45 protein-coding genes and 1 pseudogene (2 of these 46 running past the window's edge) are annotated in these 57,671 nt (G+C 45.7%); 3 read left to right on the top strand and 43 right to left on the bottom strand.

Features of this window, described 5'->3' with window-relative positions:
- The 5 genes from GGC63_RS26060 to GGC63_RS26040 form a co-directional block, all read right to left on the bottom strand.
- Positions 1 to 631: the 5' portion of an ABC transporter permease gene (locus GGC63_RS26060; RefSeq protein WP_192704811.1), read on the bottom strand. Its footprint begins 326 nt before the window's first position; the window shows 631 of its 957 coding nt (coding positions 1–631); the start codon lies at positions 629 to 631; its stop codon lies off the left edge, out of view.
- A 43-nt stretch (positions 632 to 674) separates the two neighbouring features.
- Complete coding sequence (locus GGC63_RS26055) at positions 675 to 2,309, bottom strand: hypothetical protein (protein WP_192704810.1); 1,635 nt, start codon at positions 2,307 to 2,309, stop codon at positions 675 to 677.
- A 31-nt stretch (positions 2,310 to 2,340) separates the two neighbouring features.
- Positions 2,341 to 3,261 (bottom strand): dihydrodipicolinate synthase family protein, encoded by a 921-nt coding sequence (locus tag GGC63_RS26050; protein ID WP_225948504.1) that lies wholly within the window; start codon positions 3,259 to 3,261, stop codon positions 2,341 to 2,343.
- A gap of 153 nt (positions 3,262 to 3,414) precedes the next feature.
- Positions 3,415 to 5,478, bottom strand: coding sequence for a hypothetical protein (locus GGC63_RS26045; RefSeq protein WP_192704808.1), 2,064 nt, complete (start codon positions 5,476 to 5,478; stop codon positions 3,415 to 3,417).
- A gap of 417 nt (positions 5,479 to 5,895) precedes the next feature.
- On the bottom strand, positions 5,896 to 8,148 hold the full coding sequence (locus tag GGC63_RS26040; RefSeq protein WP_192704807.1) for a helix-turn-helix domain-containing protein: 2,253 nt from the start codon (positions 8,146 to 8,148) through the stop codon (positions 5,896 to 5,898).
- A 275-nt stretch (positions 8,149 to 8,423) separates the two neighbouring features.
- Here GGC63_RS26040 and GGC63_RS26035 point away from each other — a divergent pair, with 275 nt between their 5' ends.
- Positions 8,424 to 10,037: a hypothetical protein gene (locus tag GGC63_RS26035; protein WP_192704806.1), complete on the top strand. Its 1,614-nt coding sequence runs from the start codon at positions 8,424 to 8,426 to the stop codon at positions 10,035 to 10,037.
- A 133-nt stretch (positions 10,038 to 10,170) separates the two neighbouring features.
- On the opposite strand, the gene GGC63_RS26030 is transcribed toward GGC63_RS26035, so the two are convergent.
- The 25 genes and pseudogenes from GGC63_RS26030 to GGC63_RS25910 all read right to left on the bottom strand — a co-directional run bounded on the left by GGC63_RS26030 (position 10,171) and on the right by GGC63_RS25910 (position 39,089).
- A complete protein-coding gene (locus GGC63_RS26030; RefSeq protein ID WP_192704805.1) occupies positions 10,171 to 11,289 on the bottom strand; it encodes a glycoside hydrolase family 105 protein in 1,119 nt (372 codons plus the stop codon).
- Between the two features lie 43 nt (positions 11,290 to 11,332).
- Complete coding sequence (locus GGC63_RS26025) at positions 11,333 to 13,606, bottom strand: helix-turn-helix transcriptional regulator (RefSeq protein WP_192704804.1); 2,274 nt, start codon at positions 13,604 to 13,606, stop codon at positions 11,333 to 11,335.
- A 160-nt stretch (positions 13,607 to 13,766) separates the two neighbouring features.
- Entirely contained in the window at positions 13,767 to 15,287 is a 1,521-nt protein-coding gene (locus GGC63_RS26020) for an extracellular solute-binding protein (RefSeq protein WP_192704803.1), read from the bottom strand.
- A gap of 60 nt (positions 15,288 to 15,347) precedes the next feature.
- Positions 15,348 to 16,229 carry a carbohydrate ABC transporter permease gene (locus tag GGC63_RS26015; protein WP_192704802.1) on the bottom strand — a complete coding sequence of 294 codons (882 nt, stop codon included), beginning with the start codon at positions 16,227 to 16,229 and terminating at the stop codon, positions 15,348 to 15,350.
- Positions 16,230 to 16,251: 22 nt separating this feature from the next.
- Positions 16,252 to 17,211 carry an ABC transporter permease gene (locus GGC63_RS26010; protein ID WP_192704801.1) on the bottom strand — a complete coding sequence of 320 codons (960 nt, stop codon included), beginning with the start codon at positions 17,209 to 17,211 and terminating at the stop codon, positions 16,252 to 16,254.
- A 392-nt stretch (positions 17,212 to 17,603) separates the two neighbouring features.
- Positions 17,604 to 18,554: a ribokinase gene (gene rbsK / locus GGC63_RS26005; protein ID WP_192704800.1), complete on the bottom strand. Its 951-nt coding sequence runs from the start codon at positions 18,552 to 18,554 to the stop codon at positions 17,604 to 17,606.
- A gap of 79 nt (positions 18,555 to 18,633) precedes the next feature.
- Positions 18,634 to 19,473 (bottom strand): carbohydrate ABC transporter permease, encoded by an 840-nt coding sequence (locus GGC63_RS26000; RefSeq protein ID WP_192704799.1) that lies wholly within the window; start codon positions 19,471 to 19,473, stop codon positions 18,634 to 18,636.
- 12 nt (positions 19,474 to 19,485) lie between these two features.
- Entirely contained in the window at positions 19,486 to 20,355 is an 870-nt protein-coding gene (locus GGC63_RS25995) for a carbohydrate ABC transporter permease (RefSeq protein WP_256865506.1), read from the bottom strand.
- A 73-nt stretch (positions 20,356 to 20,428) separates the two neighbouring features.
- The gene (locus GGC63_RS25990; protein ID WP_192704798.1) at positions 20,429 to 21,760 is read right to left on the bottom strand and encodes an extracellular solute-binding protein; all 1,332 of its coding nucleotides are present in this window, start codon (positions 21,758 to 21,760) and stop codon (positions 20,429 to 20,431) included.
- Positions 21,761 to 21,792: 32 nt separating this feature from the next.
- The gene (locus GGC63_RS25985) at positions 21,793 to 22,689 is read right to left on the bottom strand and encodes a nucleoside hydrolase (RefSeq protein WP_192704797.1); all 897 of its coding nucleotides are present in this window, start codon (positions 22,687 to 22,689) and stop codon (positions 21,793 to 21,795) included.
- Between the two features lie 122 nt (positions 22,690 to 22,811).
- Entirely contained in the window at positions 22,812 to 24,434 is a 1,623-nt protein-coding gene (locus tag GGC63_RS25980) for a response regulator (RefSeq protein ID WP_192704796.1), read from the bottom strand.
- Positions 24,412 to 26,166, bottom strand: coding sequence for a sensor histidine kinase (locus GGC63_RS25975; protein ID WP_192704795.1), 1,755 nt, complete (start codon positions 26,164 to 26,166; stop codon positions 24,412 to 24,414). The genes GGC63_RS25980 and GGC63_RS25975 overlap by 23 nt, the downstream gene beginning before the upstream one ends.
- Before the next feature lie 433 nt (positions 26,167 to 26,599).
- Complete coding sequence (locus GGC63_RS25970; protein WP_192704794.1) at positions 26,600 to 26,890, bottom strand: hypothetical protein; 291 nt, start codon at positions 26,888 to 26,890, stop codon at positions 26,600 to 26,602.
- A gap of 6 nt (positions 26,891 to 26,896) precedes the next feature.
- Positions 26,897 to 27,232 (bottom strand): hypothetical protein, encoded by a 336-nt coding sequence (locus GGC63_RS25965; protein ID WP_192704793.1) that lies wholly within the window; start codon positions 27,230 to 27,232, stop codon positions 26,897 to 26,899.
- Positions 27,222 to 28,751 carry an MFS transporter gene (locus tag GGC63_RS25960; protein WP_192704792.1) on the bottom strand — a complete coding sequence of 510 codons (1,530 nt, stop codon included), beginning with the start codon at positions 28,749 to 28,751 and terminating at the stop codon, positions 27,222 to 27,224. The genes GGC63_RS25965 and GGC63_RS25960 overlap by 11 nt, the downstream gene beginning before the upstream one ends.
- A complete protein-coding gene (locus GGC63_RS25955) occupies positions 28,748 to 28,936 on the bottom strand; it encodes a hypothetical protein (RefSeq protein WP_192704791.1) in 189 nt (62 codons plus the stop codon). The genes GGC63_RS25960 and GGC63_RS25955 overlap by 4 nt, the downstream gene beginning before the upstream one ends.
- Entirely contained in the window at positions 28,926 to 29,462 is a 537-nt protein-coding gene (locus tag GGC63_RS25950) for a Rieske 2Fe-2S domain-containing protein (RefSeq protein ID WP_192704790.1), read from the bottom strand. The genes GGC63_RS25955 and GGC63_RS25950 overlap by 11 nt, the downstream gene beginning before the upstream one ends.
- 25 nt (positions 29,463 to 29,487) lie before the next feature.
- A complete protein-coding gene (locus tag GGC63_RS25945; protein WP_192704789.1) occupies positions 29,488 to 30,051 on the bottom strand; it encodes a 4Fe-4S dicluster domain-containing protein in 564 nt (187 codons plus the stop codon).
- Positions 30,048 to 32,219, bottom strand: coding sequence for a molybdopterin oxidoreductase family protein (locus tag GGC63_RS25940; RefSeq protein WP_192704788.1), 2,172 nt, complete (start codon positions 32,217 to 32,219; stop codon positions 30,048 to 30,050). Before GGC63_RS25940 ends, GGC63_RS25945 begins: the two co-directional genes overlap by 4 nt.
- Positions 32,206 to 33,246: a hypothetical protein gene (locus tag GGC63_RS25935; RefSeq protein WP_192704787.1), complete on the bottom strand. Its 1,041-nt coding sequence runs from the start codon at positions 33,244 to 33,246 to the stop codon at positions 32,206 to 32,208. The genes GGC63_RS25940 and GGC63_RS25935 overlap by 14 nt, the downstream gene beginning before the upstream one ends.
- Before the next feature lie 156 nt (positions 33,247 to 33,402).
- Positions 33,403 to 33,747 carry a nitrite reductase small subunit NirD gene (gene nirD, locus GGC63_RS25930; RefSeq protein WP_225948503.1) on the bottom strand — a complete coding sequence of 115 codons (345 nt, stop codon included), beginning with the start codon at positions 33,745 to 33,747 and terminating at the stop codon, positions 33,403 to 33,405.
- An 11-nt stretch (positions 33,748 to 33,758) separates the two neighbouring features.
- Positions 33,759 to 36,213 (bottom strand): annotated as a pseudogene (gene nirB / locus GGC63_RS25925) (nitrite reductase large subunit NirB).
- A gap of 451 nt (positions 36,214 to 36,664) precedes the next feature.
- The gene (locus GGC63_RS25920) at positions 36,665 to 37,237 is read right to left on the bottom strand and encodes a YdhK family protein (RefSeq protein ID WP_192704786.1); all 573 of its coding nucleotides are present in this window, start codon (positions 37,235 to 37,237) and stop codon (positions 36,665 to 36,667) included.
- 83 nt (positions 37,238 to 37,320) lie between these two features.
- Positions 37,321 to 38,397 carry a sensor histidine kinase gene (locus GGC63_RS25915; RefSeq protein WP_192704785.1) on the bottom strand — a complete coding sequence of 359 codons (1,077 nt, stop codon included), beginning with the start codon at positions 38,395 to 38,397 and terminating at the stop codon, positions 37,321 to 37,323.
- Complete coding sequence (locus tag GGC63_RS25910; protein WP_192704784.1) at positions 38,394 to 39,089, bottom strand: response regulator transcription factor; 696 nt, start codon at positions 39,087 to 39,089, stop codon at positions 38,394 to 38,396. The genes GGC63_RS25915 and GGC63_RS25910 overlap by 4 nt, the downstream gene beginning before the upstream one ends.
- A 575-nt stretch (positions 39,090 to 39,664) precedes the next feature.
- Here GGC63_RS25910 and GGC63_RS25905 point away from each other — a divergent pair.
- On the top strand, positions 39,665 to 39,874 hold the full coding sequence (locus GGC63_RS25905) for a hypothetical protein (protein ID WP_225948502.1): 210 nt from the start codon (positions 39,665 to 39,667) through the stop codon (positions 39,872 to 39,874).
- Between the two features lie 218 nt (positions 39,875 to 40,092).
- Here GGC63_RS25905 and GGC63_RS25900 read toward each other — a convergent pair whose 3' ends face one another.
- The 7 genes from GGC63_RS25900 to GGC63_RS25870 all read right to left on the bottom strand — a co-directional run bounded on the left by GGC63_RS25900 (position 40,093) and on the right by GGC63_RS25870 (position 50,474).
- Positions 40,093 to 41,172: a Gfo/Idh/MocA family protein gene (locus GGC63_RS25900; protein WP_192704783.1), complete on the bottom strand. Its 1,080-nt coding sequence runs from the start codon at positions 41,170 to 41,172 to the stop codon at positions 40,093 to 40,095.
- 271 nt (positions 41,173 to 41,443) lie between these two features.
- On the bottom strand, positions 41,444 to 43,651 hold the full coding sequence (locus tag GGC63_RS25895; RefSeq protein ID WP_192704782.1) for a hypothetical protein: 2,208 nt from the start codon (positions 43,649 to 43,651) through the stop codon (positions 41,444 to 41,446).
- The gene (locus GGC63_RS25890) at positions 43,648 to 45,195 is read right to left on the bottom strand and encodes a carboxylesterase/lipase family protein (protein ID WP_192704781.1); all 1,548 of its coding nucleotides are present in this window, start codon (positions 45,193 to 45,195) and stop codon (positions 43,648 to 43,650) included. Before GGC63_RS25890 ends, GGC63_RS25895 begins: the two co-directional genes overlap by 4 nt.
- Positions 45,196 to 45,224: 29 nt before the next feature.
- The gene (locus GGC63_RS25885) at positions 45,225 to 46,829 is read right to left on the bottom strand and encodes an alpha-L-arabinofuranosidase C-terminal domain-containing protein (protein WP_192704780.1); all 1,605 of its coding nucleotides are present in this window, start codon (positions 46,827 to 46,829) and stop codon (positions 45,225 to 45,227) included.
- Positions 46,830 to 46,854: 25 nt separating this feature from the next.
- Positions 46,855 to 47,757, bottom strand: a complete 903-nt coding sequence (locus tag GGC63_RS25880) for a carbohydrate ABC transporter permease (protein WP_192704779.1) — start codon at positions 47,755 to 47,757, stop codon at positions 46,855 to 46,857.
- Positions 47,758 to 47,789: 32 nt separating this feature from the next.
- The gene (locus GGC63_RS25875; protein WP_192704778.1) at positions 47,790 to 48,770 is read right to left on the bottom strand and encodes an ABC transporter permease; all 981 of its coding nucleotides are present in this window, start codon (positions 48,768 to 48,770) and stop codon (positions 47,790 to 47,792) included.
- 105 nt (positions 48,771 to 48,875) lie between these two features.
- Positions 48,876 to 50,474 (bottom strand): ABC transporter substrate-binding protein, encoded by a 1,599-nt coding sequence (locus GGC63_RS25870; protein WP_192704777.1) that lies wholly within the window; start codon positions 50,472 to 50,474, stop codon positions 48,876 to 48,878.
- 429 nt (positions 50,475 to 50,903) lie between these two features.
- Here GGC63_RS25870 and GGC63_RS25865 point away from each other — a divergent pair, with 429 nt between their 5' ends.
- Complete coding sequence (locus tag GGC63_RS25865; RefSeq protein ID WP_192704776.1) at positions 50,904 to 52,526, top strand: sensor histidine kinase; 1,623 nt, start codon at positions 50,904 to 50,906, stop codon at positions 52,524 to 52,526.
- On the opposite strand, the gene GGC63_RS25860 is transcribed toward GGC63_RS25865, so the two are convergent.
- From GGC63_RS25860 to GGC63_RS25835, 6 genes are all read right to left on the bottom strand, one after another.
- A complete protein-coding gene (locus GGC63_RS25860; RefSeq protein WP_192704775.1) occupies positions 52,507 to 53,640 on the bottom strand; it encodes a helix-turn-helix domain-containing protein in 1,134 nt (377 codons plus the stop codon). The genes GGC63_RS25865 and GGC63_RS25860 overlap by 20 nt on opposite strands.
- Before the next feature lie 225 nt (positions 53,641 to 53,865).
- Positions 53,866 to 54,471, bottom strand: a complete 606-nt coding sequence (locus GGC63_RS25855; protein ID WP_192704774.1) for a flavin reductase family protein — start codon at positions 54,469 to 54,471, stop codon at positions 53,866 to 53,868.
- Between the two features lie 90 nt (positions 54,472 to 54,561).
- Positions 54,562 to 55,248, bottom strand: a complete 687-nt coding sequence (locus GGC63_RS25850) for an ArsR/SmtB family transcription factor (RefSeq protein ID WP_192704773.1) — start codon at positions 55,246 to 55,248, stop codon at positions 54,562 to 54,564.
- 293 nt (positions 55,249 to 55,541) lie between these two features.
- A complete protein-coding gene (locus GGC63_RS25845) occupies positions 55,542 to 55,883 on the bottom strand; it encodes an MmcQ/YjbR family DNA-binding protein (protein ID WP_079913237.1) in 342 nt (113 codons plus the stop codon).
- Positions 55,884 to 56,005: 122 nt separating this feature from the next.
- Positions 56,006 to 57,217, bottom strand: coding sequence for an enhanced intracellular survival protein Eis (gene eis, locus GGC63_RS25840; RefSeq protein ID WP_079913364.1), 1,212 nt, complete (start codon positions 57,215 to 57,217; stop codon positions 56,006 to 56,008).
- A 415-nt stretch (positions 57,218 to 57,632) separates the two neighbouring features.
- Positions 57,633 to 57,671, bottom strand: partial view of a ferric reductase-like transmembrane domain-containing protein gene (locus GGC63_RS25835; protein ID WP_192704772.1) — the final stretch only. 522 nt of this gene lie beyond the right edge of the window; 39 of the gene's 561 nt are visible here — the last part of the coding sequence; its start codon lies beyond the right edge, outside the window; it ends in the stop codon at positions 57,633 to 57,635.

Here is a 57,671-nt window from a genome sequence, read left to right as displayed (position 1 = left end):
CATGCAATGAAGGGTCAACACCCGATAGCGCAGCCAAGTATATAATGCTTCCCCAGCCCATTCCCTGCCAAATGCCCGACCAGACGTACAGATGTGCAAATGCATCCGGATTCGTCAATATCATAAGCGGCCCGTCGATAACCCCGATAGAATTAAGCAGTTGACTGACGATTCCTAATCTGGGAGAAAGAAAAACATTCAACATTCCTACCAAAATGACCATCGAAATAAAATGAGGCGCATACGTAACGGTTTGCACGATATGCTTTATTTTCTTGCTTGCAGCGCTATTCAGTGCCAACGCAAGGATGATAGGCGCCGGAAATCCTGCAACTAAGGAATAAAGACTTAAAGATAATGTGTTTTTGATCAGCACCCAAAATAGATCCAATTTAAATAACCGTTGAAAATGATATAGCCCCACCCAGTCGCTTCCCCATATTCCCTTGATAGGCTTGAAGTTCTCAAAGGCAATCAGCACTCCATATAGAGGAACATAGTCGAAAAGAATGACATAGATCAGTGCAGGAAGCACAAGAAAGTATAGGCCGATATTTTCTTTGACCTTAAGCAGCTTTTTACTGAACAATCTAACAGAAGTGCGCGTAGCTATAACTTGTTCCGGATTCATCGCTTTCATCTCCTTACTACCAATGCGGACCTTATGGACCAAACTATTTTCTAAGCTTGTTTGCAGCGTCTAGTTGTTTTTGATTCAGCTGCATGTACTCATCCAGCCCAAGGTCTTTCAACTTTTTGGTATAAGCATCCCATTCGGCATCGATGCTTCCTTTTCCAGAAATCCAGCCTGCAATCGTCGTTTTAATGTAATCGTTGATTGATTTACTTAAATCGGCCATTCTCAGCTTTTCCGTCTCGCTCAGCAGTCCGCTCGGCAATGGAGGAAAGTTCAGTTCTTTGGCTGGCAAAAATTTCTTATAAATATTTACATACGCCCATTCTCGAGTACCTTCTTTTGTGAAATTGGCGTTGACGATCTTGTTATTGAACATATCTTCGTCAAGAAGCGCTATACCGTAGTTGCCTAGCCCCTTATCTGCATCCGCAACTTCGGCCGCCGGCGTCAATAACTCATATTTGCCTTCTGCATTTTTCTTCCACATCACACCCTGATTTCCGTAGTTTTCCGATAGGGACCACTCCGGATCGGCCAGCAGCTCCGCTAGTCTTGCTGATGCAACGGGATACTTGTTGTTTTTAAAGAGTACGAAGTTTCTCGGCCAAATGCTTTTCGTTTGTCGGCGAATATATGGATCCTTGCCATTAGGCGACTTCAAAGGTGCCATTGGGTACCACCATTTTCCATCCGTGCTATTTTGCCCTTGATCCAAGAAAGAGGTCATTGATCCGACTAATGGAGGATTGGATGAAACGGCTGCTGTATATTTTCCCCAGTCATCGGTGAAGGCTTCCGGAACCATCAGTCCATTTTTATATAAATCGGCCATATATTTGATCGGTTCTTTCAGGTCGGGATTCGTTGCCTGTGATTTGAACTTGCCGTCCTCCACAATAAAGTAGCTGCCGGGGGTATACACGCCAAATGTTCCGTAAATGTCAAACTGACCGCCGATGCTACTGCCGTATAGAGCGTAGTATGGGATGACGTTTTTAGGAATCGAGCCTTTTCCTGCGTTATTTTTGAAAGCCAAGAGTACGCTTTTGAACTCTTCCGTCGTCTTTGGGATCTGAAGTCCGAGCTCATCCAGCCATTTTTTGTTGATAAACCATTGATCACGCAAATTATAGGAAGTTTCATTAATAACCGCATAAGGAAAGCCGTATAATTTGCCATCTGGCATCATCGCCTGAAGCTTCAAGCCGGGGTTTGAATCAAAAAACTTTTGCCATGTTGGGGTATAGGGCAGCAATTTATCGATACCGATAATATCTCCGGCTTCGATAGCATCGGTCATGGACTGATCCGAAGCGTCCATTCTCAGCCCGATATCCGGATAGTCGCGACTGCTGAACATCAAGTTTGTTTTCTCTACATCGCTGAATACTTTCAAGTTAATCTTAATATTCGTCTTCTCTTCTATTTTTTTCCATATGCTGTACTTGGTGATATCCCCCATATGGGCGCCGTACGCGATTCCTACTGTTAAAGTAATCGGTTCTTTGGTAATCGGATATCCTGTTGCGTTCGTTATTCCGCCGTCCAGTTTGGTGGTATCGGAAATCTCACGTTCAGCTTCATTCTCGGATTGCTTTGTATCCGTACAGCCGATCAATGTTCCACCGATGAGCACGGTACTTAGTATGCCGGCAACAACTCTATTCCCCATCGAATAGTCCCCCTAGAATAAATAGATAGTCTTACAATACAGCGGCTTCAGCCATGGTTCGAATCTCTTGTTCTATACCTCTCAGCTGCTCAATTTCCAGCTTCATCGAAGCGGTTAAGCTTACGGCATTGCTTGAACGAGCCTGCAATTGGACGGGCAAGCCTTCCAAGCCCAAATAATATTTGGCATTTAGCGGATAAGGCTGTCGTTCAATGCTTGATGCCAATCCGAGGAATTGCTGCAGCCTGGCAGCAACTTCAGGTCGGCTTCGAGCTAGCTTCATGAGGCTGACGTACAGATCGGGATGAAAATTAGCCATCACACCGCTGTACCCGGATGCCCCGGCCTGCAGCGACATCAGCAGAGTGGCTGCATTTGCGTTGAATAGTTTTAACTGGGTCCCCTGAACGGCGTTCAGTTTGGCTGTAAGCTGATCGGGATCACAGCAAGTATCCTTTAAAAACAGGAACCGCTCCGTATCCGCGCACCACCGAAGCAGCCCGGGAGTTAGCAGCCGCTTATAAGGATGTGGACACTCGTAGATGCCGAAGCTCATCTCAGGGATTTGGTGCAGCAGCTGCTCGGCATGCCGCTTCCAAATGTCGTCGGATTCTTCCTTTCCGGCTAGCCGATTGCTAACGATGACAAAAGCATCGATCCCTGTCTCCGATATGGCACCTATTTCTTCCACCTGATCCTTTAGCGAATCCGATATATGTCCCGAGGCGATGACCTGAACGCGGCCTGCCGCCTGTTCGACTACAAACCGGGCCAGCTGAACCCGTTCAGCCAATGATAAATGAAACATTTCGCTCGATTGGCATACCGCAAATAAGCCGTCGACGCCTTTGGCGATATACCATTCGATCAGCCGCTCCAGCGCTTCGTAATCGATTTCTTTGGTTTCCGTAAACGGAGTAATCATTGTAGGCCAGACGCCATCCTTTAACATGTTTCGTAACCCCTTTTTTCCTGTATTGTGCGTCAGACACCATTTCATCAAAAGGCTCTCATTAGATTTGCTTGATCAGGAGTGCCATGAAATCGAATTTTATTAGCAGACGCTCTAACTTTATATTGGCAACTAACTTGCCTTTACGTTCGATCACGATGGCCGGAACCGGTTGTTAAACTGCTTTCGCCCCCACTCTACTGCAATCATGATGTTTCCGGTCCCGGCAGGTGTCACTGATTTAAATGTGATCGTGATGTTGTTCTTATCGGCGGTGACCGAAGAAATTCCAGTCATATTGGCATCGGCTGACAACGCTGAAGCCATATACCACTCAGGGGCAATGCCTAGCAGGTGGGGGACATAATAAGTGACATTACCGCCATTTACCGTAACGATAGTCCGCTGCCCCGTAAATACAATTTCATCACCTATATAGGAAGACTGTGACGGATACGATACAGAGTCCCACACTTTGGTCAAAGTTGTATCCGTCTCCGGCGAATCTACCTTATCCCAGTATTCGTACGTGCCTTGCGGATACAAGTCGTATGTGTACTCGAACACGCAGTAGTTCGTATATTTGGGACGGCGGAAATATAACCAGTAATTGGAGGCCGCGTCGGCATATACAGCAAATTTCGCGAATAAATCCCCCGATCCGTTAAATCCGTCTCCATCTACCGTAAATACCGGTTTAAATCCCCCGGCCTCATTGCCCCGAACTCCGAAAGCAAATTCGGCTGATGCTGTACGGTAAGAGGCTTTGCCATAATCCGTAACAGTTCTGACACGACCGCTGAATAACGATTTATCCTTTCCTATACGACACACCCGAAACCATTGCGCATAGTTTTGTACACCGGGCTTAGGTTCACCTATATCCCGCAGCTTTTGGTATCGCAGATCACGCCATGTATTTTTCCAATCCTCCGCTTTGCTTAAATGAGAGGTTCTTACTGGCCCGTCGAAATTAATAATTCCGGACGTTTCTGGATCATCGATTTGAATGAATTTGCCGGTAAACCCCGCTCCCTCCGGCGGCGTCTCGCATCTGAACATACCGCTGGAGTCACGAATAGTGCCATTTTTTCCAAAGCCAATGCCAATCGAGCCTCCTGATGTCCAAATATTCACTTCCAATATTGCATTATAAATTTCATGCTGGGCGTTGTTATAAGTATTGTCTCCGACTAGCATCCCAATCTGACCGTCCCGAACATTTAGGGAGACATTGCGGAACGTAGTATAACCATACGATGGCATGTTAGATGTTCCCGGTTGACGTTTGAATACGATATGGCGTTTACAGTTACTGATAGAGACATTTTCCAACGTCGTTCCTTCAACCCAGAAATTACGGGTATGTAATACAAGGCCATCACCGCCTGTAAAACCGTATAGACTGACATTGCGAAGCTTGAACCCATATGTATCCGAGATTTCAATCGCAATCGAATTTGGATTGGTGCCTCCGTTTATGGATAAATCTACAATGGCATGACTGGTTCCGACTGCGCCGCTCCAGGTGGTTGAATCTCTCCAGTAACGGAACAAGTATCCGGCACCATTCCACAGTAGATTGGTAACGCCAACCCCTTCCCCGCAAACAATTACGTTTGGAGGTAAGTCTATATTGCCTCCCGATGCTGTAAAGTCGTACGTACCAGCGGGAAGCAGCACTGTCCCACCTTTCTCTGCTGCGATTACCAGAACATTCTTGACTGCAGCCGTCGGATCCGTGAGCCACAAATCGGAATCAATAACACGCCAGATCGGCTTGGCGCCACCGATAAGACTTGCACCGCTGATTTGGGCCAACGATTTATCAAGACCGGTCTGATATACAGCTACCCATGCATTTTCGCTAATGCCTCCGTCAGCAAGCGGGTTATCTGAAGTAGTCGTGTGCGGTCGTGCTCCGGCCCACCGATAGCCGGTTGTGACACCGGCTGGTGTAGTGAATTCCAATACTTCCCACTCCTGCGTGATCCGTACCTGGGGTCTAAAAACGCCGCGGGCACGGATAAAACTGCCTGGCGTATGTTCTGAATCACCATATTTTCCATAAACGGAATCGGTGACGGATGAAGATTCCCTAGCATTTGCTCCTCCGGCCGATACTCCATATAGAAGTGCTGCGGCTCCCGCCATGCCCATTGAAGCAAGAAGCTTTCTACGGGTTAACTTCTCCTTTGAATCTTTTTCATCGGTCATGCCCCATACCTCCTCAGCATGTTTTTTCGATGGCATCACAAGAACATATACAGGCCCTCTCTCGTCCTTCCATGAGCTCGTGAAAATAATGTCCGCTCATTTGTACCTTCCGCAGAAAAATTACGTGAACAATGTAATCGTTTGCATATGCATATTACGAATCGATCGCCTTTTCAAACTAGCAGATGCAGGCTCGGAACGTAAATATGCCGTTAAATGACGATATGCCATTCTTAAGCAAAGCCTGTTTATCCAAGCAGCAAAACCTATATTTTCTTAGATGAAGCCTCTGACGGATGGCATAATCTTCTGTTCATTTCCCGCAACAAAAGAACCGGCTTCCGAACAACACATCGATGATGCGTTATACCGGAAGCCGGTTCATCCAGTCCTCTTCTATGGCGAAGTATAAACCGTTTAAATATTGTTGTATTTGCGAAACCCTCCCGGAGTCGTCCCAACTTCCTTCTTAAACTTCCGTACGAAACTGGAAACGTCGCAGTAACCAATCTCAGAAATAATCTCGATAAGTGGCTTCTCGGTCGAGCTTAAAAGCTGTTTGGCTTTTTCAATACGCAGATAATTGATGTAATCGGAAATGCTTTGCCCAGAGCATTTCTTGAAATAATAGCTTAAGTTGGAAAGAGACATATTAAAATGATCGGCCATGTTCTGAACTGTAAAGTTTGTATCGTGATAGTTCGTTTCTATATACGCGACCCATTGTCTCAATAACTCGTCATCATGCTTCTCACGAGTATCTTGAATATATTTGCACAGAGTTTGACAAACATCAGTGATACTCTGCCCAAGTTCTTTTACCGTTTCAAATTGGGCTAGGGATAGGACATCTATAGCTCCCTTGTCCAGGCCAATGAACTTTTTATTAATCTGCTGCATAGCTTTCAGCACCGTATTGATAATATCATAGCAGAGACAACGAGCCTCGAACAACGGGATGTCATACTGGGTAATTTTGTCCACCAGTTCCTCCACAATGAAGGAGATTCGATCTGTTTTACCCTCTATGATAGACAATTCCAGGGCTCTTAGTTCATCTACCGGGTAAGGAAATCCGGATACTGCGGCGATGCGGATGTCTTCAAAGTAAATGATTTGATCCGTTCCCTTGACCAATCGGTAATCAAGCGCCGTATAGGCTTCCAGGCACGATTTGCCGACCTGTCCTGCTGCCTCGTACGGGTTACCTACACCAATCGCAATATGAGAGTGCAGCTCATTTGTTAAGAGCTGCTGCATATGTGTTAAAGCATCATGCAGCATTTGACGATCCGATTCCCGGCCGCTGGCAAGTATAAGAATCAACCGATTGTCGATATTTAAACGGACATAGCCTTCAATTTCGTCAGGTATCGCCTGTTCCAATAGCTCTTGAAGCTTGGAAGCCCTCTCTCTCTTCAGCGGCTCCGAAGCAGCTGCGGAAAAGATGACGACGCGAAAAAATGGCAGGTTAAAGGAAAGGCCAAAATCGCTGCCTTTTTCGTTAAACGATTCTGCATTCGGGAAAATCCCACTGAGCAAATGGGACAATAGATATTCTTTGACGGCACTACGATTGCTCGTGACCTGATCTTTCAAAATTTTATTCGTTTGATTGATCCGGTTAATCGTCATTCGTACCGCTTCGAACTCATTTCCGGTTTCTGCTACGCTACCTGTTTCCGATTCGGCAAATAAACGAAGCTGGCGGATGGGACGATAGTTTAAGCGCATGTTGAACAATATGGCTGTACCACCTGCTAGCACAATAATCAGAAGTGCTCCTAGGAAAGTATTCTTGGCGGCATAGACTTGGCTCATCGCTTCTTTTACGGGTATGACTATAAAATAGCTCCAGCCAGTTTCCGGAGATTGGATGTAGGAAACGAAATGGGACGAGGAACCGAATTTCGTGATGACCGAATGTTCAATCCGGTCAGGTTGAATGATTGCCATTAAATCCTGTTCTTGAGGACGATTGCTCTCCTTCGAAGCGGCAACGATCTTGCGCTCTGGATTTATTGCCAGGACATTGCCTTTATTGCTGCTCATCATTTGTTCAAATGCATGCTGTTTGATAATAAACAATACCATGCGTTTATCGTAATTCGAGCTATTGGGAATAAGATAGCTTACAACATGACCCATTTCTCCTCCGCTTGCACCATCCGGTACCCATACCCCATTACCGTCAATATCCCGGGCTACGGCTTGAAATTGCTCCTCCGAAATTGTGCCACCATAATAGGCTGACAAAAATTCTTTCAACGTATAAGTCCGCGTCGAAGAAACAAATTTATTCAATTGCTTGTAATACACGACGGTATCGCTTATAAAGTTATTTCCGGAAATATAGCTTTTTAATTGACGAATCCCTTTGGAAGTATTATACGGGCCATCGCCGATTTGCTGCGTAGTAAGGTCCGGATTGTTATATATTTGGTAGGCAATCGTGTTCATCCCCGCGATTTGATGATCTACGGAAGTTACGACGTGCTGGAGAATATTAACGTTGTTCTTGATTACCTCTTCCTGCAACATATGGAAGAAATAATTGTAAACCAGGATGACGATAATTGAGAGAGGAATAGCCAATACCAGCATATATGATAACAAATAGCGCAGAAACAACCGGTTTGTTTGCAAAACATTTCGTTGTGGCCAAAACATAATTTCACCCCGCTTTGATAGCCTCTTAATCTCTTGTACTCACTTATATGCTTTCTCAGAATCCTGTTCGAAATTGTTTGCGCTTTCACGGTTTTGTTGTATTCAATATAGCATATCCTTCATTGATTGTATATTTCATCCAGCATGGAAATGCCCTTTTAGAACAATGACCAATGCCTCTACAATGGCATATTTACTTATCGATGTTCTTTTTGTTATCGTTAGGATATTTAATTGAATCAACGGATGAACCTCTGTGAAAGGAGTAAGTGTGTGTGAACAATAAAGCCGGGTTGCTTTTAATCGTTTCATTATGGAATGCCATCTTTCTATCGGGATGCAAACCATCGGACATTTCAAATACCAACAATGCTTCAAGCAGCTATGAAGAAACGAACGGCAACCAGATCATTGAGAACGGCGTCGCCGTCAATTTGACGGGATATCCCATTGTTAACCAGCCCATTACACTGAAAACCGTTGTTGTTACTTCCTATAAAGGCGACTACAATCAGTCGAAGTTTTTTCAGGAACTGGAGAAAAAGAGCGGAATTCATCTCGAGATTAAGCAAGTCTCGGTCGATAACAGGGATATATTGAATTTAATATTCTCCTCCCGTCAGTATCCCGATCTGCTACTGCGTTCCGATGCGTCTCCATATCAAATTACTATTGCTCAAAACAATGGGGATATTATCCCTTTTTCAAGCCTGCTGCAATATGCACCCAATTGGATAAAAGTGCTCGAGTCAAACCCCACGGCCAGAAAAGCGATGACTGCCCCAGACGGGAGCATTTACAGCTTAGGTCTTATTCAACAAAATCCCGTTTATTTGGGCATACGCGATCAATGGCTGATCAACAAGAAATGGTTGGATCAGATCGGTGCGGAGGTTCCGGCAACAACCGAACAATTTGCCTCTGTGCTGGCACAATTCAAGGCGAACGCTGGAGTCGGGGACATTCCAAAAGACATGATCCCTTATTATTTTCGATGGGACCAATATGTAGGAGGTCAATTGGATTTATACGGCGGTTCCTTCGGAATCCTGGTTCCTGACGATAACTATGTGTCGGTCGAGAACGGCAAAGTCCGTTTCCAGGCTCTTAACCCGGAGATCAAAAAGCCACTGGCTTATCTGCACCGATTGTATAAGGAAGGATTGATTCCACCCGAAGTATTTACGGACGACTGGGGCGCTTATTATGCCAAGTTGGTAAACAAGCCGGAAATGGTCGGTGCCATTGCAGCCTACGGCAATCCTAATTCCGACGTTTATGTGCCGATGCTTCCGCCCAAAGCTGAGGGTACCCAAGAGCAGTTGTATCGACGACAAACATGGATTGTGCGCACTAATCAGTTCACCCTTTTCAAAAATAATAAGTATCCTATCGCCTCCGCCCGATTGGCCGACCTGCTGGCTGATCCCGATTGGTCTGTGCAGGAAACTTACGGATTGTTTGGAGCAGGCACGAAAAAAAATAGTGACGGTACTTACGACATTTTGCCGGAAACCGCAAACGATGGTGGAGTCCCTAATGTGGATGCAGTCTCGGCGATCACGCCAGACTTAGCTTCCAAGCTCCGCTTCTTACCGGGAAATAGCAATAATAACCGTTCTCAAGCTGTTAAGATGTACGAGCCTATTGTTGCGCCGCTTGACAAGTTTTTCCCAGACTATGTCGCCTATTCGGCAGACGACCGCGACAAACTGACGCAATTGCAGATGAACGTCAGGGACTATGTAAGACAGACATTCATTCGCTGGGTCGTCCAAGGCGGCATCGATCAGGAATGGGATGCCTACATCGCGAAGCTGAAGAGCATGCATGTAGATGATATGATCGTGATCATGCAAAAAGGCCTTGATGACTACAACAAGCAATAATGTTTCTATTGGTGTTGTATCCTCAGTTTCCTATCTACATTCAGCCCGTCTTTCGGAACTGTAAATACTAGTTCTTGGGGCAAATTGGGTTTAAAGAAGCCAGCAGTTCAATTTCTGCTGGCTTTTTGTATTATTAGTATTGCTTTTGTAAAACTTTTCGCAGCTTCATTTCATTGTTGCACATTAATAGAGGTGCTACGCCATGTCCGTTATTATCCACCACCTGCTCTTGATAAATATAATATTCCAAGCTGCCATCCCTTATCTGTCCGTTTTCCGGCTTCTTACCAAGACCAGCGCTACGGCAAATGCCTCCCAACAGCACCTCACCCTCTTCTTCCCGCAAGTAAGTGGATATCGTTCCATCGAAAGCTTGTTTTCCGTAGATGAAGTACTCCTGTGGCAAATAACCCAAACGAACACCCTTCATTATGGCATAAGCAATCATCAGCGTTCCGCTCGTTTCCAAGTAATTGTCCGGATGCTCTATCCGGTCGACAACCTGCATCCACATCCCACCGGGTTGCTGATAAGGAAGTATATTCTCGACTAACTTAATTAACAATTGCTTCATCGGCTGTGTATCCGCCGGTTCTCCTTCCAGTAGCTCCAGCACGTCTACAAGTGCCATTGCGAACCATCCAACTGCCCGTCCCCATACATTAGGTGATTGGCCCGTCATTTTATCGCACCAGAACATCTGCCTGCTTTCGTCGTATGCGTGATGGTATAAACCCTTTGACTCGTTATAAATGAACCGACGGACATTATCGAATTGATGCAACGAATCGGAGTAATGTTTGTGGTCGGCATAGGTCTTCATGTAACGGACGTAAAACGGCTGCCCCATATACAGGCCGTCCAACCAAACCTGGAATGGGTAATTTTGCTTGTGCCAAAAGGAACCGCACTTAGTTCTTGGGTAGGTGTCCAGCTGCCGGTAGAGCAGATCTAGCACAAGTTTATATTTTGGGTCTCTCTCACGTTCATACAATGGAAACAGCAGAGTGGCCATCCGTATTTGATCAATATTGTACATGTCGGCCTTGATTTCACTTATTTCCCCATCCCTATTGTACAATCCGTCGATAAAATCCTTAACGAACAGGTAATCGTCTTCAATTCCAAAATGTTCATAGCTGTCCATGTAGGCCTTCAAAATACATCCTTCAATATAATGCCATCGGTGCGAATACCATCTTGACTCCGACCTATATTCCATCTTCAGTTGATCCACTAATGCATACAGCATCAGGATGCCCCCTAATATCTAATGCCGCGATTCGCGGGAATTCTTAATTCATTTTCGAATGAAGCTCACGGTATTGACCCGGCGTCATGCCAGCTGCTTTGCGGAAAGTACGGATAAAACCCGTCGAGCTGTTATAGTTCAGACGTTCGGCGATTTCGGTGATTTTCATTTGACTATCCTTCAGCCAGAGCTTCGCCATATTCATCCGATGATTTGTCAAATAGTCGATAAACGTCACACCGATCTCCTTCTTGAACACGCGGCTTAAATAAACCGGATGAAACTTCAGCTGCTGCGCGCAGGACTCCAAAGTAATATCCTGGTCATACTGTTCATGGATCATCTCGACCATCTGATGGGCGATATTGATATACTGCGTATCGATTCGCCCTTGCAAAAAAGCAATCGTCGGCGGTAGCAGCACGGTTTTGAACCAGGATGTAATCTCCTCCACGGTATGCAGCTTCATAAAACGGTTGATGACCGACATGGAACCGATTAAGCCGTCGAGCGTTCCCCCTTGCTGCTGGACCAGCCGATATATTTTCGTGATCAGCTGAATCATCTGCATTTGAAAATCGTTAAACATAACCCCCTTTTCCAAAAGAGAAGACACATAGTTGTTGTAGTAATCATAGACCGCTCCTGAATCCCCGGTCTTGAGCGCATTGAGCAAATAGTCCTCCATATGAGCCCATGATACGGAAGGCTGCAGAGTACCGGGATTCGATTCTATATCCCCGTAGCTAAGAACCAATTCATGGCCAAGGCTGATGCGGCGTTTCAAGGCCTCCAGCGATTCCGAATAGGCGTCCATCGCATCCGTATAACGGTGGAACGGGCGGCTGATGCCAATGCTCACCCTGAGCTGCAGCAGTTCGAGTAGCTTTTGCTTGATCCGCTCGGCCATCCCATAAAAGTAAGCGTTCATCTCCGCCGGGTCATCCGTATCCGCCGTCAGCAGCGATACCTGCGACTGGTCGAGCAGCAGCGTTCCGATGAGGCATCCGTCAGGCAGCAGCTCTCCGACGATGTTATTGATTGCGAACAGCAATAGCTCCTTATCGCTCTCCGAGTAACGGGTTCCCTCGAGCGAATCGATCTGTAAAGCAAGCACGCCGAGAGCCTTGCCTCGCTCCGCAAAGCCATACGTTTCCCTTTTGAACAAAAATTCGCTCTCGCTAACTTGCCCCATAAAGAGCTTGAGCAGCAAATGCTCCTTCACCTGCAATCTCTGGGCTATTAGCTGCTGCTGCATCTGCTTGCGCGTGTTGAATAATACTTGAAAGCGGTCCTCGATGAAGGCGAACTCATCTTTTTTCTTCAGATTCGGTGTCTCGACCCCGAACTGCTCCATAATGATAAACAGCCGGCGTATCGGTTTATACATTCGACGCGTACCGTAGAATGCGGCACCGGCAATAATAACGATGATAATCAGGCAAACATTGGCCGTAATGAATGCAATTTTTTTTGATGCCTTCGTAATTTCATCAATCGATACGACGGAAATGTAGGACCAGCCGTAGTTGGCGGATACCCGGTAGTTGACAGCCATCCGATCCTTCTCAAAATATCCCTCAGCGTTATCCCACTTTGGCATTTGCTGCAGAATACGATAGTGCTGCTCTCCCGATCCTGGACTTGCTAGAAATGGCTCATGTTCCCGGTTTAATACAAAGATGCTTCCCCATTGATTGTCCGGACCCAAATCACTTTCCAGTGCATTATGCGACATGTCAATGATAAGCAGCGCTTTGGGTATACTCGTAGAAGCAACCATCGGCAGCTTCACGACAAGCCTGATCATGTCACGGCTTCCCGTTTGATCCATGGTATTGTCCGACCGACCAGCCGATTTTTCGGCCAGCCAAAATAAATTTTTGGATTGGCTTGCGTATTTTTTAAGTGCATTCTGGTCGTTGAAGTCCTCCATTGGGGTGAAGCCCAGATTGCTGATCATCCATCCATGCTCCAGATTGATAAGATGCGCATCGGCTACCCCCCAGATGGAATGAAGGTTGTACAATCCCTTGGACAAATTGGCGATCGTTTGAAAATCGTTATTGGTAAGAGCATCATTCAAGTAATCGCTTACAAGTGAGGAATTGACGTATTGCACAGCACCCATCTCCACGTTTTTCAGCGCCTGCTCCATACGCATCTGATTTTGCAGCAAGATTTGTCCATTTCCTTCGTTCACCTTTTTTTCGATATCCTTAGAGGCAATGTAGTAGGAGATGACCCCAATGGATGCAACCGGTACTGCACCGAGCAGCAGGGTGAACATAAGCAAGCGATATAAATATTTTGGCACCGGAAACCTCTCCTTTCTGAACATGCAAGGCTTCGACGATAACCATTATATCAGAAACTTAACTATGTCATCGTAATGAAAATTTGCCGGGCATGCACCCGGCAGTTTCCCCCCTCTACGTGCGGCTCCGCTGGTCCATTTCTAACCTTAAAGGAGAGCGTTATTTCTTCTGCTTCGCATACTCTGCAGTGAACTCTTCGATTACTTTGTCGCCACCGGCCTTTTTCCATTTATCTATTTCCGCCTGCCAGCCGGCCTCATCGATTTTGCCCATAATAAACTTCGTTTGGGCATCGCGGATGAAGGTGTCGAGCTCTCCGCCTTTTTCGGAATACGTCTTGGAGGTGAGCGTTAGCGCAATATTGGGCACGGTATTGTTCAAATTATCGGCTACGACCTTCCAGCCCTTAGCCTGCAGATCGTTAAGTTTAAGCGGCAGCCCGGTTCCAGTCACCTCAAAGGAAGGCAAGCTGTCGCGATAAGGCTTCACTTCAAGGTTAAACAAGGACAAGTCTTTAAACTGGGCTTTGCCGTCGTCCGTTTTCGTAAAATGCTTCCCTTCAATGCCTCTCGTCAACAGTGTCGACATCTCGGGATCGAGCAGCTTATCGAAGAAGGCCAGCAGCTGCTTTAATTCCACTTCGGTTTTGACACTCGATTTCGGGAAAACGAAGAAGCCGTTGTTGCCCGGTTCTGCCGGCACTCGATTGCCCGAAGGTCCCATATACTGCACAACGTCGACTACCGCATTCGGCGCGGACTTAGACACGTTCTCAAACGATGTCGCTGCTGCGGAAGCAACGGTATTGATCCGGATCCCCACTTTCCCTGCATTCCACTTATTATCGGCGTCCGCCGCTTGAACAACCGAGAAATCCTGGTTGATCAACTTCTCCTGATACAGCCTCCTAAGCAGCTTCATGCTATCGAAATACGGCTTCGACATGAACTCGGCGATGAGCTTACCATTCTCGATCCCCCACTTATTCGGCGCTCCCTGCGACACGGCAAGTCGTGTCAAGAAGGAGCTGCTGGCTGCCGCGTCATTGTAAGACTTCTCCAGAAACATGCCATAAGTGTCGGCTTGACCGTTTTTGTCCGGGTCCTGTTCTGCGACCGCTTTCATAATATTGTACCAATCGTCAAGTGTAACCGGCGGCTTTAGTCCCATCTCATCGAACCAGTCCTTTCGGTACACAATGCCGGCACGACCGATATCCCGGTACAGCGGCAGGCCGTACAGTTTACCGTCTACCTTGATGTTATCATAGTGCAGGATGTTGACCGCGGATAAATTTTTGTAATCCTTCAAAAAAGGGCCGATCTCCCAAAACAATCCGGATTGAATCGCGTTAAGCGTAGTAGGATTGTAGGTTAGCTTGAACGCTTTGGGCATTTCACTGGATGCGATCATGATGTTTTTCTTATCCTCAAAAGCAGCCGCTGGAATCCATTGAATGTCGATTTGGGTGTTGGTATACTTCTCAATCGCGAGTTCAATCTCATTGTCCTTTTTTGGGGCTTCACCAATTTGCGGTGTGGCAATGGTCACCTTCAGCGGCGTCCCATCCCCCTTGACGGCTTCGCCCTGCTGGTTTGATTTGTCTTCGGCACAGCCTGCTAGCGCGCCTGCCGTCATTGCGAGTGAACAAGCCATAGCAATAAATCGTCTCTTTGTCATCTTTAAACCCCTCCCGGAATGCTTGTCATTGTCATTATATAAAAAGATGGAACGGATGGCTCATCCTTTTACCGAACCTAACAGTACGCCTTTAGCGAAATGCTTTTGCAAGAACGGATACATCAGCACAATCGGGACCGTTGCGACCACAATGGATGCCATGCGTATCGTCTGCGGCAAATAATCCGTCGGATCCTGCTGAGACGTCGTGTCACCGATTTGATCCTGGGACAGCAAAATGATTTGCCTGAGTACGACCTGTACAGGAAATTTCTCGGCATCGTTAATGTACATTACAGCGTTAAAAAAGGTGTTCCAATGGCCTACGGCGTAAAAAAGTCCGAAGGTCGCCATGGCCGGCATCGAGAGAGGTATAATAATGCGGAACAAAATTCCCAGATCGTTGCAGCCGTCAATTTTAGCGGAATCCTCCAACCCGTCGGGGATTTGTTGAAAGAAATTTTTCAAGACGATCAGATTAAAAGCGCTGATTGCCGTCGGAATCATCAAAGACCAATACGTGTTGATCATGCCGAATGCTTTGACAACAAAATAAGTCGGGACCAGGCCGCCGCTGAATAGCATCGTAATCAGAATCATTAACATGATGGTACGGCGTCCTCGCAAATTCGTCCGCGCTAACGGATACGCAGTAAACGAGGTCATGATCAAGTTAATGAACGTGCCGAGCGAAGTGACGAAGATGGAGACAAGGATGCTTCGCAGCATGGTGTCGGTAGAAAAGATATACTTGTAAGCACCCAATGTAAACCGGGACGGGAACAATAGCAGTCCGCCTTTAACGACTTCCTCGGGTGTAGCGAAAGACACTGTAACGATATAAAGAAATGGAATAATAGTAATTACTGAGATGAGTATGAGCAGAGAATAATTGACTGTATTGAACAACCGGTTGCTCCAGCTGCGGTCTTCCTTTGGCATAACGTCCCCCGCCTCCCTTTGGTTAATAAACGCCCTCTTCACCGAATCTTTTGGCCAGCCAGTTGGCCCCTAGTACAAGCACTAGACCTACTAGCGACTTAAACATGCCTACTGCAGCGCTATAGCTATACTGTGCTTGCGTAAGCCCCTTCAAATAGACATACGTGTCGAACACCTCTCCTACCTCGCGGTTCATGGAGTTCAGCATAAGGAAAATATGCTCGAAGCCCGTGTCGAGGAAGCTGCCCAGGCGCAAAATAAACAAAATGACGATGGTGCTGCGTATAGCCGGAAGGGTAATATGCCACAGCTGACGCCATCTTCCTGCTCCATCCATCCGGGAAGCTTCATAGAGCTGGAGATCTACGCCGGAAAGCGCTGCCAAAAAAATGATCGTTCCCCACCCGGCTTCCTTCCAGATCGATTGGCTTATTATCATCGGCCGGAACCAATCCTCGCTAAGCAGGAACGGGATTTTCTCCATTCCGAGCCTCGCGATCATTTCATTCACAACCCCGCCTTCCGTTGTAAACAAGATATAAAAGATCCCTACCGCCACCACCCAGGAAACAAAATGTGGTAAGTACAGCAGCGTTTGAGTCAAGCGTTTGAACGCTTCCTTGCGCACCTCATTGAGCATTAGTGCCAGAACAATCGGCAGCGGGAAGAAAAACAGCAAATTGTAAACCGCAAGAACAATCGTATTGCGAAACAGCATCCAAAACTGCGGTTCGGTGAAAAAACGTTCGAAATGCTTCAGCCCTACCCAAGGGCTTCCGGAAAAACCCAAATGCGGCTTATAATCCTGGAAAGCCATTACCAATCCCCACATAGGCACATATTTAAAAATAATAAAATAAACCACTCCCGGAAATAAGATAAGATACAACCATCGGTCTCTGATCAGATCCCGAAGAATCAAGGATCGTTTCAAGTTGAATCTATCCGTTATTTGCAGCCGGGCCTCATATTGCTCCTTCAACGGCTTTCCTCCTGACAAAGTAGTTTTGCTTGTGCTTGGCGGCCATCACAATCACATCTTAGGCGCTGGTAATGCGACAGGCAATAGTATCGATCAAACCAATTGATTTCCGGTTGAAAAGCCTATAGCCGTGCGGGATTGTAAGGACTATACATCCTGAATTATCATCTTTTGCAACGCATCGTACTAATCCAACTTGGCTAATTTCGGCGGTTTACACACAAAAAACCGCCAGTCTTCTTTAGACTGACGGTTCCTATTTCACAACAACGAAATTTTCGTTGTGAAGGTGCAGCATATGATCCAGTCGTAACTGGTTGTTCTGTACGCCGGATACCCTACGATCTCCACTGTCCTAAGATACGGGGTTCATTAATCTGCCACCAAACTTATTAATATACTGCCAATGTTCCTCTAGAACGGCTATGATCGTTCAAGAACTTGATGATTTCCTCAGCATGGGGTATTGATTCTTGAGCTCCGGCACGGGACACCGCAATAGCTGAAGCGGCGCTAGCTCGCTGCAAAGCATCCTTAATCGTCATACCTTGTTGCCTGGCCACAATAAAAGAACCGATAAACGTATCGCCTGCAGCCGTTGTATCCACGACATGGACAGGATAAGCTGACGTAAAGACAGCTTCTTCCTGGCCGTTCATATAGAGAGACCCTTTCTCGCCTAACGTTATGATAACTTCTTTGACCCCTAAATCAATAATTTGCCTGGCGGCTTGTCTGACGTTCGATAAATCTTCCTCTAGTCGTATAGAAGTAATGAATTCGGCCTCGGATTCGTTCAAGATCATTACATCTACTAATGGAAATACATCCTCTTCTATCTCTAGTGCGGGTGCAGGATTGAAATAAGTTTGTGCCCCCCGTTGCTTTGCAGTTTCAAGTGCGTATCGCGTACAGGCCCACGGTATTTCGTTCTGTACAAGTAATATCGATGTGGAGTCGAACAATTCCGGCAGCCCTTGTAAATCTTCAACCGTCAAGCACCCATTCGCGCCTTCACTTAGGAAAACGTTGTTTTGGCCTGACTCGTCTACAACAACAAAGGCTGTACCAATATCGCTATTCTTCCATAGGACCCGATCTGTATTTACTTGGTACTTTTTAATGGCAAACAGGATATCTCTGCTGTAAAAATCATTACCAACCGCCCCGACTAAAGTAACATTTCCGCCCGAAAGAGCCGCCGCAACAGCCTGGTTGGCTCCCTTACCGCCAGATTTCGTGTCCGTTTTGTAGCTTTGAACCGTTTCTCCCGGATGTGGAAGCTTTCGAATATAACATACAAAATCCATGTTAATACTTCCAACGACCACTATGTTTCCCATTGAATTTACCTCCCATAGGCCTAGCGGATATTGAACTTTCCACTGCACCCGATTTCATTTGCCGCTTCCATTCATGGAACTATTCCTTCGACCCTGTATTTGCGATACCGTTGACAAAATAACGCTGCAGCGGCAGCAAAACAAGGACAGGTACGATTACGGCTATGATGATGCCGGCAAACATTTCATTCCAATAAGTTGCAAACTCGGTGACAAAATCGCTCAACGCAACCTGGATAACTTTATACTCTTTCGACCGGGTTGCAATCAACGGCCACATGAAGGATTCCCACTGATGGATAAAGATTAATAATCCGGCACTTACCGTTACAGGCTTACACAACGGCAGAATGATTCCCGCATAAATTTTGAACCATGAAGCTCCGTCGATACGGGCCGATTCGATAAGCGCCTTAGGAAGATCAAGGAAAAATTGTCGGTAAAGGAAAATGACCAAACCATTAGCCAGCCCGGGAACAATAATGCCGGAGTAGGTATCAATCCACCCCAAGTTGTCAACCAGGCCGTACAAAGGGATCGCAATAACCTCAAACGGTATCATAAAAGTCAGAATAACGAGGAAAAACAATAAATTTCTTCCTTTAAATTCGAAATAGACAAAAGCAAAGGCTGCCATCGAAGCGATAATCAAGCCGATGACAACATTAACAATGGAAACGTAAAACGTGTTAAAGAAGATTCGTCCAAAGCCTCTTTCTACAAATAAGGAGATGTAAGCATCAAAAGTAATTTCAGTCGGTACAAACGTTCTCCAGGATACTGGAGACATATAGCGAAAGATCTCGTCCAGAGGCCGCAGCGATGAGACCAGCGCAAACCCCAGAGGGAGCAAAATCACTAACCCCAGAAGGATGTGTGCGATATACAGTAGCGGGATCGTACCTTGATTGCGTTTCATGGAATCTCCTCTCTAATGTTTGGCCCTAAGAAATTTGAATTGCAGAGCAACGATACTTAAAGTTAAAAGGAGCAAAATAATCACGATCGCTGAGGCTCTGCCCGAATCGGAGTAAAGAAAGGCGCTGTTGTAGCTCTCCAGCATCAGGACATTCGTACTGTGTTCCGGTCCGCCCTGGGTAAGAATATACATGGGGGAAAACAGCAGGAAGTTGGAAACCGTTACCGATACAGCGACAAACGTTATGGACCGCTTCATCATCGGAAAAGTGACCTGTTTAAACTGCTCCCACCGCGATGCCCCATCTATGGATGACGCTTCGTATAACGAAACAGGAACCTCCTGGAGGCCGGCAAGAAAAAAGATAGCCCAATACCCGATACCCTTCCAGGTTGCGATGCCGATGATGGAAGCAAGAGCTTGTTTGGAGCCTGTTAGAAAGGGCTGTTGGTCTAAGCCCAAGCCGACCAGCATGGAGTTGACGACTCCTTGTTCAGGACTCAGCATGATATTCCATAAGATACAAGCGGTAGAAACCGAAACGGCTACGGGAACAAAATGAATCCCTCTAAAAAGCCCGATGTGCTTGAGCTTGGCATTAAGTAATAAGGCCAGCATAAAAGCAAGAATGACCTGAATCGGATTGACAAATACATTGAATAACAACGTAATTTTCAAAGAGTTCCAAAAAACCGGGTCGCTGAGTAGGAAGCTATAATTTTTCAAACCGATGAATGCTCCACTGTCGCTTAGAAAAGAAGGTGCATAAAAGCTGTCTTCCAAGCCCTTAAACACTGGATACAGCTTAAACATTAGCAATCCGAGCATGGCTGGAAATAAGAAGATATAAGGGGTGATTCTCTCTATTCTGATGTCATTCACCTTCAGTCATCTTTAGTTCAATAGTTCTGAATGAGGGGATGGGACAGCTCACCCTCATCCCCAGAGCACTTATTTACTTCACCACAGATTGATATTTCTTTAACTGACTATCGATCAATGTTGCGGCATCGTCTAACGCTTTCTTCGGATCGGAACCGTTTTTTATATCCTCGAATGCCTTGTTAACATTGTTTTCCCATTCCAAGTAGCCTGGCGTTTTGGGGCGTGCAGCTGCTGTTTCGCGTGCTTCCCCTGCTGCTAATTTCATAATGTTATTGGGAAACTCTTTATATTTAGGGTCTTTATCAATCTGGTCCAGCAGCTCCAAGCTCGCTGGCAGCGCCCCATTTTCATCAAACCAAATTTGCGATCCCTTTCCTAAAGTTAAATACTTGACAAACTTGGCTGCCGCTTCTTTTTTCGTGGAATATTTAGAGATGCCTACATGCCAGCTGCCTGTAGGTGTTACTATCTTGCCACCGGCAAAATAAGGATGAGGAGCTATCCCAAAATTCATCCCGGCATCTTTAATTCGTGGCATATTCTGGGTTGAAGCCAAAAACATCGCCACTTTACCGGAAATAAAGTAATCCAGAGCTTCCTCCCGCTTGATTTTTGGACTAATCTTCTCTTTATTGAACAGGTCCGAGTAGAACTGGAACGCGCTCACCATCTCCGGTGAATTCGTGTAGCCTGTAGCGGTTAGACCGTTGTCGCTCAGCACCTTTGCGTTTTTACTTTGTCCAAGTGCAATGAGCTGATAAGCCTTGCCAACCTGATCGAAACTGAAACCATAGACGTCATTTTGATTATCGCCGTTCGTATCCTTGGATAATTTCCTACCAACTTCCAATACATTCTCCCACGTCATCCGATACTCCAATTGATCCGATGGGAACGCAATGCCTGCTTTCTGAAACAAATCTTTATTATAGAACAGCACGACGCTGGAGGTATTCATCGGCGCCGCCATTAATTGTCCTTGATAGGAGCCTGCCTCAGTTGCCGAAGCTATCCATTTCTGCTTAGCATCAGAGCCAATCAGAGCATCGAGCGGCTCCAAATAACCTTTTAACGAATAGCCCATTGTCAGCGGAACATCGACAGAGATAACATCTAGATCCTGTGCCTTGGAAGCAAGCTTAATTTCAATGGTTTCGGTCAGTTTGGTCGAAGGACTGAGCTGCAGATTCACCTTGATATTCGGATTTTCCTTCTCAAACTCTTCGATAACTTTCTTAATAGGCTTTTCCCAGATGGAATTAGCCAGGTACGAAATTTCCGTTGTGCCTGAAGAGTTAGCCTCTTGCTGGGCGGACTGAGAATTTTTGCCCGGAGTCCCGGAGCATCCTGCAATTAGCAATAGTGCAAGCGAACAAACGACGCCAGTTTGTATTTTTTTCAAAGTAAAATCCCCCTTCTATTAATGCGTGTACATCAGCAAAATACTCTTTCTTTCAACAACGTCAGGAAGGATTCGCGGTCCACTTCCAGGCAAACCTCAACATTCCCATCCTCACTGAGCTCCCCTACTGTGATTCCCGTCGGATGTCGATGATCGTAATCAACGCGGATGCTCATCCTGCGGGTCGTTACAAGCTGGCGGTCTATCAGCAGCGCAACAGCTAAAGGATCGTGCATAAATGTGAAGTCCCTCTTTCGGTAATCCATATAACCTTCAATTTGCTTGGTCAAAGTAACGGCCAATGGGGTCCCTGAGGCTGCCAAATCGTCTTTATCTTGTCTCGTAATGGCAACCTGTCTGGTCACATCCAGCCCTACCATAAGGATTGGGGCTCCACTGGAGAACACCAGCGACGCTGCCTCAGGATCACATTTCACATTATGCTCAATGGGAGGGAGCTCCGCTGCGATGCTGCCTAACCGAACGACACCGCCCATCATGACGACTTCCTTGACGTGCCTAACTAGACGCGGCTCTCGAATGATAGCTGCAGCAATATTTGTCAGCGGCCCGATGGTCACCAAAGTAATTTGCCCCGGGTTATTCATCACCGTTTCAATGATAAAATCAACGGCATGCTTACCGTCGTTCCTGTCCCGGTCTTCAATGTCCAGCCCTTTTCCCTCGATCCCTGCCCAGAACACCTCACGGTTGTGTAGTAGAGTCTGTACAACCCCGGGATACACATCGACCTTGCTGCTGCCGGACAAGGCCATGATTTTCTTGGCAATTTCCGCACGGACTTGTACATTACCGTATACGGTTGTAACTCCTTCAAGCTTGATTTCCGGCGATCTTAGCGCAAGCGATAATGCTACGGCATCATCCGAATCCGTTCCGATATCCGTATCGAGTATTATGCGATTCATAACTGGAGTCCCCCTATTTGTTTTGATATATTTCCGATTCATAACTAAAGTATAGGTTGTATAGGGGGAGGCGAAAACGGATGATATTTTAAGATCATAGAGGACAATCTAAAGATTGTGATTTATTCCCGGCCCGACATGCCGCGATACTCTTGCGGCGATACGTTATAATAGCTTTTAAACAGTTTTGTAAAATAGGGGGTATATTGATAACCTATCATGGCGGAAATTTCATAGATTTTGGCCTTCGAATTTCTCAACAAATAAGCAGCCTTCTCCATGCGGTACCGGTATATATATTCGCTCAAGTTCTCGCCGGTTTCTTGTTTGTACGCAGCCGACAAATAAGACGGATGAAGATGGACATGCTCGCTGATCGCCTGCAGGGTTACATTCTCGGAGAGATGGCGCTCGATATATTGATGAATTTGCAATACAAGGGAGCTCTTACTCACGTTGCCGCCAACGGCAACGCGTTCTTTAAGCCGATTCAGCATCTGAGCCGCCCAAGCATGAAGCAGCCTCACGGTACGAAACACAGAAGTGTTATTCCCTCTCATATAGGGCTCCTCTATCACATCCGCCATTTGCAATCCGTACATGTGAATCACATAGGTGTAGGCATTCGATAGTGCAAAATACACTTCCGATAAATATTCAGCGGAGTCCATTCCGTTGCTGCTTAGCTCTTCAAAAATATAGTCCAATCTCTTCTGCGCATCTTGCCATCGGCCAGTCTCAATCAGCTGTAAAACAGTAGGAGGTTCATGCAACCTCTGAAGAGGCCTCAGTGGTGTATGCGGTGGCTGATCCCACAGACGATGAAACAGCTCCTGTTCGCTTTCGGGCAGCCTTCTGAACAGCATCAGAGCTTTTTGATACAGCTCGGTAATACCTTGGGGGAAAGCATCTTCAAAATCACTGATGATGACCGAGATTTTTCCTTGAAGATATATCGTTATATAATGCTGTAATTGCGGGATCAACTGCTCCAGCTTTTTTCGGGAGGCATCCGGCAAATCATCATTTTTTGTTTTCACTAAGAAGGCCAGATACTGGCTGTCGTCTTTGCAAGACCAGACTTCAAAAAACTCTCGCAGCACTTCTTCTGCAATGTTGACTATGGCATATTCAAATAAGGAAATGTCCCGCTCCTCATATTCCAAAAAGCGATTTTCAATTCTTAGCAGCATCAAAGCTGTCTTGTCCCCTGGCGAGAAAGGAATACTTAACCTTTCCATTTCTTCGGTCAATATCTCCGGGGTCTGCTTCCCCCCTTTAAGTAAATCGAGCAGTAGAGATGCCTGTAAGCGCACAATATGAGAACGAAGCGTTTCCTGAGCTTTTTTGTTGGAGACCACCGCTGCCCTCTTTTGTTGTAAAACTTCAGCCGTTTGAAGAATGGTCTGCAGCAGCTCGTCTTTCTTGACTGGCTTTAAGAGGTATGCCGCTGCGTTGGTTTTTAACGCCTGCTGTGCATATTCGAACTCAGCATAGCCTGATAAAAGAATGCATTCGATATCCATCTTCTTCTGTTTGATATACTTGCAAAATTCAAGCCCTGTCATTCCCGGCATGCGAATGTCGGTGACAACAATATCGACAGGAAATTGCTCAATGATCTGCACAGCCTCCTGCCCGGAGGCAGCTGTATATACGCAATCAAAGTTTGTAGTTTTCCTTATAAATAAGGTTAAATCCTCCAAAATAACAGGTTCATCGTCAACCAGTAGCAATCGAATCATGATGAGTCCCCTTTCTCCAGTAAATAGTCACACAAAGTCCTGCCAGACCAGATGATGGTCGTAATTCCAGTCCGGCTTCTTCACCGAACCAATACTTCAGACGCTGCTGCACATTCCACAGTCCATATCCGGTTGTTTCATCCATAGGTCTATCGAGCTCTTCCATTAATTGACGCAGCCTGTCTGCTGTAAGACCAACGCCGTTATCTTCAATTTTTATGCGGATGCAATCCTCTGTAAGCTCTCCGGTAATCTGAATGATGCCTCCCCCCATCTTGGGTTCCAAGCCATGAACTATCGCATTTTCCACAATGGGCTGTATAAGGAGCCTTGGCATATGCAAGTTCATCATTTCCTCAGGAATTATCATTTCGTATTGAATCCGCTGCATCCTTAACAAGTGAATTTCCAAATAGTTTTTCACTAATTTCAGTTCATCTCCAAGACAGGAGTGGGGATCGTCCAGCCGGGTGATATAACGATAATAATCACTGAGATTGTAAGCCATGGCGATAACAGGCTCATTGCGCCCAAGACTTGCAGAACTGATGATGAAGTTAAGGCAGTTGTACAAAAAATGCGGATTAATTTGAGCCTGCAGCTGCTTCAGTGTAGCCAGCCGAGACCGGTTTTTTTCTTCATATACATCCTCAATCAGGTGTTGAATTTGCCCTGCCATATCATTAAATCGAACAACTACAAAATCAAATTCATTATGAAACCAACGATTCAGCCTCACGTTAAAATCGCCGCTTTGAAATCTTTTTAATACACTGATGAGTTCGTGAAGAGGGGCCTGAACATGTTTATACAGCAGGAAGGATGACAGTATTCCTACAGCTACCAAGAGCATAATAAAACCATAAAAAAAATTTCGAATCTCGGTGATGGGAGCTAAAATTTGCTCCAGCGGTGTGTAATCAACAATATAATACCCTAGTGCTTGTGAATAGACGTAGTTTATCATATAGCTTTTTTTAGCTACTTCCGTAACAAAATCACCCTTATCCTCTAGTGCATTTTGAAAAAGAAAATCGACGATCGCATCCGTAGTTTGTGTATCCGAGGTACGGTTATAGCTGATATGATTTTGTCGGTCAACCATGAAGGGATCGCCTTTGCTGCCCGTCTTCAACTGATCCAAAAGAGAGGTAATATTTTGCTCATAAAAAGCCATTTCTACAATAACGACGCTTTGATCTAGCTTCCCGTTATCATTTATCGGCCCGCCTGCGTAGTAAACAAAAGATGACATATCTGGGCGGTCAGGATCCGACCTGTAGCTCCAACTGGTATTTCTTATATTTTTGTCTAGCTGCTGTTCATCATAAGGGATTTGTCGTAAAGTGGTCGATAGAGTTTTTTGAGCAGAGGGAAAGTACAGTGTGATATCGTTGTACCAACTGCTGGCGGAGCTCTGAAGAGTCAATTTTTCCTGAACGGCCGATTCGATCTGGCTGGATAGCTGTTGTTTGCCGGTCAACAGGTTTTTTTCCATGCCAAGAATTGTTGTATCTCTAGTAAGTGTAATCGCATTCATAGCTAAGCTTAAAGCTATCGAATCCAATTGTTTGCGGAAAAACTCCAGCTGATTGCTTTTTTCTTTTTGCAGGAGCCCTTCTACAACACGAACGCTAACCTGATTCGATAAGCCGTAAAGGAGCAGGATGGGTATTAGAAAAATAAAGATAACGGTGTTGATTTTTGAGAAAATATTTTTTTTGATTATCATGTAGTATCCCCTTTTTCCGTGCATGATCTTTCATTCTCAAGTGCATGAAGAACTCGACGCCATTATATGGGTTTATAAGGTCAAAAACAAGATATCCGTACTAATTCATAGCTCCCGGCTATACATACAATTATGTTACCATAATGTTTGTACTGCCAGTTCAGGTACGAGGCTGGGAATATTGTCCAGTTAGTGTTTCCCGAGCTCCATAATCCATTATTCAGGTGTGGTTGTAACAACAAAAAACTGACCTCTCGAGGTCAGTCGGATTGTTGGAAAATTCCGCTATTATGCGATTTTCGTTTTGTGATTGGAGAGGACGATGATTTTCTGTGGTACCAGGTAAGGGACACTCTTATGATAATGAGGAATGCAAACAACACGGTGGCGTCCATTGTCCTTATCTCGTTTTTTGCTTCTGTGTATAGAAGACCTATTGGCCGAAATGCACTTTATATACAAGCTGAGCACCCAAATCGGAGGAACAAAGCACAGCGCCATGATCGGTTGTGACAAGGCTGGTCAATGCTTCCCCCTTGATGGGAATGGCAAGAAATTGATGTTCATTCATATAAATTTTCAGGTATTCCTCATTATCGGTCATTTTTAATTTGACAAGTGTCATTTTTTTAGGATGCGCTACAGGATCAAGACCAGCTTGATCCTCAATATGCACCTCGATCTGTGAGCCTATCCAGCATGATAGCTTTTCATCCCACTTCATCCACGTTCACCTCGTCTTTACACGGCAGCATCCCGCATCCACTTTTGGCGTGACCTTCACTTGATAACCCTGCAAATGTTGCCAAGAATTGGGTGCAGAATCCCCGTCTTTCTCGATAAAATCTTCGATATAACAGAGCAGGTCATCTTCAGACTCCCAGATCCCGAGCCCCTTCACTTCAGCGACAGCAATATCAAGTAAGTCTTCTTCCCGGTAATCGATATACCAGCTTCCCCGCCCGACAAAGAGTTCCCGCAGCTGCTGGTCAAGCACCGTCTTAAACGGAGGCTGCGCATGCTCGCGAATGAAACACAAATCCAATGCAAATTCGCTAGCCATCATATCTTCCTTCCTGCTTAAGTCCCCTTTGTTTGGTAATATCGCTGAACATACCGGCATAATAGACGATATCCCCTGCGTCATTCTTGACCCCGCTAATGGTGAGCCACTCCAGATAGATTTCTCCGTTCTTTTTACGATTCCAGATTTCACCCTGCCAAAAACCCTGACTGCGAATCTGATCCCACATTGCGTTGTAGAATCCGCGGTCCTGTTTGCCAGATTTCAACAAACTGGGTGTTTTACCGATGACTTCAACGGCTTCGTAACCCGTAAGCTGGGTAAATGCCGCATTGATCGATCGAATATTACCGCTTGTATCGGTAACCATGATGCCTTCTACCGTATTTTCAATAATTTTGGACGATAGTCCCAGCGCCTCCTGATAGAACATCCATACAATGAGAATTAAGCTTGCTAAAGCCACCTGCGATAAAGCCATAAAACCTATGGCGTAGTGACCTGTGAGTTTATACAGGAATGTTAGCATCAATGGTGGAAAAAATCCGCCTAACCCGCCAATCGCCGATATGATACCGTTAGCAATACCGGCTTGTTTTGAGAAATACATGGGCACCAGCTTGAAAATCGTTCCGTTACCTGTTCCGGCGCACAATGCGATTGTCAAACAGCCTACCGTATACCATGTCATGGACGGAGCGAAGGAAAGCAGAATTCCGGCCACCGTCAGCCCAGCGAAAAGAAACATAAGAATTTTGAAAGGATTCAATTTATCTCCAAGATATCCCCCAACAGGCCTCATAAGCGTGGCAAGAACGATAAATCCCGCCGTGCGCATGCCTGCATCAACCTTGGTAAGATGAAAACTGCTGACCATAAAGTTAGGTAAATAAACCGTAAAGGCTACGAAAGAGCCGAAGGTAAGAAAATAAAATAAACATAAAAACCATAGCTTGGAATTCCCCGAAACCCCTTTAATCTGCTCCACAAGGGCGGTCTTCACAGGAGGTTCCCTACGGTCTCCCGCAAAAAAGTTCAAAGCAGCCATCACAACAAGAAGGATGCTGTACAACATGACAGTTTTTGACCATCCCAGATGGTTCGCAACGATTGGCGCTCCGAATGTCGAAATCGCTGTACCCAAATTACCGACCCCATAGATTCCGTTAACAAAGCCATGGCGTTCTTTCGGATAATATTTGGGCAGAGAGGTTACCCCAACAGAGAACACAGCTCCGCCAATCCCCAAGAAAAAGCCGCCGATAATCAGATCCATGAAGGAATCTGCTTGACTTACCCAATATACAGGCGCCAATAGGAGAATGAAGCTGATCGTAAAAAGTTTTCTGGCACCGTACCGATTCGTCCAGTACCCTACAGGCACCCTCATTACTGAGCCGAACAAGACAGGAATGGCCGTAACCCACGTGAGCTGGGAAGGAGTCAGCTTGATCGATTCCTTAATAAACGGCATTAATGAAGAGAGAATCACCCATACCATGAAGCCAAGCACCAAGCTAACGGTTTGCAGCGGCAGCTGCATTTTTTTGATTGCATTCATTGAGTATCACGCTCCCGACGGTAGATCCATAAAGCCAATGGAAACAACAGGATGTTGCATGCTGCATAGATAATAACCGTACGATATTGTTCGAAATAGTACGCGTTGACTGCTTTCTGGGTGCAGATAATATTCAGAAACAGAACTGCACATAGTAGAAGCACCCCTGCATAGCTACGCTTCATAGCGCTTCACTCCTATCGCGTAAATCGCGCCTTGATCCTTCTTCAGCAGGACTTCAGGCAGCGGTCTTCTTGGCGGGCCGGCGGTTGGAGCCCCTGTTCTGGCATCAAATATCCCATGGTGGCACGGACATACCATTTCGTCCTGTTCCTTGCTCCAGAACACGGGACATTTCAGATGAGTACATGCATTCTGATAGGCTTTATATTCATCCTCGCCAAGTCGGATGAGCAGCGCTGAATCATGCTCTCCCGGATAAGCGAATTCCACAGCGTCGCCGACCTTCAGCAAGCTAATATCGGTGATTTTTAGCTCGGGGTAAGCTTTCTTCTTTAAACCTGTCAATTCTTTTGCCGCCAATGCTCCCCAGGGAAGTGTAGATACGGCGAAAACCCCCGCAGCCCCGGCCAGCGTCTTCATAAATCCGCGCCGATCCAGCTTTCTTTCGTTATTTTTATGTATGTTATGCGTATAGTTATCCTCATTAAACGGACTATGGTTATTATCACGCTTTTTGTCTTGTTCCATATAGGTTCACTCCATTACATGTGGATTAGAACAATTTTTGCTTTCCTTGCAGAATGCCCGGAAGGCTGATCTTTACATTTGTTTCCCCTTCAAGCGGGTCGATTGGCTGGCGGCTTGCCGTCCATTTGCCCAACTGATGCTGTGATTTCTTTGCAGCAAGCTCTTCTTCAGTCAGCCACTGCAGGGTATTCGTCGGGCAAACTGATGCGCACATCGGCGGGATGCCCTCCTTGGTACGGTCAAAGCACAAATCACACTTATACATCAGGTTCTGTTCTTCATCGAATTTGGGGATTCCATAGGGACAGGCGATTGTGCAGTTCTGGCAGCCGATGCATTTCTCAACCAGAGCTGAGAGCACCGCGCCCTCTTCTGTAATCTGGATTGCTTGAGCCGGACAGCTTCGGGCACACGCAGGGTTAACGCAGTGCAGGCACATGAGCGGAATCGTTTGCCGCGTGACCAGCGGATTCACGTCATATACGTAGTTCCGGTTCCTTTCATCATGCCCTCCGCATTGCGTACAAGCAGCCAGGCAGCTGCGGCAGCCGATGCAGTGGTCCATTTCAATATACAGATACTGTTTCATCGGATGCTCATCCCCTCCGGCTGCTTCTCAATCTGGGCCGCACAAGCTTTAAATTCAGGCATTCTGGACATTGGATCCAGCGCTGGAATCGTAAGCAGATTAATGGACTGTTCATGACCGAAGTGATAAGGAACGAATACGGTATCCTTGCGAATCGCTTCGATGATTTTGACCTTGTAAAATGCCTCCCCGCGACGAGTATACAAACGAACGCTTTCTTCATGTTGAATGTTATATTTGGCAGCCGTTTCAGGGTGCACCTCAACGTATGGCTCCGGGCACATATCCCGCAGAAACGGAATTCTTCTCGTTTGATTGCCTGACAAATAGTGATACACGACCCGGCCAGTCGTTAAGCGGAGCGGATACTTTTCACAAGGCTCCTCGGCTGGCGGCCTGTAAGGGAGCGCGCACAGCTTGGCTTTGCCGTCTGCGTGATAGAACTTGTGATCCAGGAACATATGCGGCGTGCCTGAATCTTCCTCACTGCGGCATGGCCAAAAGACGCCATCCTGCTTCTCGATCTTCTCCCATGTCGCTCCGTAATAATCGGCATAGCCGCCTTTTGAAGCAAGACGAAATTCGCCAGCTACATCTCTGGCAGTCTTCAGATGGCGGAAATACTGCCCCCTGCCAAGCCGTTCGGCCAACTCTACCTCGATCAGCCAATCAGGCTTCGACTCGCCGATAGGCTCCTGTGCTTTATTGATTTTAATGATCCGGCCTTCCAAATTCGTTACCGTACCTTCATCCTCAGACCAAGTAACGGAAGGGAGCACAACATCGGCGAACTCGGCGGATTCTGATAAATAGATATCAGAGCAAACCATAAAGTCCAGCTTCTTAAGCGCCTCACGGACAAAATTTTGGTTCGGCGCAGAAACAGCCGGATTTGAACAGAGCAGGTACAGACCGCGAATGGTCTTCTGCTCCATCAGCTCAAACATTTCATAAGCCGATACGCCTGGTTGAGGCATTTCTTCCGGAGTAATCCCCCACACTTTGCATACTTCTTCTACATGCTTCGGATTGGTCAGCTTGCGGTAACCGGGAAGCAGATCGGACTTTTGTCCGTGCTCTCGTCCGCCTTGACCGTTTCCTTGTCCGGTAAATGTAGCAACGCCGGACTTCGGACGGCCAATTTTGCCAGTGACCAGACACATATTCGTATACGCGGAGACATTGTCCGCTCCCTTGTACTGCTGTTCAATCCCTCGGGCAAACATCACAATCGCATTAGGCGCCTTACCGTATATTTCAGCTGCGCGAATGAGCTTCTCAGGCGCAACGCCTGTGATTACACTTGTATATTCAGGAGTGAATTCTTTCACAACCTCTTTCATGTCTTCAAGCCCATTCGTGTGATTAGCTACAAATTCAGCGTCAACGTGACCGTTTTGAATAAGCAGGTTGACCATGCAGTTAGCCAGCGCCAGATCCGTGCCGGGCCGCAGATCCAGATGAATGTCTGACCGGCGGGCAATCGGTGTTTCGCGTGGATCGGCTACGATCAAATAGCCGCCGCGATTTTGCACTTCCCAAACCCGAAACATGGATGTCGGGTGGCATTCGGCTGTATTGCTTCCGGCGATAAACAAGCAATCTGTTTCATGCAGATCCGTCCAAGGCAGCGTGGATCCTCGGTCTACTCCGAAGCTGCGAAGAAATCCAGCCGCTGCACTAGACATACAGAATCGTCCATTATAATCAATGTAGCGGGTTTGCAGCGCGACACGGGCGAACTTGCCGGTCAGATAACATTTCTCATTCGTCATGGAGACGCCGCTGAACACAGAGAGCGTATCTTTGCCGTATGAGCCCTGGAGCTCTTGGAACTTTTTCACGATTAGTGCATAAGCTTCTTCCCAGCTGGCTTCACGGAAGCCTTCCTTTGTTCCTTTGAGACTAGCATCGTCCCGGATCAGCGGCCGAAGCAGCCGATCCTTGTGATTCGTTTGCTGATAGGCAGTTACGCCTTTCGGACACATTTTGCCCAGTGTAACAGGCCAATCGTATCGCGGCTCAACGCCGATAATTTTATTGTTTGATTTATCTACTCGAAGGTTCATCCCGCACTGCATGCCGCAATAGGAGCAATGGGTCGGCACCAATTCTTCGTTAGGATGCTGTTTATTTGCGATGACTTTAAAAAATTTATCCTTTTGCATTCTGGTTAGCCTCCTTCACGCGAATCTGATGCGTTGGTATTCCGGTAAAACGAGATATTCTATATTTACGGCGGCAAGGCAAGCACAGCTCAGCCAAGTGATAGCCCTCTTCTGACTTGAATTCAATCTCGTTTACTTTCAGCACGTTGATGACATCGTTAGATTGCTCAACCGATACAAAAGCATTTCCGCAAACCTTGCAGCTTTTTACAGCTTGCTCGGTATAATGCTCACGATAGTTTCTGGCAAACACGCTCATCGGGCGGAAAGGGATATGCGCTAATTTTCCAAAAGGAATATAAATCAGTGTCACGATGACAGACCATTGATGAATCAGCGTCAGAACCGGATGTCCATATCCGTGCAGGAAGATATTGCAGAAAGTTAGCAGCAGCCCCGTAATACTTACGAAAAGCAGCATATACAGCGGAAGAAAGTCGTAGATCAGTGTCTGCTCGGCACGAGCCTGCATATTTTTGATTCTACGGTACAGAGCCATACACACGCCGCCGATGACCATGAAAGCTGTGATATTCAATGCGTTATAGAACAAAAATCCGAGCATGCCGTCCGCTTTAATCTTCATAATATTAATACCGAAGCCAACAATGGTGTATGTTCCGTTCTCACTCATCGTGAAGTACATCCAGCCAAATACGAGGGGAAACGTCACGAATGCTGATAAAATGCAGCCCCAGCCTAGCAGAACGTGCTGTGTCCAGCGGTACCAGCCGCGGTTCCAAATAAACCGGTATGTAAGCAGATGCTCCGTGGTTGTCTGCGGTGTGCTTTTTCGGAACAGCAGCTTGATTCCTTTCTTCAGAATGATCTTAGTCGGCGGGCGTTCTCCCCAAGCAATAAAGCGGTAAAAGAAGCCGCAGACGAAAACAACAGTACCTACCATATACCCATACAAAGCCATATCAATGTGGGTGAACATTCTAGATCCGATACCCATCAGAATGATTAAGCCGCAAACGGTGAGAAAGACACATTTGGCGAATTTTGACGCGAATGCACGATCCATGGTTATCATTGCTCCCTCGCTTCTTGATCTTATGTTTGTATTTAAGCACGAGCGGACGGTTTCACTCTGTAAGAAAAATCACTGCACGTATCCTATTATTGAACTGCAGTTAAAAACCCCGCTGAAAAACCGCGGGGCTATATTCAAATATTCGGCTTAAGGCTCGATGCCGACAAGAATGGTATCGCCTTCCAAGCATACAGGAAACGTTCTCACATTCCCTGTATCCGGAAGCTGAACCTCCCCCGTCCGCAGGCTGATTTTACAGTCGCGAAGCGGACAATACACATACTCACCGCTGACAAGGCCTTCTGCAAGCGGGCCTCCCTTTTTATGCCCGGTCCTATTCTCCAAAGCGTAAACCGTACGCTCGGACAGGCGAAATATAGCAATCTCGGCTTGACCCTCTATGTTAACGGCTTTCCCCAAATGCAGCGGGAAATCAGCGAGATTCCCCACTGGATAATAGATTCTATTCGCTTTAACTGTCATATTCTCCATTGCATCCTCCCTCATTTCACCTGTACATGTTCGTACAATTGATGCTGCAATTCTTCATTATTTATAACCTCGCTCCAAGGATCGTGCAGCCCTTGCAACGCTAACTCGATGCTGGCCACAAGCTCTTTACGACGGTCCTTGTTCTCGATGATCTCTTGTACAATCGCAGACAAGCCGAGTCTTTCAATCCAATCCGAAGTCCGCTCTCCGTACTTTCCGGTTTCCCGATAAAATTGAATGAACGCCCCTGCTATCTCGATCAACTCTTCGTCCGTCTTAACCTTGCATAATAAGTCCGCTGCTCTTAACTTCACTCCGCCGTTGCCGCCGACATAGATCTCCCAGCCTCCGTCGTTGCCGATGATGCCAAAGTCCTTTATCTCCGCCTCAGCGCAGTTGCGGGGGCAGCCGTTGACGGCCATCTTGAACTTGGCAGGCATCCACAGCCGCTCGAATTTCTTCTCGAGCAGAATCCCCATGCTGATCGAATCCTGCGTGCCGAACCGGCAAAATGTGGAGCCTACGCACGTTTTCACCGTACGGATTGCCTTAGCGTACGCATATCCCGAAGGCATGCCGAGTTCCTCCCATACTTTAGGGAGATCTTCCTTCTTCACACCTAATAGATCCAGCCGCTGTCCTCCTGTGACCTTGACCATTTTTACATCAAATTTATCGGCGACATCAGCTATTTTGCGAAGCTGCTCCGGCGTCGTGACACCACCATACATGCGGGGTACAACCGAGTATGTGAACCGAGTATGTGCCGTCCTTTTGAATATTCGCATGCAATCTTTCATTAACAAACCGCGAATCCTTCTCATCTTCAAAAGCCTCCGGCCACACCATGCCGATATAATAGTTGATCGCCGGCCTGCACTTCGTGCAGCCTTCCGGATTGTGCCATTCCAGCACATTCATCACTTCTCGCACGTGAGTCAACCGCTTCTCCCGGATGGCGGCAATCACATCCTCCCTGCTGTGGGAGGTACAGCTGCAGACCGTCTCGACTGCGTTTCCGCTGCCTTTATATTGATCCCCCAGCGTGAGAGTGAGGATTTGCTCGACCATCGGTTTGCAGCCCCCGCAGGAACGGCTGGCACCCGTGCATCTTTTAATTTCCTCTACAGTGCTAAGGCCATGATCGGTAATCGCTTGGACGATCATGCCTTTAGTAACCCCGTTGCATCCGCAAACAATCTCATCGGATGGCATCGCAGATACGAAAGCCAGCGAATCAGTGCCTTCAACATGCGTGGAACCTACAAGCTGCTCGTGAATCTCTCTTGTCATCGGCTCGTGAGCCTTGACCCATTTGAACAGCTGAGCGGAATCCGAAATATCTCCGAATAGCACGCAGCCCACGATTCGATTGTCACGCAGCAGCACTTTTTTGTATGTCTTTTTCCATTGGTCCTGCATGCGGATCACATCGAGACCGGGGGTATCCTGAAACTCCCCTGCTGAGAATACATCAACGCCGGATATTTTCAGCTTGGTAGAAATCACCGAGCCTTGGTAAGGCTCTACGTGAAGGCCGCAAAGATGCTTCGCTAATACTGCGCCTTGTTCAAATAGCGGGGCTACAAGTCCGTAGCTGATGCCCCGGTGCTGAGTACACTCGCCAACTGCAAATACCCCCTCCGCGCTAGTCCGCATATAATCATCCACGATAATACCTTTGGCTGTCTCTATGCCGCAGCCACGAGCGAGCGAAATTTCAGGCGTGATGCCAACCGCCATGACCAGAAAATCCGTCTCCAGCGATGAGCCGTCTTCAAATTGCAGGCTTTCGACACGCGTTCCCCCGCAAATGGCCGTCGTTTTCTTATTTAATAAAAACCTGATGCCCTGCTCCTCCAGCTCCGCCTTCAGCATGGCCGAGGCGGCCGGGTCTAGCTGACGCTCCATCAAATCCGGGAACAAATGAACCACCGTTACCTCCATACCAAGCTTCAGAAGACCCTTTGCCGCCTCAAGCCCAAGCAAGCCTCCGCCGATCACCGCAGCTTTGTTCCATGTCTGCGATGCGCTAGTCATTCGTTCACAGTCCTGCACGTCCCGAAAACTGACGATCCCTTGCTTATCTATTCCGGGAATCGGCAGCATCATGGGATTAGACCCAGTCGCGATAATCAACTTGTCATATGAATGCAAGATCCCGTCGCTTGCCTGCACTTGCTTGGCGGTCAGATTTATCCTCTCCACCTGCACTCCTGTGTACAGCTGAATCCTGTGCTTCTCATACCAAGCATAATCATTCAAAATAATTTCTTCGAAGGTCTTGCTCCCTTCCAATAGATAGGACAATTGGATCCGGTTATAGTTGGGATGCGGTTCCTTGCCGATGACCGTAATCTCATATTTTTCCGGCGCCAGCTTCAGTATTTGCTCAATCGTGTTGATTCCCGCCATGCCATTGCCAATCAGCACGAGCTTCTCACGTTGATCATCCAGATTTATCATTGTGAATTATTCCTCCTTGCAAAGCTGTTTGAATCACTTTACTCTTAATGCCTCAATAATAATAAAAATTGGTTCGAAAGTATGTGAATAATATCACATATAGTGCGAGAACTTACTGAAGTATACTGCACGAACCGGTAGACACAGCTTTAGAAGGGCTCACAACAAAATATGTAACTCCAATTGACGCTGATTTAGCCTTGTCTGAGGGTATCTCTGAAGATTAATATGTACTCCGCTGTGCAGATGCCGTACAGGACTATGATGATCAGGAATATTGTCATTGTTGTTTTTAGTCAACTTTAAATTGCCCTTCAACATGTTGTGCGCTAATGAATCCAAGTCATAAATTTAGCCGCTTTTTCACACTGACCTCCTTCAAACTTATTCGATGCTCAAAAAAGCAGCCCATCGGATATGAGCTGCTTCGTTAAATTGGATAATCCTAACTTTATTTATTGGAAAGCTCACTTTCAGTAACCCATTTATGGTTTTTAACTGGGGCGCCACCGGTTGTTGGCGTATAATCCACCACATAGACAATTGTTTGCTGCGCAGAATCAATCGTTGCCTTAGCTCCATTCATGCCTTTCATATGATCAGCCATTAACGTTACTTCCGCGCCTTTGGAAAATGGCTTGTCACCCGCATTCTTAATTTCCTCTTGAACAACCCACTTATGATTCGTAACCTTTTCCCCGCCTGTTGTCGGAACGTACGAAACGGTGTAAACCGTAGTATCATATGCTCCAACAATGGTTGCGGTTGCACCCTTCATACCCGGCATATGGTCGTCAAGTATGACCGCTTGACTTCCCACCTTAAACTTCGGATTTTTAGCTTCTTTAAGCCCTTCAGGAAGCTTGTCTGAGGATGAGTGTTCCATGTCCATTCCTGAATGATTCATATTCGTTCCTTTTTGACTGTTGTTTGCAGCTTGTCCTTGATCCGAACTTTTACCGCAAGCACTAAGAGCAACAGCCAGTATCACAGCAGCACCGAGTAAAGCTATCTTTTTTCTCATTACATTAACCCCCTTTCACAGGCGATGATTTTTTCTCAATAATATTGTAATAAACAGTTGTGTAGATCCTGTGAGAAAGATCATTATGATTTAGGTAAACGAAACTCGACCGTAGTTCCTGTCCCTGTACGACTTCGGATTTCGATTGTTCCTCCATGTGCCTCAACTAACTTTTTCACAATCGTTAGCCCAATGCCGCTACCGCCGGATTTACGGTCTCGAGACTTGTCGGCACGGTAAAAACGTTCAAAGACAAACAAGAGTTCTTTATCATCAATCCCAATCCCGGTATCCGACACCGAAATACACACCACATGAACTTGCTCCGTTACCGCAACAGTAACCTTTCCTCTCTCAGGTGTAAATTTCAAGGCATTGCTTAGGAGATTAACCATAATTTGCCCAAAGCGCAATCTATCTATAGCAGCATAGGCATGTCCTTGATCGTGGAATAAAAGCCTGACTCCCTTTTTTTCAAAAGCGGCTTGGCTAGTATCAATATAATGTTGAACAATGGAGTTGATATCCTCCTTTTTGATATCCAGCTTAAAATTGGGAGACTCCACTTCCGTCAGTTGCTCCAAATCCCCAACTAAGAATCGAAGTCGTTCAATCTCTTCAAAACAGGATGATAACCGCTTAAGTGTTGGTTCCCAAACCCCTTCGATCATAGCTTCCATATGGCTTTTAAGTGTTGCAAGCGGAGTTCTTAACTCATGGGCAACATCGGCCGTCATCGTTTTACGCAGCTGTTCCTGTAGAAGGAGCTGCTCGGCTAGATAGTTGAGCGAATGGCCAAGGTCGGCTAATTCATCCTTACCGTTTATTTCCGTACGGGAAGTAAGCTCACCTTGGGCTATCCGTTCAGCCACACTTTTCATCTGAATAAGTGGCGCTGTAATTCGCTTTGCGACGAAGAGGCTGATTACAATTGCAAGAACAACGCCGAGTATCGCTGTCCACAGAACCGATTGAACGAGTGCTTGTTCAAAATGCGTATCGAACGCTGTGGATGAAGTCATATTCGTATCTTGCGATTGATACTGATACAATGTAAGGTGGTAGTGGGTTTCAAGGATAAACGTAATTGTCGATATGATCAGAACCCCGGAAGCGATGCCAATGCATGCAATAGCGATACGTGCATACAGCCCTCTCATGCAGGTTTTCCTCCATCAAAACGATAACCTACCGCAAAAACAGTAATTACGTATTCTGGATTTTTAGGGTCGGACTCAATCTTGTGTCGGAGATTTTTGACATGTTGATCAATTGCGCGAACATCACCCTCGAAATCGTATCCAAGCACCTTTTCAACAAGTTCTTCTCGCGTAAAGGTTCTGCCCGGGTGTCTTGCAAAAGTCTGCAGTAATTTATATTCGTTTGGCGTTAGAGATATGAGGCTGCCGTTTTTAAATACTTCATGTTTTAATGGGTGGATAGCTAGATCCCCGTCCTTAAATGAGATGGATTCGGCCAGTAAAGTATCGTCATGCGCGCGGCGAAGATTAGCCTTTACCCTGGCTATTAATTCGCGTGGGCTAAACGGTTTTAACACATAATCGTCGGCACCCAGCGATAAGCCTTGTACACGGTCATCTTCTGCTACCTTGGCAGTCAGCATGATAACCGGAATCGTTGAGAACTGCCGCATCGCCTTGCATATTTCTTCGCCTGAAAGATCCGGAAGCATGAGATCCAAGATAACAAGATCAATATTTCCGCCACGCACTAAATTGAGGGCTTTATTTCCCGTATCCGCCTCTAAGGTTTGAAATCCTTCCTTTTGCAAATAAGATATTACGACCTCACAAATTTTTTCTTCATCATCTACCATTAATATTGTTTTCATAAACAACCCCCCAGCTAATCTTGACTGGCAACCGCTTCACTAATTCAGCATTGACCTTCAATTCGGTTGAGTCGCGAAAATAAATTATCCTTTACAGAAACATAATACTATACCCCCCTAGGGTAGACAAGGCCCGGAAGAGTATGACAAAGAAATGGTTGTATTATCTACCCTATGCTGGCGGAAGTGATCAAAGAGCTAGAACCAATTGGTGTTCCGCGAGGCTATCGTACACCCGAATCGGTCTGTCAACACTTTGTACAAATGGAAGATTGACCGTCTGGATTACTAATTGAATTTCACCACGTGAAATCATCAATCCATGTATGCTGGACATGTTATTGACTGGGGATGAATCTCTAGAGCAGAAGCAATTGTTAGCTGAGTTTGGGGTGTTGACCAACAACATATACAAGAGAGATTAGCTGAGCTGATACATATCAATACCGGCATCCAGAAGCGGTTGAAACTAATGATCTCCACATTCCTTAGGCGTTTATCATGTGCCGTTTACGGGCTTTTATCATATTGTAATATGGCCTAATATTTGCATCTAAAAAAAAGGAGTGTTTATTTTGTCAGCAACTATGACCCGTGATATCTATGCGTACCATAATCCATTACATCAAGCAGGGCGGCATTTTGTGATGGCAGAACACTGTGAGAGAATGAAAATGGCATGTGCCGGTAATCCTGAACTATTTTATAAATATGCCGAATGCGAATACTATCATAAAGCACTTGCACATCGTTACAAAGGGATAGCCGCAGCAGAAGGAATGTAAGTCCAGAACACGTCAGCAGGCGGAAAAGCCAAGGAACCGTTACCGACCTTAATCAGTGAAAAACTGCACCCCCATTGTTAGACACCATCTAACAGTTGGGGTGCAGCTCATTCGTGCCAGCTACTTTCGTTAAATTAACGAAACCATATCTGCCATTTCTCTAGATTGAAGGCTTTTCAAGTTTTTAGAAGCTGGCTGCAGCAACATACAAGAGCAATTTATTCAAGATCAATGGTTACTTCCCGCTTCAGTAAGGATGATCGTATAATACCGTCAATAATGGCTTGATTTCGTACAATTTGCTCTCCAGGTATAGGCGCCGGTCTGCCTTCTAATACCGCATGAACAAAATCACGAACTTTTTCGTGAAACAAATTTTTATTATGTTCTATTACCGGAATCTGACTCTCAACATGTTGCCCTCTAACATCATGGAAATAGGATATGGCACCTACGCTTCCATCAAATACACCACTCCATGGACCTTTACCGGCAGGCGTAACTTTCAGTCCGCCCTCTGTCCCCAAGAATAAAGTTGGACCCAGAGTATCCATATGCATAGCCCAAGATATTTTAAAATTCAGTACGAGATCATTTTCAAAACGTATCATAGCAACACCGAAGTCCTCTACATCGAAACGGCTCGCTTCCTTATGATAGCGGGGATTGGTTCCAAAATAATTACTGCTGCTTGCGGAAACTGTAACCGGTTTAGGATAACCCATCGCATTCAATGCCATATCGAGGGAATAACAGCCGATATCTGCAATCGCACCTGCTCCAGCAATATCTTTGGAAATAAATGTTCCCGCAGGCATGCCTCTTCTCCGGCCTCCGCCAGTTTCTATATAATATACCTTTCCGAGCTGACCAGATTGCACAATATCCTGAATAATTCTCATATTCGGATCATATCGGGGTTGAAAGCCTATATTGAGCATGAAGCCAGTTTGCTTTGCAGTTTGGGCCATTTCTATCGCTTCATTTAAAGTAACAGACATCGGCTTTTCCAGCATGACGTTCTTCCCAGCCTTCAAAGCATCGATAGTGGTTTGATAATGGGCTACATTCGGTGTGCAGATGCTTACGCAATCTAAATCTAATTCCAATAACCTCCTATAGTCATCAAAAGGTTGTGCTGATGAAATATTCCAGAAGTCAATAAACTGTTTCGCCTTCCCAGGTATTACATCCGCAACCGCAACGATTTCTACATCGGTTAGTTCTTGATATGCTTTCACATGCGAGCCAGCAATCCCCCCGCTGCCAATAATACCGATCTTCAATATTCTGCTCATGACGTTTACCTCATCTCTATAAGATAATAATAAAGTAGCATAAGCCCCGCGATAATATTAGTTCAACATTCAGACAATCGCATTCATAAATTACGACATTACATAGGGAAAGGATTAACGTATATTTGTAATTATATTTCCAGTGCTGCTAATTTTGTACAGAACCAAATAAAAAAAGAGATGGCGATCGCCACCCCATTAAGCTGCATTCGTGCCTATTCATTGAACATTGATTTTTTTAAAAGATTTCTCCTATCAAATAGCAAGCCCCCTAGTTTCCAATCTGAATTTCAGTAAATGTATCGTATATACGGTTTCGCTTGGCCCTCTCTTCCGGACTGAGCTTTTGGGCATCTGCAATCTCATAGCCGCCAAAGGTATCATATAGCCTTGATGAGGGGTCGATTTCCACATAAGTGCACCAAGGCAGCCAGTGGTAGTGACTTTGCAGGATTTGACTGGTAAAGTTGCCTGATTCGTGCCCCAAGCCAGGCATGATATAGCCAATGCTGCCGTCCACATCATTGGACTGTCGGGTGTTCTTATCGATGAACTCGGCAAAATCGAGATAATGCTCGTCGCCTGTAATCACATACAGCCTGTAATAGGTATATGAACAGGCGGCCATATACACATCGGCCCCCCCGCCGATAGTGATAATGCTCTGCCCGCTGATGGAATACTTGTTGAATGGATGCTTCGGCCAAGGGGTAGTCACAGGGAATGTCCATGCATAGGTCCAGGTTTCGGTATAATCGGCGGCGCCAATCGCGCCTTCCAGCCACTTCTTCTCACCGGTCAAATCATACAAGGCTAGGAAGCCGAACAAAGCGTAGATCCCGGCCTCTTTATCCATGATGTCCATGTTATCGCAGGTTCCGCCACGGTATTCCATGTTCAAGTAGGCATTATCGTAAGACCAATCTCCCGCCTGGATCGCAGCGGCTTTATATCTTTCATCACCCGACACCAGATAGAACTGCACCAAGAAACGAATCACGCTGGGCGTGTTGGCCTTGGAGTCCATACGGATGGAGCTGTCAGTATTGTATGCACGGTAAAAACTGCCGTCTGTATTCTGAATGTTCACAATCCAATCAGCGGTTTTTCTGCAAAATTCCAGCCATGCCGGCCGCTCGTCGCCTATCTTGCGCATATAGAGGTACGCATCCAGAATGGCCTCAATTCCGTCGGCAAGCATCCGGATATAATGAGGATACGGCTCAAACTCCTGGATGCCGGGATGGTAGCACATATGCGGCAAACCGGACTCGGTCATCGCCGTCCGTACCCAAAAGTCAATAATGTTGACGCCTTTTTCGAACGCTTCGGGCACGTTTTCTTTGTCGCCGTAACGCAGCAGCTGGTAACCAATACCAGGCTGTTGTCCGACAAAGCCGAACTGGAAGGAAACACTGGATACATCCATGTCGGGCAGTTGGCAGGAGAAGGGCAACCCGTACGAACCGCCGTACTGCTGCGTATATTGGGTGAGCATCTTCATGCAGTTGTGGAAATGGAGCCCATTATCTACATCAAATAACTTGTCACGCATCCGGTCGTAGGTCATCCGCCAGATGTCTCTCATCATCAGCTGGAAGCTGCTATAGTGTCCGAAATTTACTGCCACAGCGTAGTTTTGCTCAAAACCGACCTCCACCGGGTGGCTCACGCGCTGGAAGGATTTGAACTCATCTTTGAAGTCAAGTCCCGCATACCTTCTTGCAGCAGGCATCTGACCGTCGCAGCCTGGGTATACATAATCGATAGACAAGCCGTCGACCGTCGTCTCGAAATCCTTGCGTACGGCAAAACCATAATACATATAGTTCATGCTTCTGCTTTCCGGCCTGCTCATGCCAACGGCTCCAATGGTAAATTTGGGATCTACATGATTTGCAGCCTGTGCAATATCCAGAGACCGCATGGTTACGTCTGACGTCCAACGCGATATTGCCGCCATTTCGCCCGATGCGAAGTTTTGCATGGCAAACAAAGGCAGGGCACAAGCGGTCTCGAGCCGCCAGAAATACTCGCAATCCAGGTCTTTGCCAAAGGCATTCTCACGCGCAAATTCGTTTTGCTTATACCATACACCGGGAGCGAAGCAGTTATAGTCATGCGGATCATCCGAATCTGTCATGACCAAGGAGAGCTTGGTGGAAAAACCAAGGTCTCCTCCCGCTTTCAGCACCTTGACGTTTCTGCTTACCTTCAATCCGGCTCCAGTTGCCTCATAAGTATCTGTAAAGGAAAATTCAGATCCGGAGGGTACGGTTAATGTACCTTGGGCGGTGATGGTATCGCCGGAAGCAGAAATCTCGCAGTAAGCTTTGTCATAAAACTCGCTAAGGGCAACGGTTGTTTTTACCGTTACAAACATCGGACGTTTATTAAAATATAGAAGCTTTCCGTCCTTTTGTACCTCAACGCCGCCGTCCTGAAAGACAATAGCATAGTCATCGCATACCAGCTTCATAGGGACATCCCCTTATTATTTTTATCGAAATATTGCTTCACTAGAAATTTCATTACATCGCCGGGTTGTTCCCTAGCAAACTCTGGTTTATCTTTAAATACCATCCCGTACGGTGCCTCAGGGGTATAAGGTTCCCATTGGGGCATCTCCTCTCCAGTGGAGTCTTTTCCATTCGGATCTCCGGAACGGATGAAGTTTGCCCAATAGTTGCACATCTGACGGGCAAGATCATAATGTTTGCCGACAAATGGCCTCCAGCATTTGGCCAGAGTTTCAAAGAAGAACCAGAGATCCACCGAGTGGAAGGTTCCAGGGTTATCCCATCCGGGTATTTCCGCATCAAAATTGTAATAATAGAGCGGGATATTGGCTCCGGTATCCGCATTGGCCTGTGAGGCAATCCGGATTGCATATTCGAAACCGCTCACGGAAGCATTCTTCACTATTTCATCTATGTTTTCAGACTGTCCCTGGCAAAGTGCAACAAACTCTTCGGAATCCTCGCCAAACATATGGGCAGCCAATTGCCGGAATTCCTCCAGCGTCTTGACATTCGGAACACTGATAAATTCGGACGAAGTGTGCCCCCAAAGAACCGGTACCATTCGGCGCTTGTTTTCTAGGAATAGATCAAACGGGTTGCCAATGCAGAATACTTGATCAACAACGGTGCCCCAGAACCCAAACCCCTTATTATATTCCAGCATTTTGTCACGGAGATATTCTGCATCAAGTCTACGGGCTTCTGTAAGGGAGGAAGCTCCGATAAATTCAAAGAATTTCAGACCCTCTTGCTCAGCCTCCACCAGATTGTGCCGAATTCTCGGCATACGCCCTCCCGGGTAAAGCGGTGCTGAGACACCGCTCTGAACAATAGCTCTCTGAAAAAGGCCTTCGTTCTGAGGCGAAGTGAGCTGGCTCATCACGCTTCCGCCGCCGGCAGATTGTCCGCCAATCGTAATGTTGTCGGGATTGCCGCCAAAAGCCGCGATGTTGCGTTTGACCCATTGCGTAGCGAACTGCTGATCAAGGTGGCCGAAGTTTGCGGGAGCTTCCGGAGCTTCTGCCGTTATTTCCGGGTGGCATAAAAATCCGAACACGTTCAGACGATAGTTAATCGTTACCACCACGATGCCTCTGCGTGCGATGCGTTCGCCGTCAAACTCCATCTCAGCCGTATGACCGACCTGCAGCCCGCCGCCGAAGTACCATACAAACACCGGCAGCTGCTCATCGGGAGTGTTAGCCGGGGTCCACACATTCAGATAGAGGCAATCCTCGTCCATGGGGATGTCCGGGTCCACAGCCCATTCCCTGGTATAGATGTTATTTACATCGATCTTTTGTCTTACCTGCATCGAAACCGGCGCGAAATCGTATGCTTTCAACACACCTTCCCAATCTTTAGCAGGCTGTGGGGCACGCCAGCGATTTTCACCCACAGGGGGTGCGGCAAATGGAATCCCTTTGAAACTTGTTATACGGGGGTCGGCCGCCGGCAGCCCCTGTACGATACCATTTTCAACCTTCACAACTCTAAGCATACTTGATGCCCCTCTCTTCAATGATTTATCTATTTCATAAGGCGAAAGACATTCCATGAAAGCTTTTGGGTCAAGGCTATTACTTTACCGTTTTCCATTTTCGTTTCGAAATTTTTCGTGGGCTTTATCGCTTCCTGATTCTCGAAGCTATTCCCCTTTTTCAGATCATCGGTGTACATCTCAATATGCTCGGCGAACCTATAACCATCAAAGCCCCGAACGTCCAGGTTAACCTCGATGTCATCCTCAATCCCCCGGTTGATGATAAAGATGTAGACCTCGCCCTTTTCCTCATTTTGTACTGCGGCAGCTTCAATAGCTTGAACATTTTCATAGGCATGGCACTGATTAGAGCCTGTAAGGGCAAATTGCTCGGTGTTGAAGGTCGGTCCATCGACCACGGGCAGGATCGAGATGCCGTCGCGGGCAAGCTTATTCATCTGGTAGTATGGATAATATGCCGCATTCTTCCACACATGTGCGCCGTTAAATGCCAGGGCGTTTCGAATTCCGCCGGTCATACAGCCTATCTTGATCCGATCCGCATGACGCAGGAAAGTCAGAAGCACGGAAGACATGGCAAGGGCATTCAGCATTTGGTGGGAACCAAACCTTCGCTCGACATAATGCTCCGGGTCATATCTTGTAAAGACATTGTCTCTGGGAGCAAACTGGGCATAACTCTTGGTTACATCCTGCCAGCCTCTGCGTCCGAAGAGAACCTCGCCCTGCTTGCCAAAGCTGCAGCCGTATTCGTCGAAGGAGATGTACATTTTCTTAGGCGTACGCAGCTTGGTTTGCAGATAGTCACAAATGGCTATGGTCGTCTTGATATAGTTCTCAAATACGGAGGAAATGTTAAGATAATTGGCGATGTCGCCCTCCGGCGCAGAGTGGTAATGGTGCAGGGATACGTAGTCTACCGATTCGTAGCACTGCTCAAGCGCCGTCATTTCCCATTCGGGGAAATGCTTGTAATGGTCGGAGGTACCCGCAAAAACGGTTTCCGCCTTGTTGTCAATCCATTTGACCATTTTGGAAATCTCATGGGTACGAATGCCGAAGCCAACCGGATCCTTTTCCCAGGAACCAATCTGCCAATGGCCGTCCATTTCATTCCCAAGATACCAGGTCTTGATGGGATAAGGCTCGGGGTGCCTATACTTCTTACGCAGGTCAGACCAATAGGTGCCGCCGATATGACGGGAATACTCTACCAAGTGTGCGGCGCTCTTGATACCTTCCGTACCGAGATTGAGAGTGTACATCGGTTCCGTATTGACACGTTTGGTCCACTCTATATACTCATCATGGCCGATAATATTCGGCTCAACCTGGAACCACGCCAGATCCAGCTGTGCCTTACGGTTTTCAACCGGTCCGATAGAATCCTTCCAGTCCCAGCCCGAAACCCAGTTGCCTCCGGGAAAGCGAAGGGCTGGAAGATCAAATTCCTTGACAGCGTCTATTACATCCGTCCGAAAACCCATGTCATCTGCAGTTGGGTGCTTGGGATTATAGATCCCTCCGTATACCCAACTGCCGATCGGCTCGAGAAACGCACCAAACAGGCGTTTATCTACCCTACCTATCTTATAATCCGGCTGTACGGTCACTTTCGCCTTCTTTACCATTAAAGACCCTCATTTCTTGAATGAATTAGGCTTTGATTGCCCCTACCAGCATGCCTTTGACAAAGTGCTTTTGCAAAAAAGGAAATACACACATGATAGGAATCATCGTTACAATAATTGCAGCCATTTTCATACCTTCCGAAAACTTAACATCGGTTTGTACATTCGAAATATTCATCTGCTGACTGATCTGAGAATCGATAACAATAGACCGTAAAGCAAGCTGCAGGACAACAAGGTTGCCTTTCCTGATAAATATCATTGCATTAAACCACTCATTCCAACGGTCCACGGCATAAAACAACAAGATTGTTGCAATGATAGGCATGGATAACGGCAATATGATATTAAAGAGGATCCGCCATTCACCTGCTCCGTCAAGCTTAGCCGACTCCATAAGCGATATCGGTAACGACATGAAATAGTTCATCATGATGATCAAATAAAACGAATTCACTCCATAAGCCAGCACAACAGACCAAATGGTATTAATTAATTGCAGCTGCTTCATTAACAGGTACATGGGGACAATACCGCCATGAAACAACAGAGTAACGACAACAAAATAAACGAAAAATCGCTTAAACGGAAAATCAGGGCGGCTTAGCCCATAAGCCATACTGGTCGTCAGAAACATGTTGAGTGGCAATCCGATTACAAGGAGCAGCAATGTAGTACGATAGCCCACCCATATGCGTCCGTCTTCAAACAAGGCCTTGAAATTTTCAAGTGTAATTTCCGTTGGTATTAACAACACCGTTCTTTTCAAATATTCCTGCTGCGTGGATAAAGAGATTGCAGTAACGTTGATAAACGGTAATATGATGGCGATAGCCAACAAGGTGAGAATAACCAACAAAACAAAATCCAGCAATTGTATTTGATTATGACGATAAGCTTTCTTCGGTATGGATCTAATGTCCGCCATATTCACTTTCCTTTCCCATATTCGCATCCGATTTATGCCCGAACCGTCTTTTTCCTGGACGGAAAAAGTCCTTCCGCACCAAGCCATTTACAAACCCGATCAGCGAATAGCAGCAGAGCAAAGTTGATTACAGACCGGAACAAACTTACTGCACTTGAGAAAGAGAAGTCGGCAGCAGACTGAAATGTAATTCGATAAATATACATATCCAGGATTTCACCGGCTTTAGCAGTTGCAGCATTACTGATATTAAAAATCTGATCAAATCCCGCATTCATCAGATTTCCAACAGATAAAATCAACATAACAACAATGGTGCTTTGTATACCTGGAAGGGTGATATACCACATCGTCTGCAAACGGCTTGCACCGTCGAGCTGAGCGGATTCATACTGTTCCGTATCAATCCCTGCAATAGCTGCCAGATAGATGATCATGACCCACCCCGACGACTTCCAGTTCTCAGTAATATATAACAAAGGCTGAAATATTTGTGTGGAGCCTAGAAAATTCACTGCTTCCCATCCCAACATTTTGATAATACCGTTTACCATACCTTGAGTATTTAAAGTATTAATCATAATGCTGGCAACGATAATCCAGGATAAGAAGTGGGGGAAGGTATAAATCGTTTGTATAGCCTTTTTATATCTGTTCACACGCACCTCATTCAACATAAGAGCCAATATAATCGGAATGGGGAACTGAAATAGGATCCGTCCTGCGTTAATCCACAGTGTCTTCCAAATCGATTCAATAAAAGCGGGATCTCTAAAAACATAGATATAATTATCAAGCCCAATCCACGGACTGCCAAAGATTCCAAGATTAGCTTTATATGTTTTAAATGCTAATGTTAACCCATACATGGGAATATAAGCAAAGATGATATACCATATGACTCCCGGTAACAGCAGGAGGTAAACTTCCCTGGACCTTACTACGCGACTCAATAAAGATGAATGATTCGTTTCCAAGGCTGCCTTCTTCTTTTCCGCTACTAGATTCTCCATACAATCCCCCTTCTGCCAGAATGGATCTAAATGAAGTAGCTGGGGCAAATCTTATCGGATCCACCGCAGCTACCCGAGTCTAATGATTTGAAAGGTATTGGCTGACTATTTAGCCAATTTTGAGTTCAGTTCATCAAGAACCGGCTGGATGATTGACATCTTCGATTCCACCCATTTCTTCCAGTTTGCCTCTATACCCCCTTGCATAGTAACAAGATTAGCGTACTCTGTATTGTAATCGATTTGGGCTCTTCTTTTGCTTGGCGAATCGTAGGTGTATAGATCCCAGTTCACTTTTGTAAAAGTGTTTGGAGTGCCTTTTTTCGATTTTTCAGCATAAAGCTGCCTGGACAAATCCCTTAATCTTTGGTCGGTATTGGGATTGTCGAATGCGAAATCGTCAAACAGTATCGTACTGCCTAGCAGATAACCATTGGAAGGATACTTTCCGTTTGCTCCGCCAAGCGGCTTGCCTTCTTTCACTTGATCGTAGAGCGATTTTACTTTGCCATTACTGTCATAAGTCCAGTCCACATCCTTTAACCCCATATTGGTAATTGTATTGCCCTCTGGAGTAGCGTTATAATCGAGGACATCCATATAACGCTCAAACTTTTCATTGGATATTTTCGGATTAAAGACAATAGTGCCCCAGAAATTAATCAGGTCTTCCTGATGATAGTTTCCATCTTCTCCCAGAATAATAGCCATATGGATGTTTTGATAAGAATCAAGCTTTGTATTAGATTGAAAATCATCAAAATATACCTGAAGAGCTGATGTCGGTGCCTGGAAGTAGGTTGCTCCTGCATTGCCTTTGACATTAAAGTAGGAGCCATGCTCTTCGTTTTTCACAGTGAAGAAGTCCTTGCTAAGGACACCGGATCGGTAGGCTTCAGAGAACACCTTAAGCCCTTTCAAAGTATCCTCAGAAGCCCCGCCCCATTTATACTTGCCGTCTTTGTCTTTGTAGAAGTTATTGTAATAAGTGCTGTTTCGTGCAACAAACAAGTCAACTGCATGATTCGTATTTTCAGCAAGCGGAATTAATTTGTCGCCTACTTTTCCAGGATCTTTTTCCTTGAGCAGCTTGCCATACTGAATAATCTCAGAGGTCGTGTATGCGGACTTGATAGGGAACCCCACAGCTTGAGCCCAATCTTTACGTATAAATAGGGCCGGATGATTCGACAATGGATCTCCTGGCAAGTTATTCATAAAACGTGCTCTTGGAATGAAATAAGTCCCGCCGAAGACCTTTTCCATCTGAGGCCCGAGTGACGTTTTGTCAAACACTTTGGCTACATTAGGCCAACGGGTTTTCCAGTTGTCGGGAAGCTTTTTGATAAGTCCCTGATCGACAAAAGCGGCGGCATCCGCATGAATATAGTTATATACGGCAATATCCGGCATATCGCCTGAGTTGATCCATATCCGGAGTCTTTCGTTCCAGTTATCCCAGTTCAGTGCCGTCATGTCCAACTCATAATTGAACTTATCGGAATAATACTTGGCAAGGGCATCGCCATTGGTGTAATTAAACCCTTCGATTCCTTGTACGGACGCCATTGTTAGTTTGACACGCTTGGAACTGTCGTTACTTTTAGGATCAGGCTGATTGCCTGAGTCACTGCTGCATGCTGCAATAGTAAGGATCATGGATACAGCCGTTCCAAAACATACTAATTTCCTTAACATGGTCATGCTTCATCCTCCCTTATATTAAGTCCCTTGTTCAAACCCGCAATCGAATCGGCAACACGTTTTCCTTGGACTTTGCTTCAAAAGTAATCGCTTTCATAGATAAATTTTAGCAAGTGCAAGCAAACCACGATATGCATTGGATTAGGTTGAAATAGGATTATATTCGGAATATTGCGAATATTCTCTGATCTTCTATATAATAAAGGCATATTATTTGGCGTTCATCAATTTATTTGAAGGAGTTTTTCTATGATGAGGGTTGGTAAGTTCAAGTCAATTCGGGGCCGGATTATAGGAAGCACACTTCTATTTCTTATCTCCATGGGAGGTTTAATCATCATATACAATATGGGGTTCGAATCCATCATTGAGCGCCGGTCTTATCAAACCTTTGAGCTCCTGTCCGATGAGATGGACCGGAGACTTGGTATGGCTATCAATGAAATCGACAGGGCCGCCAAGCGGGTGTCTTACTCTACGGCTGTTCAGCAGTTCCTGTTAACGGATGATCCATCCGAATTTTTTAAATTGAAGACTTCAGCTACCGAGGTTCTATATGACTCCACTTATGGCAGCAAAAATATAAAAAGCATTGTCCTTACATCCCGAAATAGGAATAACTTTTATATTAGCGATATTTTCCGTGAGATTCGAGAAAAGGCGATGGCGGAAAACGGACTGGTTCAAGATATCACACTGCGCAATCCGATCGTTAGTAATGTATTCTTCGATAATAACGGCGGCAATAACGGACCCTTCTTTCTGTACATTCTCCCTGTCCGTTCCATATTAGAAGGATATAGCGAGAAAAAAAATATAGCATTATGTACAGTCGTAGTCGATTTGAAATCATTTACAGGCGAACTTAGCACCGGAATATCCAGCGATGGTCTAACTGCACTCATATTTGAAGATAAAATCATAAATTCTAGCAGGGAAATGAATGAAGTAGAGAAGTCTATATTGCTAAACGCTAAAGAGGGCCGGGGCAAGGCGGACGTCAATGGAGAAAAATTTCTCACCAGCTCCGTATCGGTACCCGAATTCGGATGGCGTTTTGTTTCTCTGGCCACGAGACATTCCCTGATTGGCGATCTGATTCCTATAAGAAGTATCGGTATCTTTATTATTCTTGTTGCCGGACTTCTGCTTTTTTTCCAGATGCAGCTTGTGCTCCGTTCCGTGACCAATCCTATAGATCAGATTATCAGTGATATGAGAAATCTTACTTTGCGGAAAGATGTAACCAGGGTGCGTGTACCGAAAACGGTCGAACTTGCCAGACTTGCCGAGGATATCAATGAAATGCTGGAGCGAATTGATATTTCCCAAAAAGAGATTAGAAAATCCCAGCAGAATCTGTACCAATCCATGATTGCCCAGCAAAAGGCCGAATTGCTCTCATACAGAAGCCAAATAAATCCACACTTTCTTTTTAATACCTTGGAGTGTGTACGAAGCATGGCCCAAGTCTATGGTGTCAGAAGCATTGAAGATATCTGCATATCCATGGCCAGCATGTTCCGTTATTCGGTAAGCACTGGAACCATCGTGACCCTTCAAGACGAAATAAAACACACCTGCGATTATGTGAAGGTAATGAGCCAGCGTTTTCCGGGGAAATACACAATAAAGCTGGATATTCAGGATGAGGCCATGAACCATCCTATGCATGCCATGTTTCTCCAGCCTATCGTTGAAAACTCCATTAAACATGGATTTGCTGAAAAAAAACCACCCTGCATCATAAAAATATCAGGCCGGCTTCAAGAAGATGGATCCCTTTTATTGAACATTGCCGATAATGGCGCCGGCATCTCCGGTGATGAGCTCCGAAAAATAAATAACTTTACCCAGCCAATAAACGATAATACCTCACACGGAGAAACGAGTATAGGTCTTTATAATATCCAGCAGCGTCTAAAGAACAGCTATGGTGACCAATATCGTTTTGAGGTCCGCTCTGTTAAGGGGCACTACACTAAAGTCATCATCCGCGTACCTAAAGCGCTCACATTACTAAGCCCGAATTTTACTCTTCCAACGCACTGAAGTTTTTATTGATGATGGCCGCATGCTGAATTTTTCGGTACTTACTGGGAGTAAATCCGAAAAATCGTTTGAATATCCTTCCAAAATATCCATAGTCTGAATAACCTACCTTATCCGCCACTTGTTGTACAGGTGCTTCGTTTTCCACAAGAAGGTGTGCCGCCCTCTTCATTCTGATCGCAGTCAAAAAACCTGTTAGTGTAACCCCTGTTTGCTTCTTGAAAAGCTCGCATAAGTATGTTTCGGATAAATAGAATCGTTCAGAGATCTCACTAAGTGAAAGCTCATTTTGATAATTTTTGCTAAGGTATACCTGGATCGCTGATACTATAGAGTTTGCAGAATAATCAATTTCCAGTTGAGCAGCACAGACAGCTTCAGATAACATATTATCGAAATCTTCAAAACCTGGACGCTGCACACTTATTCCTAAGCTTACCCCGCACGCGGCAGCAGACATCCTCCATTGATTGAAAAGGGGCTCCAGACTCTGCTTTGATGAAAGCAGGTAGAGGCGTGTTCCATCACTAAGCAAAAATTGTTCAACATAGATGTCCTTCTTATGGGGCAGGTTGTAATCTTTGGAATCGGCAACTGCAACGTAACAATGATTATGGATTGCAGCAGCTACAAGCACCTCTCTTTGTTTTTTACTCATGAGTTTGCCTGTTTGAAAAACCTCCATCAGGACTGGGTGTTTGCCGGAATTAAGTTTTTTTCTTAGCCTATCCGCCACTGTCCCTACTTCATCCCGGTCAAGAGGTTTAAGAATATAGTGAAATACATCATATTGCAAAGCCCCGCGGGCCACCTCGAAATCGCTATAAGCGCTTACGATCACAAACTCAGAATGAATTCCTTTTTCTCTGGATTCCTTGACCAGATCAAGTCCGGTCATTCCCGGCATTCGTATATCGGTAAAGACGATATCTGGCTGAATTCGCGGAAGGCTATCAATTGCCTGCCGCGGATCTAAAAAGGTTTCGATGACTTCAAATCCCTCCTTATTCCAGTCAATAATATTTTTGATTCCTGTCAAAGCCCAGGGTTCGTCGTCTACAAAGATAACTCTAAGCAATGCAAACCCTCCCTTATTTCGAAATGCGACGCTCATGAAAAAGGCTCTTATTCTTTGGTAGATATTGTGTTTTACCCATAACACATCACCCAAAGATAAGAGCCTCATTAAGGAAAATCATACCATAAATACGGATGTAAAATCAAAGTTGACATTACTGTAGTCGAGGTGCAAAGAAGGATATTGAGCCTGTGGGACATCCCCTGCCCTATCCATTGCTGAATGATTGAATGGTTGTCAAAAACGAGATAACCATGTTCATCATGTTTCTGACTTAAAGGTCTTGCCCAACTCCTGATCTAGACCAAAGTAGTGGCGAAAGTTGTAAATGAGCGGGTTCCATGCAGTTGGATTAATATGCTGTTCATTTAGCATAATCGCTTCGTGAGCATGGACTTTTTGTGCCTCTACCTCGATGATGGTAAATCCGTCTGTATCGTAGAGGTTGACGACTTTGGCCTCAATTTGCAAAGGACACTCCTCCACTCGTTGCGGTCGCACTACATCTGAAGCAAGCGGTGTGAAACTACCAGCTGAAAATTTGTCGTGCTCAAATCGGTACAGTTCCTGCTTGTAGTCAGGTACCGGGTTCGCGCCGGTTAATTTGGCTAGCTTCTCAACATGTTCCCAGTGGGAAGCATCTGGCAGGTTGACAACGCATTCCCCGCAGCGGAGCAAATTGGCCGCCCCTTTCCCACCTTCGCCAAGCCCAAGAACGATGCGGTTCCCCAGTGCCCAAGCTGATGACATGGGTGTGAGATTTGTCGTCCCGTCCTCATTCAAAGTTGAAAGCAATACGACTGGAGTACCAAAATACAATATTTTGGGTTGAATGGCCCGAATTGCTGTTTTTATTTGTTTATTCATTTTACTCACCTCAACGAGCATTATAGCCGGAAAACCATTCGCCCTTCATCGAATGATGAATGTTATGTGTTAATTGAAGTGATTTGCTTGTCAAAGTTTCAGGCAAAATTCGTTAGCCAAGCCATTCAAACCCGCTTCCGTTACGCGGATTGCACGTCCGCCGGGAATACGTACAATCCATTCGAGTTCAAACAATCTGTTGGTCATTGCGGCGCCAAGACTACCGGCGATGTGGTGCCTTCTTTCACTCCAATCTAAACATTGCCTGGCAAAATGGCGACGCTCTTTTTTTACATTATCTACATCGATGCCGAATTTCCTGAATCGCTCATAACCCCGTTCGCTAACGACAAAGTCTCGACCTGATCGGTCAATCATTCCTAAAGCAAGTAACTGATCCGTCAGCCTGACACCCACTTCTCCCGCGATGTGGTCGTAACAAGTACGGGCATACCGCAGCACTTTTAAGCGATCGTATTCCTTGAGTGACTGGCTCGGCTTTTGCGTTGCGATAGCATTGAGAGCTTCAAGTGCATAGGCAACTTCGGGTCCGGCCAACCGATAATAGCGGTGTCGGCCGCTTGTTTCCATGGAGAGCAGTCCACCCTCGACCAATTTTGCCAGATGCGAGCTTGCCGTTTGTGGCGTAATACGCGCGATACGCGCCAACTCGCTTGCCGGAAGAGCTTTACCTCCTAACATTTCTGAAAGCATCGTGACCCGCGAAGCGTCACCGATGAGCGCTGCCACTTCAACGATATTCGGTTTTGCCACCATCGTTTCCCCTCCTGTTCGATTAACATGTTGTATGAATATCGTACCACAATTACAATTCGATGGCGGACGAAGTTTCAAGTAAAGTATTCCAGCATTGCGGCTCGGTGTTCGGGAGCAAAAGTTCCTTCTTTACCCAGCGGCGACGATCAGTCGGGTCTCTAAAGTTCCCCCGGCCAAAAACAAAACGCCGCTTAAGGCAAGCGGCTTAAAATAGATTGGTTTATTAGACTAGTACCCGACACCTTGTCAAGCTACTCAAACCTGAATCGGGAGCCCCTTAAGGTTTATCCGCACTATTCTTTGGTTTTACGTTTAGGTCTTGTGAGTTCAAAACTATGCCTTACCATGTCATGAAGATCATCTTCCGGAAGTCCTTCATCCAGAATCACTGTATTCCAGTGCTCTTTATTCATATGGTACCCTGGCTTGACTTCCTTAAATGCTTGTCGAAGAAAATCGGATCGTTCAGGATCACATTTAAGGTTAACGCAAAGATGTTCATCTCGGTTGAAAATCAAGGCGAATAACTTCTTGTTTTCTTTATGGCGTATAGCCGTCCATCCTTCTCCGAAGGGGTGGTCTTCATAAGACCCTGGATAGGATAAACAGTATTCTACGATCTCCTCTATTTTCATTCTGGTCTACTCCTGCCTGCGATGTCTTTCATCGATCTTGTTTCGTGCTTACCATGCTGAAATCTCATCCAATCCTTGTTTCATTTTCGCCTCAGGGAGAATTCAAATTGGCAAGTTGTTTTTTAGAAATAATCCGAGAAATATGGTGTTTGTTGTTCAATCGCATCTTCAAGCATATCTAACGTCTCAGAGGTGCATGTGATCCGTCCGATTTTACTCAAATAATCCGGACGTTTGTATCCAAGCAGCATAGTTGTCAAAGTTTGAATATCAATTCTGGAGCTGCTGTGCTCTAGTGTACGATTGATTTCTCCTTTTCCTGAGGGGGAGATCCGTAGTGCGAAAGTTCCTTGGTTCCATGTAAGAAGGGGGTCTTCCAGCTTAAAGATCCATTCTCTTTTCTCGGTATCCGGCTTAAACGGATATTGTTCAATAAACTGTACAACATCAACAATACGTGCCATGTAATAGGGTGAAATTGTTTCTTTTATATCTGCATCTTCAAGTAAGAACGCTAAAGGTTCATCTGTGTGTGTGTGACCAATAACTTTTGTTATCATCGAAAAATGCGCACTAATAAAGTTCCAAAGTCCGATGCGGGCTTCTTCATGAAGAAAGATCATATCTTTGATATGAAATACTTCATCTTCTATCCAATAAAGAATATAGCCATCAGGTTCGTGCTTTTCGTTGTAGTAAATCGCTGCCATTAAGTCGTCTGAATCCCAAAGCCAATATTCATTCCAGGCTAATTCATTCCGCAGCATCGCCCCATGAGTTCGTAATGCAAATCGTTTGTAGGCTTGTTTAACCTCATCACTGTCAGCGGTAGCTCTTTCAACATCCCCGGAAACTTGTTTCATTTTAGGTAGTTGATAATCGTGAACTTCAAAAGTAATCTTGTCGCTTATAATTTCCCACCCTTTTCTACGATAATATGGAATGGAATAGGGGTACAAGTAAGAAATGGATTGTTTTCTTTCTTTCATCTTTTCTAGCGCTTGATAAATTAGCTTATTCATGAGACCTTGACCAGAATATTCAGGAAAAGTCCCGACGCTTGTTAACCCGCCCATATCATACGTTTTGTTGAATATCCTGACCTGGAATGGGTAAACAGCCAATTGAGAAACCAACTTTTCTTTGTCAAACCATCCCCAGACATCGGCTTGTTGAAGTATAGGGGAATAGGCTTGAATCATCTCTTCCTCTTCCCAACCGATTTGGTATAGATCTTTACGAGTCACTTGAAAAACATATTTAAGTAATTGACTATACTGTTCCAAATGCTCAATTCCCAATTTCTTCATTTTCAGTTCTTTCTTTCGACTCATACAAATCCCGCTTTCTTAATATTTAGTGCAAGGGAAGGTACGACAAGTATACCCTATCCTCGAGGATAATTATAAAAGATGGCGAACAAATGCCCTGATGTTTCTTAATGCTTGTATAATTCAATTATAACCCATTAAATACCGAATGATAATAAACTACTGCTCTTAATTAATAATGGACAATAGCCACACTTTAAAACCAGATATAGCCCGGTAAGTTACCGTCACTATATCTGTACAAGGATTTCGCGTTCTGTTTCACTCACCATTTCGTGTACCTTTAAAGTGGGTTTCTATTTAACGTGAGGTCCTGTGGAAATTGCCTGGAACTCAATGGTCCGAAAGTGCATATTTTCAAACCTGCAGACTAGCTCTCAGGAGATTGTAAAATAAAAGAGCCTTGGGACACCAAGGCTTAGTTCGTTGCTTGGGAAGGGCTAGCTTTGCCGTGAAC

This window comes from Paenibacillus sp. OAS669 (assembly GCF_014873645.1).
Lineage (GTDB): Bacteria > Bacillota > Bacilli > Paenibacillales > NBRC-103111 > Paenibacillus_S > Paenibacillus_S vulneris.
The sequence above is the reverse complement of the archived record's forward strand: the minus strand, read 5'-3'. Positions and strand labels throughout refer to the sequence as shown.

Excerpts from the sequence above, each read along its gene's own strand:
- GGC63_RS26055 (WP_192704810.1), bottom strand. The coding sequence starts at position 2,309 with ATGGGGAATAGAGTTGTTGCCGGCATACTAAGTACCGTGCTCATCGGT.
- GGC63_RS26050 (WP_225948504.1), bottom strand. The coding sequence starts at position 3,261 with ATGTTAAAGGATGGCGTCTGGCCTACAATGATTACTCCGTTTACGGAA.
- GGC63_RS26045 (WP_192704808.1), bottom strand. The coding sequence starts at position 5,478 with ATGACCGATGAAAAAGATTCAAAGGAGAAGTTAACCCGTAGAAAGCTT.
- GGC63_RS26040 (WP_192704807.1), bottom strand. The coding sequence starts at position 8,148 with ATGTTTTGGCCACAACGAAATGTTTTGCAAACAAACCGGTTGTTTCTG.
- GGC63_RS26030 (WP_192704805.1), bottom strand. The coding sequence starts at position 11,289 with ATGCTGTATGCATTAGTGGATCAACTGAAGATGGAATATAGGTCGGAG.
- GGC63_RS26020 (WP_192704803.1), bottom strand. The coding sequence starts at position 15,287 with ATGACAAAGAGACGATTTATTGCTATGGCTTGTTCACTCGCAATGACG.
- GGC63_RS26015 (WP_192704802.1), bottom strand. The coding sequence starts at position 16,229 with ATGCCAAAGGAAGACCGCAGCTGGAGCAACCGGTTGTTCAATACAGTC.
- rbsK (WP_192704800.1), bottom strand. The coding sequence starts at position 18,554 with ATGGGAAACATAGTGGTCGTTGGAAGTATTAACATGGATTTTGTATGT.
- GGC63_RS26000 (WP_192704799.1), bottom strand. The coding sequence starts at position 19,473 with ATGAAACGCAATCAAGGTACGATCCCGCTACTGTATATCGCACACATC.
- GGC63_RS25985 (WP_192704797.1), bottom strand. The coding sequence starts at position 22,689 with ATGAATCGCATAATACTCGATACGGATATCGGAACGGATTCGGATGAT.
- GGC63_RS25980 (WP_192704796.1), bottom strand. The coding sequence starts at position 24,434 with ATGATTCGATTGCTACTGGTTGACGATGAACCTGTTATTTTGGAGGAT.
- GGC63_RS25975 (WP_192704795.1), bottom strand. The coding sequence starts at position 26,166 with ATGATAATCAAAAAAAATATTTTCTCAAAAATCAACACCGTTATCTTT.
- GGC63_RS25970 (WP_192704794.1), bottom strand. The coding sequence starts at position 26,890 with ATGAAGTGGGATGAAAAGCTATCATGCTGGATAGGCTCACAGATCGAG.
- GGC63_RS25965 (WP_192704793.1), bottom strand. The coding sequence starts at position 27,232 with ATGATGGCTAGCGAATTTGCATTGGATTTGTGTTTCATTCGCGAGCAT.
- GGC63_RS25960 (WP_192704792.1), bottom strand. The coding sequence starts at position 28,751 with ATGAATGCAATCAAAAAAATGCAGCTGCCGCTGCAAACCGTTAGCTTG.
- GGC63_RS25955 (WP_192704791.1), bottom strand. The coding sequence starts at position 28,936 with ATGAAGCGTAGCTATGCAGGGGTGCTTCTACTATGTGCAGTTCTGTTT.
- GGC63_RS25950 (WP_192704790.1), bottom strand. The coding sequence starts at position 29,462 with ATGGAACAAGACAAAAAGCGTGATAATAACCATAGTCCGTTTAATGAG.
- GGC63_RS25945 (WP_192704789.1), bottom strand. The coding sequence starts at position 30,051 with ATGAAACAGTATCTGTATATTGAAATGGACCACTGCATCGGCTGCCGC.
- GGC63_RS25940 (WP_192704788.1), bottom strand. The coding sequence starts at position 32,219 with ATGCAAAAGGATAAATTTTTTAAAGTCATCGCAAATAAACAGCATCCT.
- GGC63_RS25935 (WP_192704787.1), bottom strand. The coding sequence starts at position 33,246 with ATGGATCGTGCATTCGCGTCAAAATTCGCCAAATGTGTCTTTCTCACC.
- nirD (WP_225948503.1), bottom strand. The coding sequence starts at position 33,747 with ATGGAGAATATGACAGTTAAAGCGAATAGAATCTATTATCCAGTGGGG.
- GGC63_RS25920 (WP_192704786.1), bottom strand. The coding sequence starts at position 37,237 with ATGAGAAAAAAGATAGCTTTACTCGGTGCTGCTGTGATACTGGCTGTT.
- GGC63_RS25915 (WP_192704785.1), bottom strand. The coding sequence starts at position 38,397 with ATGAGAGGGCTGTATGCACGTATCGCTATTGCATGCATTGGCATCGCT.
- GGC63_RS25910 (WP_192704784.1), bottom strand. The coding sequence starts at position 39,089 with ATGAAAACAATATTAATGGTAGATGATGAAGAAAAAATTTGTGAGGTC.
- GGC63_RS25900 (WP_192704783.1), bottom strand. The coding sequence starts at position 41,172 with ATGAGCAGAATATTGAAGATCGGTATTATTGGCAGCGGGGGGATTGCT.
- GGC63_RS25895 (WP_192704782.1), bottom strand. The coding sequence starts at position 43,651 with ATGAAGCTGGTATGCGATGACTATGCTATTGTCTTTCAGGACGGCGGC.
- GGC63_RS25890 (WP_192704781.1), bottom strand. The coding sequence starts at position 45,195 with ATGCTTAGAGTTGTGAAGGTTGAAAATGGTATCGTACAGGGGCTGCCG.
- GGC63_RS25885 (WP_192704780.1), bottom strand. The coding sequence starts at position 46,829 with ATGGTAAAGAAGGCGAAAGTGACCGTACAGCCGGATTATAAGATAGGT.
- GGC63_RS25880 (WP_192704779.1), bottom strand. The coding sequence starts at position 47,757 with ATGGCGGACATTAGATCCATACCGAAGAAAGCTTATCGTCATAATCAA.
- GGC63_RS25875 (WP_192704778.1), bottom strand. The coding sequence starts at position 48,770 with ATGGAGAATCTAGTAGCGGAAAAGAAGAAGGCAGCCTTGGAAACGAAT.
- GGC63_RS25870 (WP_192704777.1), bottom strand. The coding sequence starts at position 50,474 with ATGACCATGTTAAGGAAATTAGTATGTTTTGGAACGGCTGTATCCATG.
- GGC63_RS25865 (WP_192704776.1), top strand. The coding sequence starts at position 50,904 with ATGGCTATCAATGAAATCGACAGGGCCGCCAAGCGGGTGTCTTACTCT.
- GGC63_RS25860 (WP_192704775.1), bottom strand. The coding sequence starts at position 53,640 with ATGAGCGTCGCATTTCGAAATAAGGGAGGGTTTGCATTGCTTAGAGTT.
- GGC63_RS25855 (WP_192704774.1), bottom strand. The coding sequence starts at position 54,471 with ATGAATAAACAAATAAAAACAGCAATTCGGGCCATTCAACCCAAAATA.
- GGC63_RS25850 (WP_192704773.1), bottom strand. The coding sequence starts at position 55,248 with ATGGTGGCAAAACCGAATATCGTTGAAGTGGCAGCGCTCATCGGTGAC.
- GGC63_RS25845 (WP_079913237.1), bottom strand. The coding sequence starts at position 55,883 with ATGAAAATAGAGGAGATCGTAGAATACTGTTTATCCTATCCAGGGTCT.
- eis (WP_079913364.1), bottom strand. The coding sequence starts at position 57,217 with ATGAGTCGAAAGAAAGAACTGAAAATGAAGAAATTGGGAATTGAGCAT.